Origin of the sequence: Ruminococcus sp. XPD3002 (assembly GCA_900119535.1) — a bacterium.
GTDB classification, from domain to species: domain Bacteria; phylum Bacillota; class Clostridia; order Oscillospirales; family Ruminococcaceae; genus Ruminococcus; species Ruminococcus flavefaciens_H.
Map to the genome: position 1 here is coordinate 1 of FPJT01000014.1, position 55,909 is coordinate 55,909.

A 55,909-nucleotide genomic window follows, 5' to 3' on the forward strand; every position below is an offset into this window, starting at 1 on the left:
GGCAAAGGCACGATACGGTTCGGCATTTACGCTTGCAGTCCCGAAGAATCGAGCTTTAAGGCGATATTTACCGATATGAAGATCACCGAATGCGCTTGGAAGGCACATGACGGACAGCAGCCGGATAAGGAATAATGGAGGTATCAGATATGGAAAACAAACTCTTTGACCTTGCGGCAAAACGCCGTTCGGTAAGGCGATACACAAATGAACATATCTCCGATGAAGTAATGAATGAGATCATGAAGGTGGCACTCGCTGCTCCCTGTTCCTTCGGTCACAGACCTGTAGAGTTCGTAATCGTGAGAGATAAAATAAGAGAGCTTGCCGAGTGCAAAAGTCTCGGCGGATCGCAGATCATCGGAGCTGATGCTGTTATCGTTGTTATGGTGAAGCTCGACAGAGGCGAGTTCTGGATTGAGGACGGTGCTATCGCTTCTTCCTACATTTTGCTTGCTGCCGAGCAGTATGACCTCGGTGCTTGCTGGGTGCATATCCGCAACAGGACGGGAAAATGCAAGTCCTCTGATGAAGAAATCCGCAAACTGCTCGGTGTGCCGGACGGTTATGCTGTCCTGAACCTGATCGCACTCGGCGGCAAGGGCGAAATTAAGCGTGGCTATACTGAAAAAGACTTTGATTTTGGCAAAGTTCACTATGAAAAATATTGATAACGAAAGGACGGCTCAACTGAACCGTCCTTTTTCCGTTAATTCTATTTTCACTTTTCAATGCTGATCCGTCATCATTCCGGACGGTATAACAAGCATCGGCAGCCGAATGTTCAGTGAATGCACTTCTCTCACATCTGTCAGCATTCCGGACAGCGTGACAAGCATTGGTGAAAGCGCATTTGACGGCTGTTATGCGCTCAAATCCGTCACCATCCCGGACAGCGTAACAAGCATTGGCAAAAACGCGTTCTATGAATGCACATCGCTCACATCCGTCACCATTCCGGGCAGTGTGACAAGCATTGGTGCACGTGCCTTTGAAGACTGCTATTATCTCATCTCCGTCAACATTCCGGACAGCGTGACAACAATCTGTGATGCAGTTTTCGGGGGATGTGACAAACTGGATCCTCTAAAATCACAACTCCTGTTTTTTCACTAAAGGTATTCCCAAACCATTTTACAGAATCCGAATACTGCTAATATTGCGTGGGAAAACTTCAGAATCATAAATGCATCAGATGAGGACAGGAAGCATAACCTTCCTGCTTTCAGCTTCTTACGAAAAGGAGAATATCAGATATATGGCAACGCTCAAGAACGTATTTTTCGCATATCTGCTGGACGATACGCACTATTCCATTGGCGAAGAAATGAACGGTATTATTGACAATGAGATGAACGATGAATATCCCATAAAACAAAAATCCCCCTCACCAGGCGAGGAGCATCTCAGCTTCCTGCCTGATGAGGGGGATCATATCATTATATTCACTTTTCTACATTTCCACGCTGACCGTCACACCGGATTTGAACCGGAACTCCAGATAATCATCGTACACAGTCACTTTTTCAAGCAGCTTCTTTACGAGACTGCCGTCAAACACTAAAACCTTGCTCTTCTGCCGTTCTATAAATTTCAGCAGTTCCCGGATACGCCGCTTGCATTCGGATGCAAACATCCTCACTCACACAATAATAAAGGGCTGCAACTGCCGAAGTGTATCACTCAGGCAGCCACAGCCCTTTATTATTCACCATTCATTATTACTTGTTTTTGACCAATTCTTGAGCATAGCAATCAGCTCTGAAATAGACACATCTGTAGTTTTCTCTGTACCGTCTGAATATGTAATCACAGTATGATAGTTGAATTCATCGGAAAATTTTCCATTTCTCGGATCTTCTGTGCCGATGTATTTGGCATAATCCAGCGACAGGATGCTTTTGAATTTGTCCTCCGTGATCTCAGTGACAACGGGATCAGATGCACTGCGCTTATTAAGATATGAGATGTAGTATTTCTCTCCATCCTGATATGCTTTATATTCATAGTGTACAGCCATGACTCCGCCTGTTTGTGTCATTGTTACAGAAATGGGAGTTTGTACTTTTTCAAGTAATTCTCTTTTCATCAAGCACAAATCAAACACATCAAGTATATTGTCGTTGCAGAAATCAGCCGCCTTCCAGTTCGCAAGATGCGTGTCCGGCACGGCAAGCAGCCATTTCTGTAACAGTACGACATCAGCAACATTGAATTCGCCGTCATTGTTCACATCGCCCATCAGATAAGGCTGTATATCCGGTTCAAATCTGTAGCGGAATACGCCGTTTTCAACGATCAGTTCATATTTCTCTTTCTCATTTGCAGTAATTGTAACTTCACCGTCGCTGCGGGCAGATACAACGTAAAGTGTCAGTATGTCATCCGCATCGAAAGCACTTGCAGTTCCCATTGTCATGCTGTGCCCGGCAACGGTCTTATCTGAAGTCGCTACAGTTTTAGAATGCGTTTCCTTGCTGTAAGGATAGCTCAGACAGAACAGCGAAGAAACCTTATTGTTTTCATAGATAGTTGTAAAATACCTGTCGTTTCCTGTTTCAACATTAGGGAGCATTCCGTTCACAAAAGAATAAAAGCCGCCGTCCGTAACACAGGAATTGAGCGTATAGATTGTTTCCTCCGGATGATACACGTTCTCGCAGGTGACAGTCGTTCCATCGTTTCCTGCATCCACAATATAGCTGTAATAGCGCTTATACTGCACCTCCGCAACAATATCTTCATGCGCAACAGAATCCAATGTCGTTTCTTCCATCGTGACAATGTATCTGCCGCTTTCCTCCGGCGTGAATACATATCCGTATTTCACATCCTGCACTGCAAACTTATTCTCAGAACAAACGATAAATGCCGGATTACTGAAAGAACTGTGTGCCATAAAGTACACAGAGTCACCCTGCATCCTGAAATGATCCGGATACTCCTTAACGAGGGCAAAGTAATCGTCAGCCATTTTCGGATAAGTATACTCCTCCGCCGATACGGGCAGCGGAACAGAAAATGCCAGAGCCAGAGCCGAAAAAACAGCACTTATACGTTTTTTCATGGTATTACCTCCTTTTCTTAGTGGGGATACATTGTCGGTCATTCAGTTTTACAGTAAACGGCATATTGCTGCTTATCTTCATTATAGCATGGTATATATAGAAATGCAAGGGTTAAACGAAAAAAGGCTGCTGATACCGTGTGAACAATATCACGCGATATCAGCAGGCCTTATTATCACATTCACTTTTCCACGCTGACCGTCACACCGGACTTGAACCGGAACTCCAGATAGTCATCGTACACAGTCACTTTTTCAAGCAACTTCCGAACCAGTGCTTCGTCAAATACCAAGACCTTGCTCTTCTGCCTTTCTATAAATTTCAGCAGTTCACGGATACGCTTCTTGTGTTCAGTTTTTGCGTTGTCGTCCATTGCTGTCTGTGCCTGAAGTTCACGCAGGCGAAGAATTTCCTCGGTGATGTCATCATAGTTCTCACGGCGCTCTGTTCTGTCGATCAGCTCCTGCTGCAGCTTTGCCATTTTCGCTGCCAGTGCTGCGGCACTTTCCGGGTGTACCTCGTTGATTGCTGTTTCAAGGTTTTCTTTCAGCCTTGTCAGGTAATCATCGCTGTTCCCCACGATCTCATTGAGCGCATCAAGGAATGCTTCTATCAGCGTCTCCTCATTGACCGTTCTTGCATGGCACTGATCCTTCTGCTTCAGCCTGGTCAGGCACCGCCACACGACTGACTTCTTGCCGCGGTTGTTCCAGTGGATCCTGCGATACTCCTCGCCGCATTCAGCGCAGAATACGATTTTTGAGAACGGGTGGTTTGCGCTGAAATTCTTTCGTCTGCCGAAGCAAGCGTTCTGTTCGCTGCGCCGTGCCATCTCCTCCTGCACCATCAGGAATGTCTCTTTCGATATAATAGCTTCGTGGTCGTCCTCAACATAGTATTGCGGCACGATGCCGGAGTTCTTTACCCGCTTTTTGCTGAGGCAGTCCACGGTATAGGTCTTTTGCAGGAGCGCATCACCCATGTACTTCTCATTTCCGAGAATCAGGCGTATGCTGTTATCATGCCATTTTGTGCTTCCGCGAGCATTCGGAATACCGTCACGCTGCAGTCCCTGAGCGATCTTTTTGCAGCTTGCGCCCTCAAGATACTCCCGGAAGATACGCTTGACGATTTCCGCCTGTTCCGGATTGATGATCAGGTGTCCTTCATCGTCCTTGTCGTAGCCGAGAAAGCGGCGGGCATTGACCATCACTTTCCCCTGCTGGAAGCGGTACTGCACACCGATCTTGACGTTCTGGCTGAGTGATTCCGATTCCTGCTGTGCCAGCGATGCCATAATGGTCAGGAGGACTTCTCCCTTCGAGTCCATCGTATTTATGGACTCCTTCTCGAAGAATACCGGAATGTTCATCTCCTTGAGCATTCGGATATAGTTCAGGCAGTCAACGGTATTTCGTGCAAATCGGCTGATTGACTTCGTAAAGATCATGTCGATCAAGCCCTTCTTGCAGTCCTCGATCATGGCATTGAACTGCTCTCTGCCTTTGGTCGAGGTCGCGCTGATACCGTCATCGGCATACACCCTGACAAGCTCCCATTCCGGATTCTTATTGATAAATTCAGTATAATGCTCTATCTGTGTTTCGTAGCTGGTAGCCTGTTCCTCGTTGTCGGTGGAGACACGGCAATAGGCTGCAACACGCAGCTTCTTGACTTCCTGCTTCGCCGCATTATTGCCCTTCTGCGGTTTGGCAGGTATTTTTATAACATTCATTTCCTCACCCCGATCAAACTGTAGATGTATTCGGCTTGCTTTATCGGATCGTCAAAATGCATCTCCGGCTCTGAAATCTCAAACTCCGTATAGACCGGCGGCAGTTGCAGACGCTTCTTGCCGCCGTGCTTTTCAGCTCTGCGGATCAGTTCAGCATTTGCCTTTGTGAATGTCTGCCTGCTGACGATCGCTGGATAGAAGTCATCGCCGATATAGCAGATATTCCGGATGACACGCTTCACCATGCTGTGGACCATAGGCTTTCCGGCTTTTTCTGCGGCTTCTCGCAGGCTCATGCCCGAAATATACCCGCTAAAAATCGCTCTGATCGCACTGGCTTCGGATTCATCGATTTTTGCTATTCCATCAATTATTCTGTACCCGAGCATAACTCCTCCTTCAGTGTCAGTCCGCATTTCAATCGAAATCCGATGCTTGTGCGGGAATAGACGATAATACTGTCCACATATTCCGTGAAAGCTTCATCGCTGAATTCTGTCTGTGTTTCGAGTGATTCTATGAAATGCAGCAGCTTTTCCGTTTCCTTGATGCTTCCGTTCACAGCGGTCTTTTCCTGATTTTTCAGTGCAGCGCGGTATTCCTCGTTCTGCTGTTCGATACGTCTCAGCTCCTGCGTATACATTACGCTGTCAAGGAATCCGCCGACACGTAGTTTTCTGAGCTCCTGCTTTCTGTCCGTATTCTTCTGCAGTGCTGCCTTGATATCCATTATACTCAGAAGATTATTGTCTGCATCGGAAAGCTTCAATGATTCCAGATACGGAGACAGGATAAACTGATAGCCGAAGATCAGCTTGTTCAGCATGGTCACGAATGCCGCTTTGACCGCCGCATCCTTTATGAACTTCATAGAACAGGAAGCCTTATCATACAGATGTGTCGTACAAGCCCACGCAATTCCAGTGGTCTGCGTCTGCCTCTTGAACTTACCGCCGCATTCACCGCAGATGATTTTGCCGGAAAATGGATACTTATTCTGATACTTCCCGACATCCGCTTCAATATTATGCTCTTCAGCATGCTTTTGCAGGACAAGCTGTACCTTGTCAAACATCTCTCTGCTGATGATCGGCTCATGATGCTCCTCCGCATAGTAGCTGTCAACTTCACCGTGATTGTTGTGCCGTCGAAAGCTGCTGTCCGTATAGGTTTTCATAAACGCGGCAGCGCCGTAGTATTTTTCATTCACAAGTATTCCTTTGATCGTTGAGCCCGACCATTTTCCGCCCTTGCGAGTGGGAATTTTCTTTTTCTCCAGCATCTGCGCGATCTTGTATGTTCCCATACCGTTCAGTGCCGATGAAAAGATCAGGCGGATTACTTCAGCTTCAGTTGGTTCGATGACATAATTGCCGTTGGCATCTTTTGTATAGCCATACGGCGGATAACCGAATTTGAAGGTTCCTGCTTCGATTCTCTGCTGTATCGACCATTTCACGTTCTTGGAGATTGACTCCGATTCATCCTGCGCCATGCTGCTGAGCATTGACAGGATCAGCTCACTATCCATCGAGCCGGTGTCAATGTTTTCCTTTTCAAAGTAGATCGGGATATTGCAGGATAACAGTTCCCGCACCAGCGAAAGACAGTCAGCGGTATTACGGGAAAAACGGCTGATCGATTTTGTCAGCACATAATCGATGCTCCCGGTACGGCAGGCATACAGAAGAGCCTGCAGGCCGTCACGGGAATCTGCCTTTGTTCCGCTGATACCGAAATCATAGAATACGCCTGCAAATTCCCAGTCGGAATGCCGTTTGATCCATGTTTCATAATGTGCTTTCTGGGCTTCAAGGCTCTCCTTCTGGTCAGCGTTCTCAGTACTGACACGGCAGTAAGCGGCCACACGCAGTTTCTTTCCGGCAACAGGTTCCTGTGCATCGATTTTTCTTATGATCATGGCATTACCTCCTTTTGTCAGTACACTATATTAACTCTGGTTTGACGATTTTTCAAGCGTTTTCGGCAATAGATCCACAAAAAGGGGAGAGAAAGACTGCCTGTTTAACTGCGTCAATTTGTCATACTCGTCAAAGGAAATAAGTCCGGATTTATAGAGTTGTTCAGCGATTTTCTGTGCTCTGTGATAGTTCACTTCGTCAATGATTTTCTGCTGTTCCATAGCATACCTCCTGAAAAGCTAATGTGACATTTCTGTCAAAAATTTGAAACCTATGTGAAAATTAGCACTCTCCCCTTGACAGTGCTAATTCAGGGTGCTATAATATAATCAGAACAAAGGAACAGAGAAGCACCAAAGGATCCGGGTGCTGAACTCTCCGTCCCCTTGCTCGAAGCAATGGAAACAATGTGACGAGTAAAAAGGAGGACTGACCTATGTTGTATCCTAGCATTTTCGGTGAAAACTTATTCGATGATTTCTTCAGATTCCCTGACTTCGGCAGAGACGTGGAGAAGAAGCTGTACGGCAAACACGCTGCACAGGTTATGAAGACGGATGTCCATGAGCATGACGACCACTATGAGATCGTTATCGATTTGCCGGGCTTCAAGAAAGACCAGATCAATCTTGAGCTTCAGAACGGTTATCTGACTGTCAGTGCCGCAAAGGGTCTTGACAAGGACGAAAAGACTGAGAAGGGCAAGCTGATCCGTCAGGAGCGTTACGCCGGTGCAATGCAGAGAAGCTTCTATATCGGTGATACTGTTACCGAAGCCGATGTGAAGGCAAAGTTTGAGGACGGTGTTCTAAACATCTGCGTTCCGAAGGCAGAGCCTAAGAAACTGGAGAATCACAAGTATATTGCAATTGAGGGATAATACCTCGCTAAGATATGATTCCGAAATAATGCTCCCCGGAGCTGTTCGTTTTGAGCAGTTCCGGGGAGTTTTTGTGCCTGATGGCTATGTTGGCATAGCACATTGACTTTTTCCAGGATCGGATGTATAATGAAAACGAAGTCGGAATTGGTCCGCCTTTCAAAACGAAAGTTATGGAGGAATTGATTAGAACAAGGTAATAGAAGTATGAAAACAGTTTTATTAATAGCTTTTATCGGACACGTTTTATGCGGTATTTGTGATTGCCTATTAAGTTATTCTCCTAATGGGCGGTTAGATCTGAAAGGAGCGTTGAAGTCTCCCGAGAAGATGAGAGAAGTATTCAAAGACTATCCTGTCAGATGGTCACTGCTTTCCATTATGTTGGGCGTATATGCTATTACAGCATTTGGCTTTGGCTATTTAGCACTGAGCAGATGGATGGAGCAATACTCAGATACGGCATCTGCTGTTATGTATATTTCAGCCGTTGTATTTCTGATTTCTATAGTTGTACACCATATTATATGTGGTTTGGTCGAATGGTTATATGTGAGACTTGGAAGAACAGATCAAGCAAGAGCAGCAGCATTGGAATTTCAGAAAAAGACAATAGCAACTATGGTAGTTGGATATCTGGGGTTAGCGGCATTTGTTTTCACTCTGTTCATTATGGTTATAACGGGAAAAACATCACTCCCGCAGTGGGCATGCGTACTAAACACATTACCTCTTATGATAATTTTGCTGCCTACTAAACTTCCCGCAAAAGGAAATATAGCGGGTGCGTTAATGTTTCTTGGTTTGTTTATAATAATATAAGGACCTGATAAAAGGAAGGATCATAATTATAACAGACGTCAAAGATGGATTCTGTATTGCAGGAGGTATAGAGATGTGGTTTTGGTTTGCATTGGGTTCAGCGATTTTTGCTGCACTGACATCGATATTGGCAAAAGTTGGAATTAAAGGTGTTGAGTCCAATCTTGCCACTGCCATCCGTACAATGGTCGTTGTTGTCATGGCTTGGGGAATGGTATTTATTACGAATCAGCAAGCGGGAATAAAAGATATCAGCCGGAAAAGCTGGATTTTCCTTATCTTGTCTGGTTTGGCTACTGGTGCTTCATGGCTTTGCTATTACAAGGCTTTACAAATGGGAGAAGCTTCAAAAGTCGTTCCGGTTGATAAACTGTCCGTAGTCATTACGCTTGTACTGGCATTCATATTTTTACATGAAGATTTCACAGTAAAGTCAGTGATAGGGTGCATCCTGATCGGGGCGGGAACATTGCTGATGGTTTTGTAAATCGTATTTCGATTTACCACACTATGTACCGGGCAGAGAACTACCTCTGCCCTATTGTTTTACTCCTTCATAAGCGTGCCCTTGTAGGTGTCCGTGCCGATCTTGATGGTAGCGGTCACGGTGGTATCGGGCTTATCGGGTGCAGGCGTTGAAGTTGGCTCTGCCTTACCCCAGCCGTTCAGTCCCTTGCTTTTGATAGTAGTCGGGAAATCCTTATAGCAGATATCCATATCCACATTGCCGTTGATGCCGGCAACCTTGCCCTTCTCGGAATGCTGCCAGATGCCGTATGCGCCGCTGTAGTTGGTCTTATCCACCCAGTGCGCCAGCCAGATCGTATACCACGACTTGATATCATCAGCAGTATGCGTGGTGAGAGAGGATGCAGAGCCGTACAGCCCGACAAAATAGCCGGCGCTCTCAACCTTTTTGAGGAACGCACGCATAATAGCCGAGACCTGTTCCTTGCCGTGATCGAACTGCTTCTTTTCTTCGAGGTCGAAGTACACAGGCATCTCGAACTGTTTACCTTTGATGACCGAGAGGAACACATCTGCTTCCAGTTCTGCCTCCTCCGGAGTCATGGCATAGGAGTACCAGTACGCACCGATCGGGATGCCAGACGCCTTTGCACCGGAGTAATTCTGCTCAAACTTCTCGTCCTTCTGCGATGCCAGTCTGCCGTATCCTGCACGCAGAATTGCAAAATCAATGCCGTCTGCCTTGACCTTACCCCAGTCGATATTTCCGTTGTGAACGCTCACATCAATACCCTTCATATCCTCACCCCCGAAATACTTGTAGAAATCATCGGTCACAGTGCTGTTACCATGCACCTCGTCGCCGTACCACTTGCCGTTGGGACGCACATCAACGTGTGTGTACTGATAGGCGGCTGTGATGTTTGCGATACCGCTGAAACCGAGATCCTGCGCCTTGCAGCAGACCACCTTAGATGAAATCGGCTGTCCGTCCTGCCCGTAGCAGCAGATGTCAGCGGCATTGCCAAGTGTATGCTGTCCGGTTCCGCTGCCCTTCACTGCCTTATCATGAGCGGAACATCTGAAGCCGGAAGTCACAATGATCTTGGAGCAGTTCAGGGCGGCATACAGCTGTTCCAGCTTCTGCACCAGTTCATCAGACACACTGAACTCGTGCTCTTTTCCGCACTTACAGCGGAACTCTTTTGCATTGAAATGCGGGGAAAGCTGTGTGGTATCATTGAATTCATATTTCTGGATCATAATTCTTTCCTTTCCGCGAAAAATCGCTTGTTTTAGCTTGACTAAAACGGTATACTAATGCTATAATAAGAAAAATGAGTCTCTTTTCAGAATTGTGTTGCTGTGATAAATCAGAATGCGAGGTGATTGCTGTGTCCTATTATGATGAAGACTTTAAGTTGGCTGAAGTCATATCCTTCCTGAAAAACAGAGACTATTCCTCCTTCGACTTCCGCTGCGAATACACCGCCAATGATGCCTTGATTTCTATAAAAGACACAGACGCGCTCCTTACCATCTGCAATGTTCCGGACAATATGATTCCGGAGCAAACAGTCATACAGGTGATAGATGTGCTGGAGCATCTGGATGAATGCATCGAACAGGCGTCTGACTGGCTCACATCCCATGAATTTGAACTCGGATTGCAGCACATCAAAAATGACTGGAAACCCGGGGAAGCATGGGTCAGAAGGGTCAAATCGTTTTGCGAAGAAAAAGAAAGCATACGTGACAGAATGAAAAAAAGATATACAGTATCCGAGATCTGTTTCAGATGGGATGATGACTTCTGGCCGCCTTCTGTTATTAATGAATACTGGCGGGGTCCTGAACCTCCAAAGGGTGCCGATGTTTTTTTCATAGATTTCTGCCACAGAGACTGTGATTCGGGCTTCCGCTTCATGTTCCTTTGCGAGGATCGGAGACTGTATAAGTTCATAATCCATATCCTATGATTGACCACAGGAACACTTTTCTTAAAATGGCGAAAAATAAAACACGGAGGAGCATGAACAATGCCAAGAAATACTGCAAGCCCGAAAACCGAAACTGCAAAGAAAACAACACGCAAGAAAAAAGCCGCTGTTGAAGCAGTCGTTGAAACTGCTCCGGTCATCGCAGAGCCGATTGCTGAGACTGTCACTGAAGTCCCTGTCGCTGAAACACCTGAAAAGAAAACACGCAAGCCCAGAGCGAAGAAGGCTGACAAAAAGTCGGAGCCCGTTCTTATCACCACGCTTCAGCTTGGGGATGCGGAGTTTGACATCAGCGATATCGCAGCTAAGGCATATAAGGCATACAAGTCCACACATAAGCGTAAGGCTGTAACCGAATTCCGTGTTTATGTCAAGCCGGAAGAGGGAGTGGCATACTTCACTGTCAACGGTGAAGGTTCGCCTGATTTCAAGATCAATCTATAATACACCATCTCCTTTGTAATGCAGTCGAGTGATCGGCTGCATTACTTTTTTCCGTCCTCCATATCATCGATCATTTCCTGAATCTCGTCATCAATATGCGATGCTCGCTTCTGAAGCACCTCGATAGCCTTTTTGATTGCAGGCGGATACGGGATTCCCATGAGCGAAGTGTTCTCGATAATGGAAAGCAGCTCATTGACACAGAAGCCGATGCAGGTCGCATCACGAATATATGTGGTACCGATCATGATATCCATGCGGACAGCCACAACCACCATGAGCAGAATGCAGAACTTCTTTGCAAGACCGACCCAGCCCGCCTTGGAACTGAGTCTGCCTGTCTTGCTATGCTTGCTTCTGCCCATAGATGCGGTGATCAGTCCGGTTGTGAAGTCGATTGCCATGAAAATGAGAAGTGTTGCCAATGCTGAATCCCACCCTCCGAGCAGTGCCGCAAAAAAGCCGCCGATGACCCCGGCGGCAGTACAGATATTTTCTTTCATTCAATCATCCTTTCAAATTGTCATATCCACTACCTTCACAGCGCGGATCATCGGACTGGTATTGTCGGTGATTGCCTTCCAAGCAAGATAGTACTCTCCGGCACTGATACCATTACATTCATGAAGTACATTGATATAGTTGCCCACAGTGCCGAGCCAGCCGAACGGCACAGAAACTGCCTGATTATTCTGGATAGCCTCATAGATATATCTTGCGGTATTCGCCGGAGAAAGTGTATCATTGTTTTTCGGCACAAGCCACATCTCACCGATATCCGTAGCCCCCGACTTATAGCTCATCATGATCTTGTTGGAAGAACTGATGTGAACAGGTTCCACACACATCGTATAAATAGTCTGCCCCCAGTTGAAGTCAGGCTGATTGTAGTAGATCGCATAACCATTTTCCTCACAGCAGAAATGCTGATACGATTCTGTGAAGCCGGAGAGACTGCGGTAGCCGTCATTGTAGAAGGTGTAGATTTTCTCACCGTAATCATGAAGTGTGTCAATAGAAGCCCTGAACAGCGTCACATCCGGCTTTGTCTGCGGGATTTGAAGCACCTTCGGTACGAGGGTATTCAGCTTTTCGGTCTCCGATGCCTGCACGCCCATAGTCACAAGATTTCGGGCAAGCTGATCCCTCTGCTCATCGAGAGCCGTCAGATAATTTCCGATACTCATGCTGTCACCTCCACAATATTGGACAGTGCCTCCTCCACTCCGGAGAGTGCGGCTTCAACGGCTTCAAGGCGGGTGTAAATATCCGTGATAGATGTTTTCGCTCCCTGCATATCATAGAGGATCTCCGTCTTGAAGCGCTCGAAAACGCCCTCGTTCACACCAACACGCTCATTCAGGTTCATTGCTGTGGTGTATGCTTCGTTCCATCTGCTCACATGGGATTCCGTGATGGAGTTGAGCGTTGTGAGGTTATGATGCCAGTGTGCCTGTCCGATCACCGTTGCAATAGAAGCCATGTCATCGAGCATTTCCTGCGTAATGCCGTCCAGAACAGCTTTATTGGCATGGGAATGTGCCTGTGCCGAAACCTCGCTCAGTCCTGTAGAAAGCCCATGAAGTGCGCCTGCGGTAGATGCCTGAAATGCCGCCTGATCACGCATATACTGCTCCGTGATCGTATCAAGAACAGCCTTGTTGTCATGTGTATGCCGCTGTGCATTCAGTGTCAGAAGTGCCTCGTTGATTGTCTGAATGTCATACTGCGTGCTGTCCTCAAACTGCTGTAAGCCTGCGAGATCAGAGAAAAGTTCCGGTGTCAGGGCATCGAGAGTGACCTTGTTTTCATGGGTATGGGCTGTGTTGCTGAAATTGTTGACCATTTCAAACAGCGTGTGGATCTGCTCTCGCGTCCAGTCCTCAAAGGGCGGATATTCCGCAATCGCATCGATCATTGCTTCAGTGATGCGGTCAAGCACAGCTTTGTTATTATGCGTGTGCGTGCTCGGTCTGAGATTCTCCACAGCTTCAGTCAGTGTCTGAAGCTCATAGGTTGTGCTATCCTCAAACTGCTGCAAACCGGAAAGGTCAGAGAACAGTTCCGGTGTGATGCTATCGAGCGTTGCTTTGTTATCGTGTGTGTGATTCCTCCGCAACAGGTGCGATCTCACGCTCGATAATGGTCGTGACTTCGGAGGTTTTCGGGTATTCCGACATATCCGGTGTAATGCCGTCCTTGCCGTGCAGGGATACCGTTCAGCACACCAGAAATAAAGCCGGTGATATTATTCCATAGATTGACGAAAAAGGTCTTGATCGCATTCCAGACATCGATCCAGAACTGCTTGACAGTTTCAAGGTCAGTTCCGAAAATATTGCACAGTACATTGAGGTAGTTTTTCAGCGTATCCTTCAGGAAGTTCCAGACCGCTACAAAAATACCCTTTATACCGTTCCATACCTTATCCCAGTCTCCCGTGAAGATGCCGATAAAAATGTCCAATACATTCAGAATGGTGTCTGTCACGAACTTGAAGATATTAGCAATCTGCTGGAACACGCCCTCAAACACAGGTGCAAGGAATTTACATAATCCGTCCCATACCGCCTTGATGACCTCGCCAATGTTTTTGAAGTCGAAGCCGAGTGCGTTGATACGGTCAACAATGCCCTGACAGAAGCCGGAAAAATACTCTTGATCTGCTCCCAGATCGCAGTGATCTTATTCCGGAAGTCCTCATTGGTTTTCCACAGATGCACAAAAGCCGCCACCAGAGCGGCAATGACCGCAATGACAGCGACTACAGGTGCGGAGATACCGCCGATAGCTCCGCTGAATGCTGCAAACGCAGATTTCGCACCTGCGATGATAGTCGGGAGATTTGAAATAAGCTGCATCAGCTTGCCGACACCGATCATGGTTTTACCGATCACCACAAGAAGAGGTCCCAGTGCCGCCGCTACCAATGCGACCTTGACAATGGTTTCCTTGACAGCCGGATCCATTGCATTGAGCTTATCCACAAACGCCTGAATTTTGCTGACGATTGCCCGGATAGCGGGCATGAGGATGTCTCCGAAAGAGATAGCAAGCTCCTGTAACTGCGATTTCAGTATTGTGATCTGACCTGCAAGGTTGTCCTGCATGGTTTCCGCCATGCCCTTTGCAGAGCCCTCACAGCCGTAGATTGCATCGGTCAGCTTGTTGTAGTCTTCCTCACTTGCGTTGATGATCGCAAGCATACCGGACATATTCTGTTTGCCGAAAATAGCAGCGGCCGCCTGCATCTGCTCTGCCTGTGCAAGTCCCTCAGTAGTCGTGGACAGCTCTGCGACAATGTCATCGAAATCACGGGCATTGCCCTCTGCATCCGTCAGTTCCACATTGACCTTGCCCATTTTCTCACGGAGTATTCCCATGATGTCACCGAGTGACCGCATATTACCATCGGCATCGGTCATGAGCGTATTAGCCCCCATGATCTCTTTGGAGACACCTTCCTGTTCTTTGGCAAGCGTCTCCTGCGCCCGTGCGAGTTTGAGCTGCGCCTTTTCGTAGTTATTGCTTGCAAGCTGTGCCTGTGAGCTGCCCTCACCGTACTTGCTGATCGCATCATTCAGCTTGATCTGTGCGCTGTCAAGAGAAATGGTCGCATCCTCGACAGCCTGTTCTGCCTTTTCGACCTTGGTAAAGTCGATTTTCTGAATGGTCTCGGTGCTGATAAAGCCGAGCTGCTGCATTGCTGCCGCTTGCTGTTTGGTCGGTTTCGTGAGATTGACCAGAGCATTTTTCAGAGAGTTACCAGCCTGACTGCCCTTGATACCGCTGTTAGCCATCAGACCGAGTGCAATGGACAAGTCCTCCGCAGATGCACCCATCGCACCGGCAACAGGCGCAACATACTTGAAACTCTCGCCCATGAGAGCCACATTGGTATTGGCATTACTCGATGCCGCTGCAAGGATGTCTGCGAAATGTGCGGAGTCTCCGGCTGTCATGCCAAGTGCCGTCAGCGCATCAGTGACGATATCCGATGTGGTCGCCAAATCCTCACCGGATGCCGCCGCAAGGTTCATGATTCCCTCGACACCGTTCAGCATATCCTCGGTTTTCCAGCCTGCCATTGCCATATAGTTCATGGCGTCAGCGGCTTCCGATGCGGAGAATTTTGTCTGAGAACCCATCTCACGGGCTTTTGCACGCAGGGCATCAAAATCCTCGCCGGTCGCACCGGATACAGCAGCGACCTTGCTCATGGACGCATCGAAATCCGCTGTCGTTTTCACAGCAGCAGTTCCAACTCCAAGAATCGGCACAGTGACATATTTCGTCAGATTCGTACCGACGGTTGCGATCTTGTCACCGGCTTTTTCGAGAGAGGCACCTGCTTCACCGAGCTTTACCAGTGCTGTGTGCGACTTTTCTGCTTCGGTTTGCAGGTTCTGAAGCTCCTGTTCCGTCTCAACGATCTCACGCTGGAGGGAATCATACTGTTCAGGGCTGATTGGATTTCCGAACTCGTCAGATACATCCTTTGCCTGCTGTTTCAGACCGGACAGTTCATCTGTCGTTTCCTTGATTTCCCTTTGCAGTGCATCGTATTTCTCCTGCGAGATCTCACCATTGGCAAGCTGTTCATCCGCGGTTTTTGCCTGTTCCTTGAGGTCTTTCAGCTTGGCTTCGGTCTCGGTGATCTTCTGCTTGATTGGGTCATATTTCGCTTTCCACGAGTCGTAGTTGTCCTTGGTTTTTGCAGCCTGTTCGCTTGCATTTTTCAGTGCATCCAGTCGTGTCTTGGTATCCTGCACTGCCTGACCGAGCAGCTTTTGTTTCTGGGCAAGCAGTTCTGTATTGGTCGGGTCGAGTTTCAGCAGCTTTTCGACATCTTTGAGCTGCGTCTGCGTGTTTTTAATGTTCTTATCGACACTTTGCAGTGCTTTGGAAAGTTTCGTGGTATCGCCGTTGATTTCAACGGTAATGCCCTTGATTCTGCCTGCCATACGGTATCACCCCCAGTCAAACAGAATAGAAAATGTGTCTTTGATACTCCTATGCCGCAGTTTTCTCGGCTCGAAATGAATCATAGTGTAAAACAGATGCATCACAGCACCTGCGCCGAAGGTGGATATGACAGTGCCGATGCCAACAGTACCGCCAAGCATCCAGCCGATCAGTGTAACCACTGACCACCGCAATATCTCCACAATGCCTATCGGTATTTTCGGCACCCTTTTTCCGATTGCAATCAGCAATCCGTCCTTCGGACCGCAGCCGCATTCAGCAGACATATACACATACATCCCCAGAGCGATAAACAGGAATCCGAACAACATGAAAACGATGCCGAGCCACAGGCTGTGGTTTTCGGGATACGGGGATATGTCGATAAAAAACTGTGTGAGCCGTCCGGTTATCATTGCATCAAACAGCGTTGCAAAGCCGATACGCTCCCGCAGGATAAGCTGTATCACAATCGCACAAACACCGATCAGCACCATAGCACTGCCATAGTCAAGCGGAGTACGCTTTGCAATACCCATGCCGAGGCAGTCCCACGGTGCGAGACCAATGTTTGCGACTATCGTCAGATGCACACCGAAGGAGTATACGGCTAGCCCGGACAGGATCCGCAGCCAGCCGGAAAGGATGTGCTTTTTAGAAGGCATCGAAGTTTTCCTGCGTTGCCTTGATCGGGTAATCATAATCGTCATTATCCTTTTCAATGAACATTTCGTTGACCATCCCGATGGTGAGCAGATCAAGGTCGGATAAACTCAGCCCGATCTGCACACATCGGAGAAGGAACAGCGGCGTTGTCATCTCGCGGTCAACTGGGCGAGATTTTTTTTTGACTCTGCCTGTGTCTCCAGATTCACACCCCAGAGTTCAAAGAGCTGCGGCAGCACTTCGTAGATGGAGAAGGTGTTGAACTGCTCCAGCCACTCGTCGGGGCTGTCAGGAACGCCCTCCGGATCGGCGTGCTTTGCCATCGTCCAGGCGATATTCTCGAACACCTCAAGGCTCTCGATACCGAGACCGGAATTCTCCTCATCGCTCTCGTCAACAGAATCCTTCAGCGCAGAAAAATCCTTGAAGATATCCTTGCGGAACTTTGCACGGTAAAGGCGAGGCAGTGTTGCACTCGCCTTGAAAGGAACCTCGATGCCGTCAACAGTAATTGTTTTTCTGATAGCCATATTCTTTCTCCTTTATCAGTCTGTTGTTGCTGCGGCTGTGCTGCCGCCCTTTGTGGTACTTGCGGAACGTGTATTGGTGCTGTTGTTGGTGGTTGCTGCAGTCGGGATATAGACTGCGCTGTACCAGTTGTTGTAGGTGGTCTCATCTGTGCTCTCACAGGTCTTGGACTTCACCAGACCGGAAGGCAGTGCGGAAGCCTTCAGCGACAGTGTCTCTGTCTTGACCTCCTTGCTCTCCTCAGTGGTCTGACCCTCAGTTGCAGGACGGGATGCAGAGCAGCAGTACAGCACGTGGCGGATGTGATTCTTGTCTCCATCAAACTCAAAGAGCAGTGCGAACTGAGAAGTCTCCGCATCGTTGCGCTCAACCAGAACGCCCTTGCTGTCGAGCTGTTCACCGAGGATATCGGTTGCGAAATCGGTGGTGATGAGAGCAATTTCGAGGTCACCCTCATAGCCTGCGTTATTGTTGATGACGTAGTAAACGGTGTTGTCGGCGTAGAAATTGTCATTCTCACCGTTTGCGTCAATGCTCAGGGAAACTGCACCGGGCAGACGCACAGGCGTTGCAAATGTCGGCACACCCTCGTCAGACCAAGCCGTGATCTTTGCCCAGTGAACCTTGTTCAGACCGAACTTGACCTTGTTTTTCTTCAGAGCCATATTCATACCTCCAATGTGTACAGGATCTCATAGAGCCGTTCGCTCTCGATCCATGTTTCGGATTTTGTATAATAAATGTTGTGCTGATGCAGCACTTCCTCCACACGCTCCTCCGCATCCGGGGATTTTTCATCGGTGTAAAGCTCGATGTGCAGTCGCTTGAAGCTGACATACATCAGGTTATCCGCACCGAATGTATTTTCACCGGGAGACAGAAACAGCGTGAACGGAGGCTCCGGGCTCTCACCCTCTGCGAAATGGTGATACGCAAAGGGCAGCCCGATCTCCTGCATCATCTCGGAAATTTCCTCGTAGGTCACGATAACTCCTTTTTGATGAGCGTTTCGAGCATATCTGCGCCGTTTGCTTCGGCAGGAGCGATATGCGGGATAGCCGCCACACGTCCGCCGCCGCGCTTTGCATGACCGTGTTCGAGCAGATGTGCGATCTGATAGCGGTCTTTGCTGTGGACGGTCATTTCCAGTGTGTGGCTATTTTCCTTCGTTTTCTTCGCTGTCCAGCTTCGCTTGTAGCGACCGGACTTCACAGGAGCTTTTGCTGAAATCTCATTTTTGACTGCGGTCGCTGTTTTGCGGACTGCCTTTTTCATAGCGGCATCTGCAAGGTCAGCGTATTCAGATAAGCCTTCCATGATCGCCGCAGCCATATCGTCAATAGATGTCATCCTTTGATCCCGCCCTTCGTGATTCGCAGATCAGCTTCATATAGTCCTGCGTCTGATAATTCTGCACAATGCCCTTGATGTCATAGTCAATACCTTCAAAGCGGATGCGGTATACGGTAGAAGTCATCTTTTTTGTCTGCGGAGTCTGACGGATAATGACCTCCAGCTTTTGTATCTCTCTGGTCACTCCGGTATTTGTTTCCTCAGCTGCACCGCCGACAGTATTTGATACAGTCACAGAAGCCCAGAGGGAGAACACCTCATCCCACCGGGCTTTGTGATTTCCGATTGCATCTTTTTTAACATGATTTTCAAGGACGGCGATCCGCTGATTCAGTTTCCCGATCTCCATCAGACCACGCCCTCTCTTTGTGCGAATAACAGTGCCCTGAGTGTCAGTGTCAGCGCATGATAATCAGCAGTATTGCGGTTCTCATAGAGGTAAGATACAGTATACAGCATAGCCTGCCGGGAGGTTTCCTCATTCTCCGCTAACTGCTTTTCATTCATTCTGCCCACATCCATCACGAGCCGCTGTGCCGTATCGATCAGAGTGAGGATGAGCTTGTCATCCTCACAGTGGTCAACACGGAGGTAGTTTTTTGTTTCAGGCAGTGAGATCAGATTCACTTATCTGCCCTCCGTTCTTATCAGCCGTTGCCGCCGGTATTACCGCCAGTTGTACCGCCGCCCGTGGTGTTGGACTTCGTACCTGCCATCTTCAGCACCTTCACGGACTCCGGCAGGATCAGACGACCGTCCACACGCTGTGTGGTAAGGAAGCCGACCTGATCTGTGCGGGCATACAGCTCGTTCAGACGGCGGAAGGTGCGGTTCTGACGGTCTGCCACCCAGTAATTCTTCATGTCGCCGAAGAGGAGAACACGCTCGCCCTTTGCAATACCGGGCATGAAGGAAGAGGTGCGGATCGGTCTGCCGAGCAGCGTATCCGGCTTTGCGATGTCGAGCGACGGCTTCCAGAGGTAATTGTCGTTCTTGTCCTTCAGCTTCATGAGCTGAAGCAGGATGGTCTCGTTGCAGACGAACTGTGCGTTACGACGGTAGGGAGACTTCAGGCTGTAGTAGAGGTCGAACACCTCGTCAAAGGTGATCGCAGTCTGAGATGCTGCAGTGACACCCAGCTCTGCGCCGCCGGTCTCATCGAGGATACCGAGGGGCTTCTTGTCGCCGTCACCGGTGAAGAAGGCACGCTCCTCGGCATTGCCCATTGCCACACCGAAACGTGCAGCGATATACGATGCGAGGTCGAAGGCAGAGTCGTGCAGAAGCTCGTTGCTGATCTTGATCATCGTGCCGAGCTTGTATGCGGAGAGAGTGGTCTGACCGAATCTGGTGTCAGTCTCCGGGATCTCCTCGCCCTCATCGATCCACTGTGCCTCCATCGTATCGTTGGCGATCGGGATCTTACGGGTACCGCTGTTTGTCTTGATGACCGTTGCCATCTGGCGGAAGATGTTGTTCTCTTCCAGTGCCTGAATCAGTCTGCGCTCGAATTCGTCAGGCACAGTGTAGCCGCCCTCGGTGTCCTCACCGACAGAGAGTGCATTGCGGACTGCAAGCTGATCGCCCTTGTTGCGGATCATATCCCAGAAGGCGGACTTGTACTCGTCGGTTGCGGTCGGGTTGGTGGGCGGTGTATTCTTTGTGCCGGGAGCGTTAGTGACGGGCTTGCTGGTCGGTGCGGAAAGAGCCGCATCGAGGGCTGCCTGCTGCTCAAGACGCTCGATCTCTGCGCCGAGTGCCTGCACCTCACCGGCCATTTTGTTGTACTGCTCGACTGCGGAAGCCTCCACGAGACCGTTCTCACCACGGTGCTTTTCGAGGAATGCCTTTGTCTGCTCCCACAGGGTATTGCGCTTGCTGCGAAGTTCCATGATCTTGCTCATATCTTTTTCTCCGTTTCTGCCGGATATCTCCGGCGGTCATAAAAATACAGCCTGCTTATCTCAGAAAAGCAAGCTGCTGTTTCAGAATTTCATACGGCATAGAGCCGTCTGCGGTCTTGCCGTCCATACCGATCACAGGCATATCCGGCACTGTAACTGTCGGTGCGGTCAGCCCTTCCTCGGAAGGTTTCTGTGCATCATCTGTCTTGCTGTCATCGGACGGCTCTGTGCCTTCGGGTACTGCGGAAGCGGTGATCTTTCCCAGAATGGTCTGCCCCATGACACGGGTACTGTACTCCCAAAGGGCATCGCCGGTGTCCAGCTTGAACGGCTTCTTTTCGGTCTCTTTCTTTTCATCGCCCTCATCGTCACCGCCTTCCTGATCGGGCTTGTCAGGCTCGTCCGGATCGTCAGGATCATCCTCCTTCTTGTCCGGCGTGGGCTTTTCGTCAAAGAGGATCTCATCTGCAAAGCCAAGCTCCACAGCCTTTTTCGCATTGATCCAAGTCTCGTCTGACATGAGCTTGCTGATGCGGTTTCTGCTGAGTCCTGTTTTTGCGGCATAGGCGTTGATGATGCTCTCCTTTACCTCATTCAGCGTTGCAATGGCTTTTTCCATGTCCTTTGCGTTGCCGAAAGCAATGGTAGAAGGATCATGGATCATGAGAAGTGCGGTGGGAGACATCTGCACGGTATTGCCCGCCATTGCGATCACACTTGCCGCTGATGCAGCGATGCTTGCAATCCTGACAGTAACATTGTGCGGATAGTCACGGATCATTGTGTAGATCTCCGCAGCGGCGAAGACGTTGCCGCCCGGCGAATTGATCCAGAGTGTGAGGTCGCCGTCCTCGGCATACAGCTCATCTCTGAAATCCTGCGGCGTGATCTCGTCACCCCAGAAGGAATCCGAGTCGATCAGTCCCTCAAGGCGGAGCACTCTGCCGCCGCTGTCATCGTGGATATAGTCCCAGAATTTCGGCATTTACATCCCTCCGTTTCGTACTTTCTTCCTGCGCCTTTTCCGCAGGAATCTGTCATCGGTTTCTTCGTCAGGACTCTCATCCGGCGTATTCTGTTCTTCCGGCTCATCTGTGTCATCATCGGACTGTTCCGGCTGATTTGCAGCATACGCCGCACCTGCATCCTGTAATTTGTTGTAGCTGCCGTTGAGGTAGTAATCATCCCCTCCGAGATCGTGGGGAATGAGATCCATGTTTTCAAGCCTGCGCACATCATTCGGGCTCATAAAGCCATTACCAACACCGATTGCATAAGCGTTCATTCTGCTCTGATAATCTCCGCGCATCAGATCGTCCACGTTGAATTTCGGGAAATATACATCCTGTTCCTCTTCCAGCAGAAGGTCTTTGATGATGCCTTTTTCAATGCGGATGATCCACGGCATGAGCGAATACTGCACAAATGCGATACCCTGATGCTCGATGTTATTGAAGGTACTGCGCTTCAGATCCTGCACCAGATGTGGCGGCACCTGAAACATTCGGCATATTTCCTCTACATCGAATTCACGGGTGGAAAGAAACTGCGAGTCCTCCGGCGGCAGAGATATCGGTTTATACTGCATACCTTCTTCGAGGACTGCGATACGGTGTGCATTGCGGGAACCGCCGTACACTCTCGTCCAGTTTTCACGGATCTTTTCCGGATTTTTTAGTACGCCCGGATGTTCGAGAACACCGGCAGGCTGCGCTCCGTTTTTGAAGAAGGCACTGCCGTAACGCTCCACCGCCATTGCTGCGCCCAGTGCATTTTTCATCATGGCAATGGGTGAAAATCCAACAAGACCGTTAAACCCCAGACCGGGGATGTGGAGTATCTCGTCACGCTGAAAAATGATATCCTTGTCATGCTCACCCGGCTTTTCGTCGGTGTATGCATGGTAGGTGTAAAACAAGTCGCCGCTTTTCGGGTCACGGTCGATTTCCATGTTCTCCGGCAGCAGCGGATACAGACCGAGAATTTCATTTTTCCCGTCCCGGACGATCTGCGCATAGGCGTTGCCCCAGAGCAGCAGATGACACATCAGCGCCTCCCAGAATGAGAATGAACTCATTTCGGGATTCGGCTGCCGGTAGAGTATCTTATACAGCGGATGATCGGTAGCGCGTTCCTTGTCCTCGCCCTTGCCTTTGTACCTGTAAAGGTGCAACGGCAAGCCTGCAATCGTATTTGACAGCAGTCTCACGCAGGCATATACTGCGATGATTTGCATCGTCGTGCGGTCGTTGACACGCTTGCCTGCGTGTGTCCGTCCGAAGAAGTAGCTGTAGGACGGGCTGTCGTAGCTGTCCTTCGGCTTGTCCCTCGACCGGAACAGTCCGCTGAAAATTCCCATGTGCATCACTCCTTTCGGTTGACTTTTTTTATAGGCTTTGGTATAATATCATATAGATATAACCTTTCATATAGACCAAATTTATAATGGAGTTGGATAATATGAATAAAATTGAATTAACACCTACTAAAGATATAAAATATTCATCGAGAGCAGATATATTCAAGCAAAAGAAAGAAATAATGTTTTCTTTTATATCGCCTATTCTTTTTGCCTTGTTAATGGGGTTAAAAAGTGAAGTCGTACAATCTTTGAATGGACTTGATAACATCCGCCTTCGTGAATTAGCCAGAAATTATCGCGAAGGTGATGGGGACTGCGGAATATGTTTTGAGTACTCGATTCATTCTGCAATTAGAAAAAACGATCCTATAATTATGCAACGGATAAATGAAGCACTTAATAAATGTGGAATAAGTGGAAAGAACACTACTTCTATTCTTTTAGGATTTGAGAAAAATAGAGTATTACAGATTAATGATGAACTTCTTAGTAATTTAACCGAGAGTTCCACTTTAATCGCTGATGCATTTGGAAATAGAATAGATCTACTTGAACATATTTTTAATATTAGCAATGCCTTCAGGAATCCTAATTCCAGAAGGTATCTGCCAGATGTAATTAATGGCTTATGGAAAGCAGATTTGCTTTTAGGAAACAAAGAAGAGGATTTATGGGCAGCTGTATCAGTCAAAATCAACCCACTTTCACTTGTTTATGCAAATGGTATTGCAATAGGTATTATACCGTCACGTTGGAATCGAATAATATCTATAAAAACAAAAGGCAAAATGATAGTTTGTCCGTTAATATATGATAACGGTTTTATGGAATACTTTTATGCAACATGGAGAACGGTTAAATCATTTTTAAAAAATGACGCACATATTCCTAATGAACGTCTGTTACCTTACGTAGAACAATTACAGATTGCTCAAGTCTTAGAAAGCAAAAGAGATACTCCTGTTATGGAAATCGTTGATGATATTTTCACTAAATTAGCACACAAAAATATAATTTTGCCGGAAAAGGAACCTATCATAACAACAGATATTTTTGATACTAATCCAATTGAAAATACTAACCGTTCAATAATAGTGCCCGAAATAATCATAAGAAATAATACTTTGTGATTTCACAATATAATCATTTCTCTTACATCATACACACTATCATCATTTCCACATTCGCATCGTATCGCACGGTCAAGCACCATGATCGTGGCGACCGTTCCGTCGATCTTCTCGGTGGACTTTTCCTTGTCGGGCTTGATGTTGCCCGCCGGATCACGCTTGATGAAAATGTTGTCCATGTTCCAGCGCAGCACCGGATGCCCGTTGTGGGCAATCTTCTGCTCCAGCGTCAGCTTCATCAGCTCTTTGGTCGGCGGCGACATATCACGGTAGCCCTGACCGAACTGCACCAGCGTGAAGCCCAGCCCTTCAAGGTTCTGGCTCATCTGCACTGCGCCCCAGCGGTCGAAGGCAATCTCCCGGATGTTGAACCGTGAACCCAGTTCGTCGATGAAGTTTTCGATAAAGCCGTAATGCACAACGTTGCCCTCGGTGGTCATCAGGAAGCCCTGCCGCTGCCATAGGTCATACGGCACATGGTCGCGCCGGACGCGCAGGTCAAGCGTTTCCTCCGGCAGCCAGAAATACGGCAGAATATAATAATGGTCGTCCTCATCGGTCGGCGGAAACACCAGCACGAAAGCAGTGATATCCGTCGTGGACGAGAGGTCGAGACCGCCATAACATACACGCCCTTCCAGCAGCGATTCGTCGAAATCAACCTTGCAGGCGTCCCACTTGTGCATCGGCATCCAGCGGACGGTCTGCTTCACCCATTGATTCAGACGGAGCTGTCGGAAGGCGTTTTCTTCGCCGGGATTCTGCTTGGCGGATTCACAGGCGGCTTCCACCTTGTCCATGCCGATGTTTTCACCCAGCGATGGATTTGAATTCTTTCAGACCTCCGGAGAAGTCCAGTCGGCATCATCGGGAGCGCCGTAGATGACCGGGTAGAAGGTCTTGTCGATCTTGCGCCCTTCGAGAATGTCCTGCGCCTTCTGGTGCTGTTCGTAGCAGATGGAATTGGTGTCCGTGCCTGCCGTCGTAATCAAGAAATACAGCGGCTGCATTCGTGCATCACCGGAGCCTTTTGTCATAACGTCAAAGAGCTTCCGGTTGGGCTGGGTATGTTTTTATTGACACCTTCCAATGCCTTCGACAGCTTGGTGGTATCGCCGCCGATCTCAACGGTGATGCCCTTGATTCTGTTTGTCATGCGGTTTCACCTCCTCCGTGAGGGCATAAAAAAGCAGCCCCGAAGGACTGCTCAGTGTATATTCAGTTAACGCGCTAAATCAGAATTTGCGGGGAGCCCCCGCTGGCAGGATTCTTCCAATGCGCCTCACAGCGCAAAGATCGAATAGGCTCTGTGATAAATCAAATTTTAACTGTTAAAGTATTTTTTCTATTTTCTATTCCGTTTGTTCCTCTATTCTCTCCAGAAAGTCGCTGATGATCTCTGCGACATCATCGGGACGCTGGTCATAAATACAGTGTATCCCCGGCAGCAGCACCAGCTCACAGTTCCCCATTTTGTCAAGATAGGGCTGCAATTCGGTATCACGGAGTTTTTGCAGCATATCCATATCATACCCGGATTCCGGAAACTTAGGCTGTTTCCTCCCCGTGAATTCACATTCCTGCTTATCCCAAGCCAGCATTTCATCTATTTCTTGTCCGGACTGAAATCCCCAACTTGAACAAATATAAACTTTCGGAACATCATTTGGCTTGATCGCATGATATGCAGTATTGCAGATTTCATTCATATGCTCATCTTCGTAGCAAAAAGCATGATTAAATGTATGATGCAGATTCAATGCTTCCGAATACTTTCGCTGTTCATCTGAATAATTCATACCGGGGATTACAGTTTTTAACAGAAACGACTTCGCAAGTCTTACCAGTCCCATCTGATTTGCCGCAATCGCAAACCGATTCTCAAATGCACTGCCATCTTCCAAAGCAATATCAGGGTTATCGCTGAGTTGTGTTCCGGCAAGAAAAATGACACCCTCGATCTCTTCCGGATACTGACTTACCCAATATGTCGCATAAGCACCGCCAAGCGAATGTGGAAGCAGAATGTATGGCGCTTCGATACCGGCATTTTTCAGCGCAGTACGGTAGTGATCCACAACACGCTCCACTGTCTGCGGCTCCTTTGTATCATCGCTGAGTCCATAACCCGCACGGTCAACGATTACGATCCGGTTTTCTTCAGCCAGACCGCCCATGAGGCGCTCCATTCTGACACTGTAATCAAATACGCCTTTGCCCGATAATCCTACGAATGTATGCTTACCGTTTTGAATTCCGAAATCATGTACATTCAGCGAATAATCCCCGACCGAAACAGGATTGTAATACCCTGCTTCGGTCAGCATCTGCTTTTCTTTTGATAACAGGATTCTGTGGATTACAAATGTGATCGCCAGAAACAGAATCATAATACAAGCCATGATCGCAAGTACTTTTTTTACTCTATTTGATTTTTCAGATTTCATCGCTTTATCCTCCAAATTCACACAGAGAATGCTGTTAGGATTTCTTTCAGTTCGTCAAGCTTTTCTCCTGTAAATACCGATTTAGCGAAAGAAGCTTCATGTTTCCTTCACACCAGAATTATAGCATAGAAAACAGAAAAAGTCAATCAGAACGCATCAAAGTCCGCCTGTCCAGCGACCTCATGCCAGCCGTCATATTCGTCATTTTCCTTTTCGGTGAACATATCATTCACGACTCCGATCGTGAGCAGATCAAGCTCCGAGAGGGACAGCCCGATCTGCACACATCGGAGAAGGAAGAGGGGTGTTGTCATCGGGCGGTCAGTTTTTCGATGTTTTTTTTAGACTCCGCCTGCGTCTCCACGAGGAGCTTATGCTTCTGCGAGAGCAGTTCCGTGTTGGTCGGATCGAGTTTCAGCAGCTTCTGTACATCCTTGAGCTGCGTCTGCGTGTTCTTGATGTTTTTATTGACACCTTCCAGCGCCTTTGACAGCTTGGTCGTATCGCCGCCGATCTCGACCGTGATGCCCTTGATTCTGTTTGCCATGCGGTTTCACCTCCTCAGTGAGGGCATGAAAAAAGCACCTGCCGAAGCAAGTGCTTATTTTAAACTCTTGATAAAAAACAACTTAAATCTTTTTTAGTTTGCCGTCTTCTGCTTTGTACGAACCAAACTCAATTCTTCCTCTGGTGATTGACATTCCTACAACATAAGAATCAGACATACTGTTCACGCCTACAAAAGTAAGAGGTGTTCCTTTTTCTAATTGATAGATATACTCAGCAATTTGCGGCATTTCACCCTGCGGACAATCGATCTCGATAGTGTTACCTGTGGCAGTATCGAAAATAGATAATGTGTAATCATCATGCTTATGACTTGCGATAAATTTCTCTACGAGTGAAGAAACTCCGCCTAATGCCAAAGATATGTCCTCAACCATCCACATCGGGTCTCCAGTCATAGGGTGAGTAGATTCCTTATAGGTATAATTTTTTTCCATAACAAACAACCTCCTTCTTTTTCATTGCGAAAACGAACACAATCTGTATCTATAGTATAGCAATAATAGAAGGAAAAGTCAATTGTCAAAATGCATCAAAATCCGCCTGCGTCTCCACGTTGAGTCTCCACAGTTCAATGAGCTGCGGCAGCACCTCGTAAATGGAGAATGTGTTGAACGCTTCAAGCCACTCGTCGGGATTGTCCGGGACGTTCTCCGGATCAGCGTGTTTCGCCATGATGTATGCGATATTCTCGAACACCTCAAGACTCTCGATGTCGAGGGTGGAAGCATCCTCGTCGCCCTCCTGCACGGAGGTCTGGAGCGATGCGAAGTCCTTGTAAATATCCCTGCGGAACTTGATACGGTAAAGGCGAGGCACAGCGGCACTCGCCTTGAACGGAACCTCGATGCCGTCAACGGTGATCGTCTTTTTAATAGCCATGCTGTACCTCCTTACTCGGTCGCTGCCGCAGCAGAACCGCCGGATTTGGTGGATGTGGAACGTGTGCCTGTGCTGTTGTTTGTTGCAGCAGTCGGCATATAGACCGCATTGTACCAGTTATCGTAGGTCGTCTGGTCGGTGCTTTCGCAGGTCTTGGACTTCACCAGACCGTTGGGCAGCGCCGATGCCTTGAGGGAGAGCTTTTCTGTCTTGACGCTCTTGCTTTCCTCGGTAGTTTCGCCCTCGGTCGCAGGACGGGACGCAGAGCAGCAGTACAGCACATGGCGGATGTGGTTCTTGTCTCCATCAAACTCGAACATGAGTGCGAACTGCGATGTTTCCGCATAGTTGCGCTCAACAAGAACACCCTTTGCATCAAGCTGTTCGCCGAGAATCGCCGTTGCAAAGTCGGTTGTGATCTTGCCCCAGCGTGGATCACGAATAAGGCTGATCGTCAAGCGGTTCCAATCACTGCTCCGCCGTCTGTTCAGCGTATCTGACCCTGATCACAGGGCGAACTCCCAGCGAGTGATCGACATCATTTCCCATATAATTCGCCGCTGTCCCAAGGATATAGACTGCCTCGTTCTGCTCTTTTCCGGGCGACCGCAGCCACCAATCGATGCCGCATCCCCGGATATCATCGCTGACGATCTTTGCTTCCGAATCGGTGAACAGATACACTTTGTCATCTGTTTCATTGCCGCAGTCCATTCCATAATGAGACTCTTCTTCGGTGAACGTGTTATGGGTGGTAACGATCGCTGCCTTCTCTCCGTCAGAAAATTTGCTGTCAAAAAAGTCTACATTGAGCCATCTGCGAAGAGAGCAAGTCTCCCATGTGACATCCGTTTTTTCGTCATTGTACGGCATGTTTGCGACCGGACCCGCACAAAGCAGCGTGCAGATCCCGTCTGATTTGTCTGCGATATACCATGTATATCTGCCGAATGCCACCACATAATCGACCTGAGAATCGGCGATCACCGCAAGCTCCTTCTCCTCCTCTGCGGCAGTTTTGTGCATCTTCGTGGGAATAGGATCACCCGAAAGGCGAAGATTCAAGGCAGGACGAACGGCTCCATATGTATTGCCCGCAACATCTCCGGAGGGATCTACAACATTCTTTTTTGTACCGACATAGGCGATATAGCTCTCATTCGCACCCGGTGACCGCAGCCACCACCACTGGTCGTTCATATCGTACCAATAGCCCGCCTTCCGCACCTGACTGTCAAGGGCGTTCGCTTCATCTATGCTCAGCAGGAAGATATAGTCATCGGTATCTTCTCCGCCGGGAGTGCCGAATTTTGCGCTTGGGGGATTGGAATTGTGCGTCAGCGAGATCAGTGCCCGTTCCTCTTTTGTGAATGTATAATAGAATTTTTCATTGAGCCATGCACGAAGCGTGGACTGATCCCATGTATTGCTACAATGGTATCTTGGAACATTGAACGGCAGCTTGATCACAGGCTTTTCAGTCAAAAGCGTACAGCTTGTCTCCGTTTTCGCCGTCACATACCAACGGATGTCACCGAATACAACGACATCTCCCACGGATGCATCCGACAGTGCAACCGCTTCCTTCGTAGATTCCTGCGTTGAAGCAAAGCATCCGGACAATATACTTGCAATGCCGATCAAAGCGGCAAGCAGTAATTTCTTCATATTCATTTTCCTTTGTTTACATGATTTTTTCCGCACAATATTTTCAGCCCGTCCAGTATCCGCATATTCAGCAGTTTTGGCAGTATTTTGCCGCAGAGCGGACAGGTTTCCGGTTTCTGCATGGTATCGTATGCCTCAATTTCCGAAGCATACCGATTTTGCATTTCACGAATATGTGAAGCAGGCAAGAATTCTGCATCGTTCTCTCGACATCCAAGTCGCAATTACATGTTTGCTGGGAATTAATCCAGTTTCTTTCGGAGATACAGCGGTCAGTGACTCACCAAAAACACCCGACCTTATGTAGTTGGAGGGAAGAAATCCGACCAGTAATTAACATTTCATTTGCTGTTCTTCAATCTGTGTGATTTCTTATGCTTTCCGTTCATCTGCCGGTACTCTTCTGGAGTATGTTTCGGCTTTCCTTTGTCAATCAGACTGCGCATATATGCCTCAGCTTCAGCTTCACTGGAAAACCGTTTATACACCTCTCGATGTCCTCTGGTCTCTTTTATGATCATACTGCCTTCAACATACAAATCTCCGTGTGAATCAAGAATATACAATCCCATATGATCCTCCTTTATGTCCTTCACCCGCCGTAAGGGTATTTTGCATGCATCTCGCTGAATAACGGTCCTATCTTCTCGTGATGCGCGAGGAGATCTTCTGCTTGCTCTTTTGTAATACGGCAGGCCCACATAGGAGCGGAATCATGGCAGCCTCTCGGAGTGTAATCTGTCGCCAACTCATAGTACTCATGTGCCGGCCAGTGACATCGGAAGATGATGTACTGCGGAGTTTTCGCCAGAAGCTGAGGATGACCTCCGTAATTCGGCAGCTGATGATCTTTTTCGATTATAGGCTTATCCACATAGCTGCTGTACTTATCTTCAGCCTTGATTCTGCTTCGGAGCCAGTCAACTACCTTGTCAGGATTGTCAAGCAGATATTTCGCCTCGCTCTCGTCACTTGTCCAAATCTCCGGACAGCTGGTCTCGCGGGCACCTGTCTTTACAGGAAATTCACATTGAACATAGTATCTTGTGTCTTCGGGATAGTTGTAATGTGCAATACAGCAGAAGCCCGCGTCATAAACTATCTCGCCATTCACACTGATGATATATCCTCTGTAGCCCAAGTATTCCTTATCGCTCATAATGAACGCTCCTTTCGTCAGACAATAAGCGGGAAAAATGTACTTCAAAGATAATCCAGAACAACGCTCTCCAATAGTTCACACAAATACCTCGATATTTGTATCTTAATTATGATCTTCCTTTATGTTTCGTAGCTAATTCTATTACTTGCCGCTAAGTCTTTTACCGTATTTGTGCATCAGACTATGGGCAAACTTTAGATTTATGATCATCCCGATTATTGCGACAGGTATCAGTATTAGAGTCATCAAATCAATGTTGATGGCACTCAATGATTTTATGATGATCATCACACTCGGAGGTAAACAGATAAGGCTTGTTATCAGCGAAGGTATATACTTCCTGATATAAATACTCTGTCCGATATGCACAATAAAATGCGCTGTCAAAGCGATCATAAGACCAAGCCACAGTGCGTTCAGCACTTTACACGGAAAGAAAAAAGCCAGTAAACTGATTCCAAAGAATGGGATAAACTCCTCATATACTGCCAGTGCAAAGCCCTCGGCTGAGAAATCTTTGTATGCATCAGTTATCTTTGGGAAACGCTCAAAAAGCTGCTTGTTGTTTCTGAAAAAGTGACCAAACCCGATTATTTCCTCCATATCGTGAAAAATAAATAGTATCGGCAGCAGTAAAACATAATCCTTCATATAATAGCTCCTGATCTCAATAATTACTGATAAAGTGCTTGGTATATTTTGAGATATTATTCAGATTCGTGACGATATTGACCGCCTTGCCTTATAATAAAACTTGTAAAGCTGTCACTGCATTTTACAAAGCTTGAGATTTCAGCAGCTTCTGAATAATAATAAACAGGCGGATCGTCACCTTCTGACAAATTGAAGAAATAGAACATATACCCCTGATGCATCCAGAAAACAAAATCATCCTCTTTCAGCTTGCAGGGAAAGCTGTTTTCTTCTAACAATTCATCTGCCCACTCCCGTAGTTTCGGTACATCATCAAAGCTGCAATCAGAACCTATCCAGTAACTACCATCACCTGCATATCGCATAAAATCCACATAAGCAGAAGGAAGTTTAATATCTGAGAACCTCGAAAGAAAACAATTCAGGATTTCAGAATCGCAGGCGTAAAATTGATGAGAAGGCTTTTTCATATTCAGATATGAAAAATACTCTGCAAAATTCATGTTCCCTGTGTATTTGTTCATTATAAACTACCTCTGTTCCAGATTAAATTATCCATCTGAATTATAGCACGGCAGTAAGAAAAAGTCAATCAGAAAGAGCCGAATTCCGCCTGCCAATCACCTTCGGCAGTTTGATGATGTCTTGAATCTGTTTTCCATATTGTTTCTAATCCTCCGTAAGGACATGAAAAAGCACCTGCCGAAGCAAGTGCTTTAAGGCCAAAGAATCAAATTGATTTTTCGGCAGTTAGCAGGCTATATGTTTGATCAACCTGAGTCTCAAATCATTAAATAGTAAGGTTGTTATTATAATTGAATCGCCGATCGCTATCGTCCTTTATCTTTTCAGAATCACTTTTCATTTTTCAGCAACACCTCACGAATATCCCCATTGATACAAATGCTTTGTTCCGCTATATCATCAGGCGCAAAGGCTTCACCAAAATTCAGGCACGCATAGACTGCTTTCGGGTTTGCGTAGGTCATCTTCCAGAACGGATACTTGATGATGACAGGCGTATTCATACCCACACCAAGCTCTAAGAACAGGATATGCTGACCGCTGCGTGTGCGAATGAAGTTATCATAGCGCTCCGCAGCTTTGTGCCACCCATCGTCCTCTATGAAAGAATCATCAGCGCGAAGATTCATGCTCATGGGTTTTCCGCAGACAGTACAATAGGGTACAAGCTCCGACGGAACACGCATATCTTTCTGCTGTTCAAACATTGCCCTGACGGTCTCCTCGTTGTCATAGGTCTTTTGGTGGCACGGCTCACTGCATTGCCATAGGCCGTAGTCGCCCTGCGTGTAGAACAGTCGGTGCTTGTCAAATCCTGCCTTTTGAAATTGGTGGTCAACATTGGTGGTGAGAACAAAATAGTCCTTGTCCTTCACAAGCTCAAACAGGCGCTTGTATGTACCGTTGTCTACGTCCATATAGCGGTTGATGTAGATGTAGCGTGACCAGTATGCCCATTGTTCTTCGGGCGTTTCAAAGGGATAAAAACCGCCGGAATACATATCCCGGAAGCCATATTTCTCTACAAAATCCCCGAAGTATTCATGCAAACGCTCTCCCGAATAGGTAAAGCCTGCGGCGGTGGAAAGTCCTGCGCCTGCGCCGATCACGATTGCATCAGCGGTCTGTATTTCTTTTCTCAGGCGGTCAATCTCGTCCGAGTAATCTCTTGTATATTTCATGATCGTCCTCCTTGAATACGTTGAAGATCACCTGTATATCGTGGTTCTTGCGAAACTTCCTGACGGTGCGGACAGCAATTTCCGCCGCTTTATCCTGCGGAAATCCAAATACGCCCGTTGATATGCAGCAAAAAGCGATACTGCCAATGCCATTCTGTACGGCGGTATCAAGACAGCTTTTGTAGGAGCTTTCAAGCAGACGGCAATGTTCATCCGTTAGCTTTCCTTGAACAATCGGTCCGACCGTATGTATCACATAGTCGCAGGGCAGATTGTAAGCAGGAGTTATCTTTGCTTTGCCTGTGGGTTCTTCGTGACCTTGCGCTTTCATGATCTGTCCGCACTTGTATCGCAGACGCACACCTGCAAAGGTGTGGATACAGTTGTCGATACAGGAGTGGCAGGGCTGCCAGCACCCCGTCATTCCCGAATTGGCGGCATTGACGATAGCTCCGCATCGAAGCGTGGTGATGTCGCCTTTCCAGAGGTAAATGCCGTCCTCTATGGGCGTCAGGTCTGCAATGTCCGTGATGCCTTTTTCCTCGGTCAGTGATGTGAGATATTCGTCCTCGGTTTGCAGATATTCCTCGCCCGCTTTCACAGCGGGACGGATATTCACAAGGCTTCTGTAAAGCCGGAACTTATCCTCTTCTTTTTCGGGTATCTCTATTCCGTCAACATCGTTTCTTTCTGACAGCAGATAGTTTATCAGATAATAAAGTTTCTCCATACGTTCATCTCCTTATGACTGCCCCCACAGGACAGACTTCCGCACAGTTTCCGCAGTGCAGACAGTTTTCCTGACGGATAATAGCTTTTTCTTTCAGTTCGATACAACTCTGCGGACAGTCGCTCAGACATGAACCACACCCGATGCAATCATCGGTCACGAAATATCCGCTTTCCTTGCTTTCTGCACCGCCGAATGTGAAGCTGTCACGCTCGATAGGCTTTTTCGACAGGTCGAACCACTCTCCGCTGCCCTCATATAGTTGAAAAGCGGTAAGTGCCTTTCTGCTTTCTTCGGTGGGATAAATTTCACGCATATAGGGATTCTTCTCAAACAGCAGCGGGAGCATAGCAGAACCCAGCTCCCTGACCTTGCCGCGGACAGAAACAGCAGTGCAGCTCATGGTATCCTCTCCCTTTTTCCCCGAAAGTGAAAGATAGCCCTTGTCCTTTAACCGTTGATAGAAGTTCTTTCCCTTTGCGGTGAGAAAGTACAGTCCGTTCTCGTCTGCATACATCATGTCGATCACACAGGTCACAGGCAGACCGTCACCGTCAACTGTTGCAACAACGGTTGAGTGAATCTCGTCCACGATAAACCTCAGATAATCATTCACTGTCATATTGTCCTCCTATGGAAAGAGTGTGCCGACCAAACGTCCGCACACTCTCTTTTTTATTCTTCGTCAATTATCTTTCGTGTGTCCGCAACTACTTCCGCAAGTGTAGTGCTTTTAAGCTCGTTTTCAAGAGCTTCCTGAGCCGCTTGCAGTCTGCCGTCCATAGCCTTATGGATATTGCGTCCCACGGGACATTCCACATTGGGATTTTCATGGAAATGGAACAGTCCCTCATCATCTACGCAGTCAACCGCCTTGTAAATATCGTACAGCGTTATTTCATCGAGAGCCTTAGCAAGGTGTGCGCCGCCGCTGCCCTGACGAGTCTCAACTATTCCTGCCGTGCGAAGCTGTCCGAGGACGCCCCGGACTATGACCGCATTTACCCCCGTACTGCCCGACAGGAAGTCGCTGGTCACTCTCATCTGACCGTCAAAAATGTCGATGCAGGTGAGGATATGCACTGCCGCTGTGAATTTACTTGTGATCTGCATAGATGTTCATCTCTTTCTTACTCTCTTACCACGCTGATACGCTGCCCGATGTGGCTGCCTTTTTCGATCTCATCGACCATTGCGATAGCGTAATCCGCATAACTTATAATGCTCTCGCCCTTAGAGTTGAGCGTCAGCTCCTCGCCTGCGAGAATGTACTTGCCGCTGCGCTCACCGTCAGCCTGAAAATCTCCTGCGGGGCTGATATAAGTCCACTTTACGTCATTTCTCTGACGGAGTTCGCCAAGCGCCTTTGCCATAGCAGAAGCCAGCGGCTTGAAAACTTCGGGGAAATCTGCACCGTCAGAAACGCAGGCGGTATGCTCAGCGTTCACATACAGGCTTCCTGCGCCGCCGACAACGAGAAGTCTTGTGTCAGTTCCCGAAAGAATGTCGCACAAGTGAGCAAGTGATGTGGAGTGCTGAGGAAGTGTTTCGGGTGTCCATGCGCCGAATGCGTCCACAACTGCGTCAAAGCCTGCAAGGTCTGCTGAGGTGAGGTCAAACAGGTCTTTTACAATAACGTTCTGAGCTGATGTTTTATTCTCATTTCTTACAACTGCTGTAACGTCAAGCCCTCTGTTTACAGCCTCTTTCACGATGAGCTGACCTGCCTTGCCATTTGCACAAACTACTGCGATTTTCATAATAAGTACCTCCTGATTATAACATGATTTTGGTGTTTTGTAAAGTTGTAATATCCTTAATTTCAACTTTCTGATATCAGTATATCATGCAAATATAAAGTTGTCAATACACTCATTACAACTTTGGACAAATGCATAAAAAAACAGTTCTCTTTATGCGCACATTACACACAGTATACCATTTAGATAAAAATGATTCCTGATGTTTCTCAAATACAAGAATAAACACTGTTTTCACTTTTTTCCTATTCTTTCTTTTGTTTGATATATTATTGACTTACCTGTCATTATGATGTATAATTGCTAAAGGAAGCCTCTCTTCTCGATATTCCAAAAACGAATCAAGGTGAATGATATGAATAAAGAATGGTCCGAACTGAATAAGACAATGCAGACTCAGATAAAAAAGAAAGATACATACTTTGACGGCATAGACACACTGTTTGAGCTGCGTAACAGGCTTATGGAGACGATTATCTCGTTCAAGAACGATCTTTCCAGAGAAGATTATAATGCTATCCCTTTTATAAATTCAGACGGCTATCATAGTAAAACGATCGCTTATTCTTTATGGCATATTTTCCGGATCGAAGATATTGTTGCACATACACTGATAAACTGCGATGACCAGATATTCTTTTCAGGCAATTACAAAGAACGTATCAATTCGCCGATAATTACAACAGGTAACGAACTTTTGAAGAATGAGATTTCTGATTTTTCAAAGCAATTAGATATCGACGAACTCTATGCCTATATTTTAGAAGTTAAAAGAAGCACTGAGGCGATTCTGCGTGAACTCACTTACGAGATGCTAAAACAGAGAATATCGGCTGAACGCAGAGAGGCACTGCAAAAAATGAATGTTGTAAGCAATGACGAAAATGCTGAATGGCTTATCGATTATTGGTGCAGCAAAGATATCCGCGGTCTGATACAAATGCCATTTTCAAGACATTGGATCATGCATATAGAAGCAAGTTTACGTATTGAAAACAGAATAGGCAAAAAGCGATAAAAAAGGCAAATTATGGACATAATATCGACCTCTCAGACAAACCTGAAATGAAAAATAATTTTCATAGTTTTGCCAGACAGTTTTCCGACTCAGCGATGCATAACGCATCGCTTTTTTCTGTCTTTCTGCCCTTCTTCTATGCGTTAACCATAAAAAAGAAGAGCCGGATCTCTCCGACTCTCCCGAATTTTTACTTTGTACCGAATATACGGTCACCTGCATCACCGACACCGGGAACGATGTAGTGATCCTCATTAAGTCCCTCATCCATAACGCCTGTGTAGATCTCAACGTCCGGATGTGCCTCTCTGACTGCATCTACGCCTTCAGGTGAACAGATAATGCACATGAACTTGATGTGCTTTACGCCGAGTTTCTTCATCTCGTCGATAGCTGCCTTTGCTGAACGTCCTGTTGCAAGCATCGGATCAACGATGATAACATCACGCTCTGAAATATCGTCAGGCATCTTTGAGTAGTACATTACAGGTGAATGAGTCTGCGGATCGCGGAAAAGACCGATGTGACCTATCTTTGCAGCAGGTACAAGAGCAGTTACGCCGTCAACCATTCCGAGTCCTGCACGGAGTATCGGAACGAAAGCGAGCTTTCTGCCTGAGATTATCTTTGTCTTTGCAACAGCGATAGGAGTCTCTATCTCAATTTCCTTAAGCGGAAGATCTCGTGTAGCTTCATAGCAGATGAACATTGCTATCTCTGAAACAAGCTCTCTGAACTCCTTTGTACCTGTGTTTTTATCTCTTAAAAGTGAAATTTTGTGCTGTACCAGCGGATGATCGATTATATGTAAATTATTCATAGTAAGCAGCTCCTTTCAATTATTGTATTCGTTTTTTTCGATACAGTAGCAGACTTCACCTTCGGATACTTTCCCCTCACGAACAAAGCGCTGTACTGTATCGGTGATATGCATTTGTGATTTTTCAAGCACTCTTCCCGACTTTCCGTTAGCCGCCCTGTGATAGGCTTCGAGACGTGTGAATTCGGTGGAACTGAAAGTACAGCGGATAACTGCGGAAAGCGCTTCGCCTGCGTAACCGTGTCCCCAGAAACTTTTGCCTATACAGTATTCTATCTCGGCGGTCGAGCAGTCCTCCCACACCTTGCAGAAGGCTATCTGTCCGATGTTTTCACCGCTGTCCTTTGCGATGATCGCCCAGCGGTAACGGGACTTCGGACTTTCAGGATCAGTATACATCCTTAAAAGCTCCGATACCTGCGTAATATCGGTGCAGACAGGTTCACCGTACTCGTTCTGTATATCAGGATCGCCTGCCCAGTTTCTGAGCATATCCTCAGCATCCTTCTCCTCAAATGGACGAAGCAGCAGTCTTTCAGTCTCTATGACCTGATTTCCGGCGTCTCTCATTCCTTGTTCTCGATAGCGGTTATAAGGTCCAGACGTCTCTGATGACGTCCGCCCTCAAATGAAGTAGTCAGGAATATCTCAGCAAGCTCTATGGCAAGTCCCTGACCGAGTGTACGTGCGCCCATGCACATAACATTTGCGTCATTGTGAAGACGGGTAAAGCGTGTAGAGAAGGAATCACTGCAGAGTGCAGCACGAATTCCCTTGAACTTATTTGCAGCAATGGACATTCCTATGCCTGTACCGCAGATAAGTATACCTTTTTCGCAGTGTCCTGCAAGTATCTCATTGCAGAGCGAAGCGGCAACGTCGGGATAGTCGCAGGGCTCTCCGTCGGTACCCATATCCATGAACTCGAATCCCTGAAGGGAAAGAGCTTCGATGATCGCTTTTTTCATTTCCACGCCAGCGTGGTCGCATCCGATAGCTATCATAATAATTACTCCTATCTTATTTTATGATCACTGCCTTAAGGCAGGTCTGCATTACGTCGCCGCTAATAATGGTCAGTTGTTCTTCTGTTTTTCCTCAAAGTCCTTTTCGGCTTTCACTTTCTGAAGATAAGACACCTCCAGTTCGTCCGCAGAAACGAACTCCTTTGAAACTGCCGCAAGACAAACTCCGCAGGCATTCTGTAGACGTCCCTGCGGCGGAGCTATAATGAATCTCGGTGAACGGTAGTCCGTAAAGAAATCCGCAGCACCGTCACCGCAGAGCAGTACATCGGTCCCGTTGAATGCAAGGAACTCCGCAAGCTCATCGCGGTTCATCATTTTTTCTTCAAAAAGGGGTTCAATCCAGTATCCGTCACTCTTGTAAGCACAGGTGTAGACGATATCTCCCCTCGCCTTCATAACGGCACAGATAGTGCCGCGGAAGGAAAGATTGCTGCATGCAAGTCCCTCCAGAGTAGAAACTCCGCAGCATTTGCAGTCCAGAGCAAATGACATTGCCTTAACCGCTGCTGCACCTATTCGCAGTCCCGTATATGAACCGGGACCGTTGGCTACAGCTATTCCTCCGATGTCCTTAAGTGTAAGTCCCGACTGCTCAACAAGTGACTTTACCATAGGCATTATCACCTGTGAGTGAGTCTTTTGTGTATAGAGCGTTTCCGAAGCAAGGAATACCTCCTTATCGGTGTCGAAAATGGCAGCAGAAGCTGTTTTACCCGAAGTATCTATGCCCATCAGGAGCATCTGCCACACCTCCCTCTATAGTGATATCTCTTTCGTTTTCAGAAACTGGTTCGATAGTTACCCATATCGTATTTTTTGGCAGGAATTCGGTTATATTCTCGGACCACTCTATAACTGCCGCATTGTTCTCGAAATCGTAGTCGAAGAAGCCTGTTGACTCCAGACCTTCCTCCCCTATTATGCGGTACATATCAAAGTGGTAGAGGTTCATATCCTCGCCGCGGTACTCGTTGACTATAGCGAACGTAGGCGAGCACACTTCAGAGCGTATGCCCATACCTGCGGCAAGTCCCGTAGTGAAGGCTGTCTTGCCTGCCCCGAGTCCTCCCCTGAAGGCGATCATGTCGCCTTTTTTTATTGTCTTCCCGAGCTTTTCGCCTATTGCGACTGTCTCCTCACGGGAAGCAGAATGAAGCTTTATCATATCAGAAAAGTCCTGTTATATTGCCGTTGATATCGCAGTCGATATTAAGAGCGGAAGGAGCCTTCGGAAGTCCCGGCATTGTAAGAATATCGCCTGTGTATATTACAACGAAGCCTGCGCCTGCGGAAACTCTTGCATCACGTACCGTGATGTTGAATCCCTTCGGCTTTCCGAGAAGTGCAGGATTATCAGAAAGTGAATACTGTGTCTTTGCAACACATATAGGCAGGTCACGGAATCCGATGCTTTCGATCTCCTTTATTGCCTTTTCAGCCTGTGCAGTATAGTTTACGCCGTCAGCACGGTAAATCTCCTTTGCAACACGCTCAACCTTGTCCTTTATGGAGAGCTCTGTGCCGTAGAGCGGACGGAATCTTTCGTCGTTATCAGCAGTAAGCTCGATAGTCTCGCATACCTTTTCAGCAAGGTCCTTACCGCCTTCGCCGCCCTTTGCGAACACCTCGCACATCGATACCTCAACGCCCATTTCAGCACAGAAGTTCTTTACGAAGCTTATCTCAGCCTCTGTGTCGGACTCGAAACGGTTTATAGCTACAACTACGGGAACATGGTACTTATGCATGTTCTCGATGTGAGTCTGAAGGTTCACGATACCCTTTTCAAGTGCCCACATATTCTCCTTTGCGAGGTCCTCCTTCGGAACTCGTCCGTTGTACTTAAGAGCACGGATAGTTGCAACGAGAACGACACATGCAGGAGTAAGACCTGCTGCACGGCACTTGATGTCGAAGAACTTCTCTGCGCCGAGGTCCGAACCGAAGCCAGCCTCTGTTATGCAGTAGTCGCCGAGTTTAAGAGCGAGCTTTGTAGCACGTACCGAGTTGCATCCGTGAGCGATATTTGCGAAAGGTCCGCCGTGGATGAATGCAGGATTGTTTTCAAGTGTCTGTACGAGATTAGGCTTGAGAGCGTCCTTAAGGAGAGCGGTCATAGCGCCTGTACAGCCGAGCTGCTCAGCGAATACAGGGTTGCCGTCCATATCGTATGCAACGAGGATGTTGCCGAGACGCTTTTTCAGGTCAGCAAGATCTGTAGCAAGACAAAGAATAGCCATTACCTCTGAAGCAACAGTGATATTGAAGCCGTCCTCACGTGGAACACCGTTAGGCTTTCCGCCGAGTCCGACAACAACGTTTCTGAGTGCTCTGTCGTTCATATCAAGACAGCGCTTGAAAAGAATACGGCGCTGGTCAATGCGGAGCTGATTGCCCTGCTGTAAATGGTTATCCAGCATAGCGCAGAGCAGATTGTTTGCAGCTGTTATTGCATGCATATCTCCCGTAAAGTGGAGGTTTATGTCTTCCATTGGTACTACCTGAGCGTAACCGCCGCCTGCTGCACCACCCTTGATGCCGAATACAGGTCCGAGTGAAGGTTCACGGAGTGCAAGCACAGCCTTTTTACCTATCTTGCCCATAGCCTCGGCGAGTCCGACGCTGACGGTAGTCTTTCCCTCGCCTGCAGGAGTAGGATTGATCGCTGTAACGAGTATCAGCTTACCGTCCTCACGGAAAGCAAGTCCTGAATAAAGGCTTTCTGAGAGCTTTGCCTTGTAGTGTCCGTAGGGTTCAAGGTACTCCTCATTTATTCCGAGGTCTGAAGCAATCTCGGTTATTTTCTTCATTTTCGCGTTCTGAGCTATCTCTATATCTGAAAGCATTGGTCTACCTCCATTAAAATTTGATACTTTAGATTCTATTATATTATAGAATAAGCGTTTCCGAACAACGTTCGGGGCAATAACCGCCTGATGGAGGTTATTGAGTACACATTAATTATAGCATGCAATACATCAAAATGCAATAGTTTAATACTATTTTCTCAATAGCTTTATCGTCTTTTGAGCATGCTTGTGCAGAACTCCCGATAAATGACATAAAAGGATGCTTCATAATACATTCACAGAAATATTATACAATAATTGCGGATTATAATTGACTTATATAGTCAGATATGATATAATCATTATATAAAAAGACTCCCACAAAAGGAGAAATGGTGAAAAAAATGAAAGACAGGATCGGGATCATTGTCATAGTGCTGTCCTGTATTGTGTTTTTCGGAGTTTTCGCCGCCTCATACTATATACGTAATTATTCTGATATAAAAACAGATATAACATTCACCTCCGCCCCTGATCCTACATCCGACCAAACGGCGGCTCAGAGCTCCGGGAAATCGACAAGAGCAACTGTCCGGACGACTTCAGCAGCGGTTCCTACCACTGCTGTCACAGATGCGGTCAGTGTCACCTCACAGGAAGTCACTATGCCATACTATATTGATATAAATTCCGCCGACCGCAATGAACTTATGTCCCTTGAAGGCATTGGCGAAGTGCTTGCGGACGCTATTATCGGATACAGGGAACAGAACGGCGGTTTCAGCAACATCGAGGAGATAATGAATGTCAGCGGTATAGGCGAAGGAATATTCGCAGCTGTATCAGAACGCATCTACGTCCCTGATTCGCATTACGAAACTGATGTCGATGAAGATACGGAGATCTTAACAGAGTACACTGAATCGGAAGAAGTGTATGAAGTCGAAGATACGACTTCCGCACCTCTCCTTACGCTGGAGGACTGCGTCCCCATAGACATCAATACTGCTGATAAGGAACTGCTTATGCTGCTTCCCGATGTGGATGATAATGTTGCCGAAGAGATAATACAGCTTCGCGAACGGCTTGGAAGATTCAACAATTCATACGAACTTCTCTTCCTTGAAAGTCTCAGCCGTGCACAGGTTGCGGAGATAACAAAATACGTGACCGTCGGAGACACAGCCGACTCTTCCACTCACGGTTGATATCATATACATCACGGTACTATTTGCCGCATCTGACAAATACGGCATTCAGTAATAAAATCAGTGTGCCCACTGTCAAAGGATCACATCGATCTCTGCGGACACACCTCATGAAAGGATCGAAAATAATGGCAAGAAACAAATATGCGCTTTGCTGTGCGCTAAGACACATCTTTTTCAACGATTTTGGTCTTGAAAAGACCTTCATTCTCAGCGATCTTCTCGCACTTACCGCTTACTATTCCGATGACGATACTCCCCCTGAGATAATCTCGAATCAGAAAAAGCTCCATCTTTGGCTGACAAAAACAGAGCTCATCAAAAAACTTGAAAAGGAACAGGGAGATGCAGTTATCGACAACCTTATGCGCGAACTGGACCTTATCAATGTTAACGGTATGATGCAGTATGTTAAGGGCAAGGCTCTTGAAGCAGGTGACCTTGCTATGGAACATATCAAAGGTGATAACACCAAATGGTAAAAATCAGTCCATAACAGCACTGACTGCGCTTTTAACGCAGTCAGTTTTTTATCTGCAAAAATAAAAATGCGGCTCAGAAAACTGAACCGCAAAACCTTATGCGCATTTTATGCGCTGGTGCCGCTGACCGGACTTGAACCGGTACGATATTGCTACCGAGGGATTTTAAGTCCCTTGTGTCTGCCAATTCCACCACAGCGGCAATCGACTTTAATATTATACCACATACGAATAAATTTGTCAAGAAAAAAATAAAATATTTTTTATTTTCCCTGTATGCAAGGCATATCGGTCACCTTGACATTATTACAACAATTGGGTATAATATTAACAAGCAGTCAGTCTGCAATAAAACAGAGGAGTGTTGAAAATGAATACTGATAAAAGAAAAGTCGTACTGATCGGAACAGGTATGGTTGGAATGAGCTTTGCTTATGCACTTGTCAACCAGGGCGGAATATGCAACGAACTCGTACTGATAGACGTAAACAAAGAAAGAGCTATGGGCGAAGCTATGGACCTTAATCACGGACTCGCATTCGCTAAATCAAACATGAGGATATATGCAGGCGACTATCATGACTGCAAGGACGCTGATATTATCGTTATCGCCGCAGGTGTGGCACAGAAAGAGGGAGAGACTCGTCTTGACCTTCTCCAGCGCAACACAGAAGTATTCCGTTCAATAATCACTCCTGTTGTTAAATCAGGCTTTGACGGTATTTTCCTCGTTGCAACAAATCCCGTTGATATCATGACTCGTGTAACTTACGAGTTATCACGTTTCGGCGCATCAAGAGTAATAGGTACAGGTACATCACTTGATACTGCAAGACTCCGTTATCTGCTTGGCGATTACTTTACAGTTGATCCGAAGAATATCCATGCATACGTTATGGGTGAACACGGCGACAGCGAATTCGTACCGCTTTCACAGGTAATGTTCGCAACAAAGCCCGTTTCAAGCATACTCGAGGATGATTCAAACGAGTACTGTCTCGGCGATATGGAGAAGATAGAGGAACAGGTACGCACCGCTGCATACAAGATCATTGAAGCTAAAAGAGCTACTTACTACGGCATCGGTATGGCTATCACAAGAATAGTCAAGGCTATTCTCGGCGATGAGAACAGCGTTCTCACGGTATCGGCAAAGCTCTGCGGAGAATACAACAGCAAGAACGTATTCATCGGTGTTCCGTGCATAATCGGCAGAAACGGTATCAAGGAGATAGTTGAGCTTTCTCTCACTGACAAGGAAATGGAGAAGTTCTACGCTTCACGCGATGTACTTGAAGAAAACTTCAACGGAATAAACCTCTGATCTTCTCTGCAATAAATCCACCAATTCTTCAAATTGTGAGTTGATAACAATATGTTGATTTGTTATAATTATTTTAGAGAATATGAAGTGGTTTTATTGCGATCTGCACTCAGAGTATAACTCTGTTCGCAATGTATAACTGCGATTATGCTGTTTTTGGATAGCGGACAGCGCAGACTCTCAATGTATTCCATGCTATCCGAACTATGTAAGAGGGCAAATCAGAAAAAATAGTTGTATTCTCTGGGGATACAGCTATTTTTTTATCATTTCTTGCTGAATGGTCAATTATTGCTATTTCAAAATATAATTAACAAGCTAAAAACAGCTTAAATTAATGAAAAATCGGTGCATTTGCATAAAAAGGCTCATCTTTATTCATTTGTTTTACTAAAAATATCATCGGCATATTGAATAAATCCGAATGTTGATGTATAATTATGGTGACTAATAGTATATGTGTCTGTACCGAACGGAAGGGAGGCGCTCACTGAATATCCATTATTTATTGAACGTGCAGAGCAGTTTTTCTGTATCTGTATCCGTTTGTACGGACTAATATAAAAATTTATGATAATTGCGTTATTATAACGCGGAGGGAGGACTTTTTAAAATGAAACACAGACTATCCAGAGTCACAGCCGCTCTCCTTTCGGGAGCTATGCTGTGTGGAGCTGTACCGTATCTCAGTGCATCAGCTGATGATACTATCTTCCACAGCTCCTTTGAATCGGGTACTGACGGCTGGAAAGGCAGAGGGGCCGCTACAGCAGAGATCATTTCCGGTTCATTTGTCGCAGGTCAACAGTCACTTGCTTGTTCTGGCAGAACTTCTTCATGGAATGGTGTTGCAAAGGAACTCAGTACCGACGATTTCGTCCCCGGTACAGCTTACAGCTTCAGCGTTTATGTTATGCCGCGCTCATCTTCAACAGAGGAAGTAAAGCTCACCTTAGAGTATTCCGACGGCTCGACCGCACACTACGACAACGTCGCAACTGCTTCAGGCTCGGCTGAATGGGTACACCTTTCCAACACGAACTACACTATCCCGTCAGATGCTACAAGCCTGATCCTTTATGTTGAAACAACAGAGTCAACCGTCGATTTCTACATCGACGAGGCTGCAGCAGCTCCTGCAGGTACGGCACTCAGCTCGGAAACAACTATGCCGCAAGGTATTCGCAGTATCCCGGGCGATGTCAACGCTGACGACAGAGTTAACGCTTTCGACCTTGTCGGTATGCGAAGCATCCTTACAGGCTCAGCAAACGGATTTGACACTTTAGCAGCAGATATTGATGAGGACGGTGAGGTACAGATGAACGATGCAGTTCAGCTCGCTGAATTCCTCAGCGGAAAGATAAAGGCATTTACAGTTGTAGAAAGGCCTCAGCCTCCTACACAGCCGCCAACAGAGCCTCCTACGACTCCGCCGCCAAGTGCTGAAAATAAGTGGGATACATATCAGGAGACAGCTTCTTCACAGAATATCGATTTCTATAAGAGCGCTATCAAGCATATGGGCAATACCTACAGACTCGACAAGAAACTCGAAGGAGCTGAAAACGGCGATCCTCTCACTATCGCTTACCTCGGCGGTTCTATAACCGAGGGCAAGAACTACACCACACCTTTCTCGAAATATGTACAGCAGACATTCGCTAAGGGAAGCTTCAAGGAAGTTAATGCAGGTCTTTCAGGTACATCTTCAGTTGTCGGACTCGTCCGCAGTGAACAGGAGATCGTATCACAGAACCCTGATATCATATTCCTCGAATTCTCTGTAAACGACCATGAGGATATCATGTATAAGAAGTGCTTCGAGAGCTGCATCAAGAAGTTCCTCGACCTGCCTAACGAGCCTGCTGTTATTGTACTTATAACCCGTGCTAAGGGCGGATTCTCAAGTCAGGCACAGATGTATCCTATCGGCAAGAACTTCGATATTCCTGTTATCAGTATGGATGACGCACTTACAAAGGCATTCAACAGCGGATTCCTCAGTCCTAACGACTACTATACCGACGAATATCATCCGCATCAGAAGGGCGGTCAGCTCATCGCTGATTGTCTGGGCTACTTCTTCCGTCAGGCTATGAAGAGCGAGAACCGTTCAAGCTCTTATGAGCTTCCTTCAAAGGCAGTATACGGCATGGAATATGCTAACTGCGTAGGCGTAAATCCAAAGGACCTCGACAGCTTCAATGCAGGTTCATGGAGTTCAGGTATGGGTTACAACGGAAACAAGGCGCTCAACTACTCATACAGCATCAACGGCGGCGGTAATCCTATGACCTTCAAGACCGAAGGCAAGGGACTTATCATCGTATTCAAGGCCAATGCTTCGGGTATGGGCAGCATCAATGTTACTGTAAACGGCAAGACCACTAAGGTCAACGGAAACAAGCAGTATACATGGGGCGGTCCTGACGCAGAGCTCGGCTACTATCAGGATACAACAGGTCCGATGGACGTTTCTATCAGCGGAAGCGGAAGCTTCACTATCTGGGACATCGGTCTCATAAAGTAATAAACCACAACACAAAGGGGAGGACGATGTCCTCCCCTGTTTTTGTATCTATGATTACAAAACGCTCATTTTATTCTCTGCCGCTGAATGTCATGCCCCACTGCTGACGGCACTTGTCCATAAGTCCGAGTATCTCAGCTGTATCAGAGTGTGTTACAAGCGGACTTTCCTTAAGTTCCTCACGGAGACAGCGATGCACCTCGCGTATCTCGTACTCGTAACCGTTCACCTCAACAGGGATATGGCTGGTTTCAAGAAGAACAGCATTCCTGTCGTACAGTTCGGTAGTCTCAGTGCAGTGGAACCAGTTTCCGAAGGTTATGAAGCCTTCGGTACCCGAGATAATAGCATTGTTTTTCAGCTGGAGCTCGAATCCCGAGTCCATAGTCGCAAAAACGCCGTCCTTATATCGCATGGTAATGTGGTTGCTCAGGTCAATGCCGTCGCATCCCATATTTGCTTCAGTTATCAGTTCGTCGGGCATACCGAGAACAGAATGTGCAAGAGTAACGGGATAAACTCCGAGGTCAAGAAGCGCACCTCCGCCGCAGTCGTTGCGGAAGAGTCGGCTCTCGGGAGAGAACGGGATGTAGTTGCTGAAATCCGCCTTTATGTAGCGGACATCTCCTATACGTCCCTGTTTTATCCACTCCATCGCCTTAAGGTATGTGGGACGGCATTTCATCCACATTGCCTCCATGAAGAAGAGTCCCGTTTCCTTCACACATGCAAGCATCTCTTCAAATTCACGGGTATTAAGGGCAACGGTCTTTTCACAGAGTACGTTAATGCCGTTCTTAAGGCAAAGAAGCGTATCACTGTAATGCGATGACATGGGAGTTGCGATGTATACAACGTCCGCACCGCTCTGTTCAGCCAGTTCCCTGTAGCTTCCGTAAGACTGCCTGAATCCGTACTTTTCTGCGAATTTCTCAGCTTTTTCCTTTGTTCGAGAAGCAACTGCCCAAAGCTCGGCATCGGGATCTGCAGCAAGAGCATCAGTAAAGGTATGAGCGATGTTGCCTGTACCTATAACAGCCCATTTGATTTTTTCCATTTCTGCACCTCATTTCATTATTATCGTACGGTGCTCCCGTCCGTATCATCAGTTCGGGTATTCCGACTTAAGGTAATCCGAAAGCATCTGCGGTATGTACTGGTAGTGATGTGAGTCATACAGCTCGTATTTGTAATCAGCGCCGTGTTCTTCAAGACGGTCCTTCAGTTTTTCGAGTCCCTGAAGTGTGCTGTCCTGACCATTGTATCTGTCGGCATAATCAGGATCCTCCTGACTGCCTCCGCAGAGAAATACCTTTTTATTAAGCTTTTCATTTCTCATGAAATAGCCATAATCCTTCAGATCTCTGTTAATGGTAACATTTTCATAGTTATCATCTTTATTGATACCCCAGAAAGCCGGACTTCCGATTATGTACCTGCCGAATGGCTGATTTTCATACTCATCCGATTTAAACAGCGCATAGTGAGTAAACACACCGCCGTCCGAATGGCCGTAAAGGGTAGAATTTGCGTAGTCGATATTATAATTCTCGCCAAGATAAGGCATTAGATTATCCGTAACAAATTCCAGCATCTGCTGCTTTCTAAGGACAAGGTCATCATAACGCATAACGCCGCCTTCATATGGGAAATTATAGCTGTACCACAGGCTTACCAGTATAACAGGAGCTGCCTCGCCGTTCTCCATAAGCTTTCTCAGCTCGGGAACATTTCCGAAACGCCATATGCCGTCCGTAAGGAAGAATACGGGATAGGACCTGCTTGCATCATATTCGGGAGGGAGTGTCACATGTACCACGAAATCCCTGCAAAGTTCCTCATCGTAAATATCTATCTCGTCAACATAGTCCTTGATAGCTTCAACTGCTTCGCGGTCATACTCCCATTCCTTACGGTAGAAGCCATTTTCGGAAACACTTGAATACAGTAAATCGTTATTAAAAATATCACGTGCCGCCTCTTCATCTAACTTTTCATACTCGCCTGTTTTCAGCGCATCTGCTGCAAGCTGGAAATGAAGGATATCCTGTTCGGTCTGAGCATCTGAATAGCCTTTATCTTTATCGACCTTGCGGATATACTCTATATACTCATCAATATTTTCAAATTCGTTATCTTCAACAACAGGCTCTCCTTCCTCAGCTGTAATTACCTCTGTATACTTGAAATAACCGCCATCGTAATCCGGAGCGGAATAAGGAATATAATGCTGTACATCTTTGCCGTCAACAATAAACAAGAAAGGATAATCATATCCGTCCTTTCCGCTTTTCTCTATTTCTTCCATAAACTCACTTGACTGTTTAAACTCCTCTTCCGACAACTCATCTTTATGTTCTTCGAGCGACTTTTTCATCTCTTCCAGACTGATCGTATGGAAAGCTATCTGAACCTTATGCTCTGAAGGCTCCGATCCTGTTGTTTCTTCAGGTTCGTCCAGAAGAGTCAGCTCATGTTTAGACACCTTTGAACGCTCGGTCTCAGTCATTTTATTTGTGAGAATTATGGGCTCGGCTGTTTCAGTTACTGTAACTTCACTCGAAACGTTTTCTAACTTAAATACATTTTTACATCCACATGAAGTGATTAATAAAGATGATACCAGAATAAGTGAAACGAATTTTTTCATATTTTACCCCTTTTTGTGCGTGAATATGTGTGAATAATCGGAATGTGATTTAAGCCTTAGCTACAACTACACCGCCTGTTTTCCATATACTGCGTGAAGGTACTACTCCCCTTACACAGCTTGTGGGATAGATATTCGACTCTCTGCCGATAACAGTACCGGGATTCAGTACGCTGTTGCAGCCGACCTCAACGAAATCACCGAGCATTGCACCGATCTTCTTTATGCCTGTCTCTATCTTCTCATCTCCCGACTTGATAACTACGTTGGTCTTGTCGGACTTAACATTCGATGTTATCGAACCTGCACCCATATGGGACTTGTATCCCAGTATACTGTCGCCTACGTAGTTGTAATGCGGAGTCTGTACATTATCGAAAAGGATAACGTTTTTCAGCTCAACGGAGTTGCCTACAACGCATCCCTTTCCGACAAGAGCGCTTCCCCTTATGAATGCACAGTGGCGGACTTCCGTTTCAGCTCCGATAATACAAGGCGCTCCGAGGTATGCACTTGGGAATACCTTTGCAGTCTTGTGTACCCATACATTCTCCGATGGATTATCATACTCATCGGGACTGAGTGTCTTGCCGAGTGCGATTATCATGTCGCTTATGCCCTTAAGAGCCTCCCACGGATATGTGAAACCTTTAAGATAATCGGCAGCCATTGTATGTTCAAGATCATAAAGTTCGTTTATGGTTACATTATTCATTTTGTTTTTCTCCTTTATTTAAAGTACTATTATTATAGGGAATTTACTCATTCCGAACAAATTTTGTGGCAATAATCGCCAAAAGGCAGTTATTGAGCACACATTATATTATAATATTTCATACTATAATTGTCAAGAATATACAGATAATAAATAAATTTCCGAAATTACTTTACATTTGAACAGTTTTGTGGTAGAATACTACTGAAATATGTTGAACGGAAGTGATAAATTGTCCGGTATAAAAGAAAAGGCAATGTCAATGCTGCCAGCTGTTATAACTGTTTCTGCTCTGCTCACACTGGGCGGAGTTTCTCATGCTGTAGCGACCGCTGACTCTGCGGAAAGAACACTGCCTGCTGCCGAAGCCGCAGTCGAATGCGTTACAACTACCACAGCTGCATCGACTACTGCTTCAACCACTACTTCAAAAACTACAACTACTTCAACAACTGCTGTTACCACTTCAACGACCGAGCAGACTACTTCTACAGAAACTGTTCCTGCAACCGAGGCTCCTACTGCTGCACCAACTACAGCGGCAGCTGCAGAAGCTGCAACAGAATCTCCTACAGAAGCGGAGCATCCCGTTTATTCCTTCGATTACACCTCCGCAGGAGTATCGCCCAACAGCAGCTATTATCAGGACAGAATAGTTATTTTCGGTGATTCTATAGGCTACGGCTTCAACGCTTATGGCTATGTCCCCTTCGAGCATAATCTCGCAAAAGAGAATGTGGGAGTCTGGAATTTAGGTAATTTCACCTTCGATAAGGGCGGCGGTGAAATGAGCATGATAGATAATGTGGGATACGTTGATCCTGCACTTATATACATATCTCTCGGAATGAACGACGTGAACGGCTTCTCTGTAAGCGGTTTTGCCGCAGACTACAGAAGCATTGTCGACAGTATACTTGAAAAGGTACCCGATACAACTGTTGTTGTGGGAGCCATCACTCCCGTTTCCGAAAGCTGCGGATTCGTAAGCAACGATGTTATACGCGAATACAACTCCGCACTTGAAAACATGGTAAGCGAGATAAATTCGCCGCAGGTACTCTTCTTCGATGCCTATACCGTTCTTGCAGATCCTTATACTCTTGCACTTCCTGCAGAGCGTTCGGGCGGTGACGGCATTCATCTCGGAAGCGGATCTTACAGTGACCTTTTCACTGTATTATTCAGCTATCTTGATACTACTTCCGCAGCAGATCAGATAGCCAAACACGACGGATATTGATAATATCAATATATAATGAATAGGGAGGAAATTGAAAATGAGCAAATCCAAATACGACAAGGAACTCGAAAAGGCTTACAAAGACCTGAAAAGCTTTGAAGCCGAAAAAAACAGGGACAGGAACGACCTGCTGGCATTTTTCTGCGGACTTCTCGCATTCGGTGCAGGACTCTTTATGATCCTTCAGAATGTTGACGTCACAAGCAACTGGGGTGTTGCAGGCGGCGGTTACTTCTTCCGCCTCGGTTCGTTCTCACTGCCGAACGGTCTCATAATGCTGCCGATAATAGTCGGTATCGCAATGCTGTTCCTTATGGACAGAAAGATATTCGGCTGGATCGTTCTTTCGCTTGGTATCGTTATACTGCTGATAAGTATAATATCAAGTGTTCATCTTAGGTGGAGAACATCAAATGCCTATGTATTCCTCGTTATGTTTGCACTTGTTGCAGCAGGCGCAGGAACAATGCTGAGAGTTCTTTTCAGAAAGCCATAACGAAGCAATATATAATACAGATATTTAAAGCCATAGTATTTTCTGATATTCCGTCAGAGATACTATGGCTTTTCTGTTGACATCTGAGCATCGGCATGTTATAATATTGACTAATATTAAACCGATTTCAAAGGAGGTCCTTCAAATGAATGAGTTATGTATGATAATAAAAGATATGGTAAAACCGAATTTTCTAAATATCAGAACCTCTCTCCGCACCTATGACAGAAATGCGATCTGCTGCGGCGCACCATGCTGGAGATGGGCATATCACGCGATACATTCAGCCGATAAATGGTTTATTAATCCCTGCGTATACGATGAACCTCCGTTCCACGAAGAAGGACTTGACAATCCCGATAAGCCTGCTTCTGTTGTCCTGTCCGATGAGCAGCTTCTTGATTACCTTGACAGAGTCGAGCAGAAAACCTACGCATATCTTGATTCTCTCACAGACAAAATGCTGTATGAATGTCCCGAAAACTGTGAGCACACGAGAATGGAGCTTGTTCTCAGACAATTCCGTCATATCTCGTTCCATACAGGTATGCTTAACGGACAGACTGCTCTTGCAACAGGTAAATTCCCGATGTGGGTATCTCAGGCTGATAAATACGTTGATGACGGTATCCTTTTCGGAAGATACAGAAAGGGACAAGTGACAAAATAAACTATGGTGCTCAGAATTTCACAATAAAAAGATAAAACAGTCTGTACTTAATGAAGCACAGACTGTTTTTTGTTTGTCTTAAAGCGAGGTGGTATATTTTAATTACTTCTTAACGTTGAAAGCGTTCATCTGAGGATAAACTGCTGAGTTTCCGAGCTCTTCCTCAATACGGAGAAGCTGGTTGTACTTAGCTACACGCTCTGATCTTGATGGAGCACCTGTCTTGATCTGGCATGTGTTGAGTGCAACTGCAAGGTCAGCAATTGTTGTATCAGCTGTCTCACCTGAACGGTGTGATGAAATTGCTGTATAACCAGCCTTATGAGCCATCTTGATAGCCTCGAGAGTCTCTGATACAGAACCGATCTGATTGAGCTTGATAAGGATTGAGTTACCTGCACCAAGTGAGATACCCTTGCTGAGTCTCTCTGTGTTTGTAACAAAGAGATCGTCGCCGACCAGCTGTACCTTGTGACCGATCTGCTTTGTCATCTTCTGCCAGCCTTCCCAGTCCTCTTCGTCGAGACCGTCCTCAATGGAGATGATAGGATACTTGTCAACAAGTGACTCCCAGTGAGCGATAAGCTCGTCGGAAGTGAACTCCTTGCCGCTCTTTGGCTGCTTGTAGAAGCCCTTGCCCTTTTCGCTCTTCCACTCTGATGAAGCAGCGTCCATAGCGATCATGAAGTCCTTACCTGGCTCGAAGCCTGCTGCCTTTATAGCCTCGAGGATCTTCTCGATAGCTTCTTCATCGCTTGTAAGCTTGTTAGGAGCAAAGCCGCCCTCGTCGCCTACAGCTGTAACGTCGCCCATGTCCTTGATAAGCTTCTTAAGTGTGTGGAATACTTCTGCACACCATCTGAGAGCTTCCTTGAATGAAGGAGCGCCTACAGGCATGATCATGAATTCCTGTGTATCAACTGCACTGTCAGCATGTGCGCCGCCGTTGAGAATGTTCATCATCGGAACAGGAAGCTTTGTGCCCTGGATTCCGCCGAGGAATCTGTAAAGCGGGATACCGATTGCAGTTGCAGCAGCTCTTGCAGCAGCGATAGAAACTGCGAGTATTGCATTTGCACCGAGGTTTGACTTGTCCTTTGTACCGTCAGCCTCGATCATTGCCTTATCTACAGCGTAGATATCAGAAGCATCCATACCTGTGAGTACTTCGTTGATAGTGCCGTTGATGTTAGCAACAGCCTTCTGAACGCCCTTGCCGAGGTAACGTGACTTGTCGCCGTCGCGGAGCTCGAGAGCTTCAAACTCACCTGTTGAAGCGCCGCTTGGAGCAGTACCTCTGCCAACTACACCGCCGCAGAGATAAACTTCTGCTTCAACTGTAGGATTGCCGCGTGAATCCATTATTTCTCTGCCGATAACTTTTTCAATTTTTAAACAACTCATAAATGATCTCCATTCTGCTGCTTAGTGGAGAGCAGCGTATATTTATTACACAAGACCTGCTTGTGATAATATGCTTTGCAGGCTCATACCTCAAGGCGCCCCGAGAGGTGTTAGATCTTTGTATGCTGAAAAGAAAGGAGCCTGCATGATTTATTCTCTTAGTTAGATATTCCTAACCTATTTAATAATATCACCTTTCTCTATTATTGTCAATGGAGAAACCACTTAATCCAAATTTGTTTGTATAAGATAACAAATATATTAAAACGTTAGTATAGTAAAACTATATGATTCTTCTAATCCGCAGAATAGCAAAATTCACGTACTGTACGGATTACTACATACAAATTTTGCCCCCGGGCATTTCAGTCAATTGCTCGGGGGCACTTCATTTTATACGTCCGCTAAGGTAAATCAATAATTATCTGCTCTTTTGCTTTTCAGCAATTCTATGAATGAACTCCGCCAACTGATTGCAACGAAGCATTGGTGAGCCGTGACCTCCGTCAACACAGATCATTTCCTTGTCGGGAGCATTCACTGTTTCATAATAATCGGCAGCGACTTCTACCATATTGCTTACACCGTGATCCTTACTGCCCTCGATAAGATAAAACGGCATTTCATATTCTGTCCGCTGACTGATTGGAATCTGTGAACAGATTCCGTCACCGTAGATATCTCCGCCAAGCAGCACTTCTTCAATATATTTGTCATAATCGGACGTACCCATAAGCAGACGATACTCCTCCGCAAGCGTACAATAGGGATTGAAGAATATTGCCTTATACATATTCTCATCTGAAACACTGAATATATTGTCGGAATAGGAATACGCCGAGTATGCCAGCTTCAGGTATGTATCCTCCTGCGCCCTCAGCCCCTTTTCCGGATCAAATTTCTCCGCAGCAGCGTGGATTTCAGGATCATCTGTTGATTGCTCAAGCATATACTCCTTAAATCTCTGTCGGCTGAGTGATTCATCAACCACAAGACTTGACACAATCAAAGCGTCATACTTATTCGGATAGTCAAGTGCGAGATTCGCAGCGAAAAGTGAACCCCACGAGTGTCCGTAGAGTGTGATCTTATCTTTATGCAGATAATCACAAAGATAATCCGTCATTGCTTTTCCATCTGAGATCATAAGCTCTGCCGTTATAGGCTTTTCTTCCTTATAGTCAGGATAATTATGACCGCATCCACGCTGATCCCATTCAACCACTGTATAATCTGCACTCAATTTGCGGAAAATGCTCCAATCCAGTCCAACTGTCGGATAACATGGTCCACCGTGCAGATACAAGAGAACAGGGTTATCCTTATCCTGCCCATAGATGCTGATCCATTGCTTTGTACCATTGATATCGACATACATCGTTTCGTTGATACCGCCGTCAGGCGTTCTTTTATAGTACAGCTTTCCGACACAACGAACGATCAGAAGAATGATAATAAGACCAAGAATGACGATCCCGATCCATTTTAATATCTTTAGCATCGTTTTAAGTATCTTTTTCATAGTAAATACCCGTAATTTCCGATTTTTGTTAGTAACAATTATAGCATAACATTCATGTACTGTCAATAAAAAAGCCATAGCACTTCTGTCCACAAATCAGAAATACTATGGCTTAAACTATATCAAATAATCCTGTGATAAGTTCACTTTTTCTTTGCCTTTGGAGTTGTTTCAGCTTTCTCCG

66 protein-coding genes, 1 tRNA gene and 3 pseudogenes (1 of these 70 cut by a window edge) are annotated in these 55,909 nt (G+C 46.6%); 18 read left to right on the top strand and 52 right to left on the bottom strand.

Features of this window, described 5'->3' with window-relative positions:
- The 4 genes and pseudogenes from BT127_RS17235 to BT127_RS16330 all read left to right on the top strand — a co-directional run.
- Window positions 1-135, top strand: a pseudogene (locus BT127_RS17235) (TIGR04076 family protein); the annotation flags it as partial.
- A 14-nt stretch (window positions 136-149) separates the two neighbouring features.
- Window positions 150-671, top strand: coding sequence for a nitroreductase family protein (locus BT127_RS12095; protein ID WP_075425325.1), 522 nt, complete (start codon window positions 150-152; stop codon window positions 669-671).
- A 76-nt stretch (window positions 672-747) separates the two neighbouring features.
- On the top strand, window positions 748-1,116 hold the full coding sequence (locus BT127_RS12100) for a leucine-rich repeat domain-containing protein (RefSeq protein ID WP_318257244.1): 369 nt from the start codon (window positions 748-750) through the stop codon (window positions 1,114-1,116).
- Window positions 1,117-1,258: 142 nt separating this feature from the next.
- Window positions 1,259-1,564: a hypothetical protein gene (locus BT127_RS16330; RefSeq protein WP_139275524.1), complete on the top strand. Its 306-nt coding sequence runs from the start codon at window positions 1,259-1,261 to the stop codon at window positions 1,562-1,564.
- Between the two features lie 144 nt (window positions 1,565-1,708).
- On the opposite strand, the gene BT127_RS17240 is transcribed toward BT127_RS16330, so the two are convergent.
- The 5 genes from BT127_RS17240 to BT127_RS12130 form a co-directional block, all read right to left on the bottom strand.
- Window positions 1,709-3,067 (bottom strand): dockerin type I repeat-containing protein, encoded by a 1,359-nt coding sequence (locus tag BT127_RS17240; protein WP_075425256.1) that lies wholly within the window; start codon window positions 3,065-3,067, stop codon window positions 1,709-1,711.
- A 182-nt stretch (window positions 3,068-3,249) separates the two neighbouring features.
- Complete coding sequence (locus tag BT127_RS12115) at window positions 3,250-4,803, bottom strand: recombinase family protein (RefSeq protein WP_075425257.1); 1,554 nt, start codon at window positions 4,801-4,803, stop codon at window positions 3,250-3,252.
- Window positions 4,800-5,192: a recombinase family protein gene (locus BT127_RS12120; protein ID WP_075425258.1), complete on the bottom strand. Its 393-nt coding sequence runs from the start codon at window positions 5,190-5,192 to the stop codon at window positions 4,800-4,802. The genes BT127_RS12115 and BT127_RS12120 overlap by 4 nt, the downstream gene beginning before the upstream one ends.
- Window positions 5,174-6,724 carry a recombinase family protein gene (locus tag BT127_RS12125; protein WP_075425259.1) on the bottom strand — a complete coding sequence of 517 codons (1,551 nt, stop codon included), beginning with the start codon at window positions 6,722-6,724 and terminating at the stop codon, window positions 5,174-5,176. The genes BT127_RS12120 and BT127_RS12125 overlap by 19 nt, the downstream gene beginning before the upstream one ends.
- 30 nt (window positions 6,725-6,754) lie before the next feature.
- Complete coding sequence (locus BT127_RS12130; protein WP_075425260.1) at window positions 6,755-6,946, bottom strand: SHOCT domain-containing protein; 192 nt, start codon at window positions 6,944-6,946, stop codon at window positions 6,755-6,757.
- 215 nt (window positions 6,947-7,161) lie between these two features.
- Between BT127_RS12130 and BT127_RS12135 the strand changes: the two genes are divergently transcribed.
- From BT127_RS12135 to BT127_RS12145, 3 genes are all read left to right on the top strand, one after another.
- Entirely contained in the window at window positions 7,162-7,605 is a 444-nt protein-coding gene (locus tag BT127_RS12135; RefSeq protein WP_024859423.1) for an Hsp20/alpha crystallin family protein, read from the top strand.
- Window positions 7,606-7,812: 207 nt separating this feature from the next.
- A complete protein-coding gene (locus tag BT127_RS12140; protein WP_075425261.1) occupies window positions 7,813-8,427 on the top strand; it encodes a DUF6796 family protein in 615 nt (204 codons plus the stop codon).
- Window positions 8,428-8,500: 73 nt separating this feature from the next.
- Window positions 8,501-8,914 (top strand): EamA family transporter, encoded by a 414-nt coding sequence (locus BT127_RS12145; protein WP_075425262.1) that lies wholly within the window; start codon window positions 8,501-8,503, stop codon window positions 8,912-8,914.
- A gap of 59 nt (window positions 8,915-8,973) precedes the next feature.
- Here the strand turns inward: BT127_RS12145 and BT127_RS12150 are convergent, their stop codons facing one another.
- Entirely contained in the window at window positions 8,974-10,158 is a 1,185-nt protein-coding gene (locus BT127_RS12150; protein WP_075425263.1) for a GH25 family lysozyme, read from the bottom strand.
- Between the two features lie 131 nt (window positions 10,159-10,289).
- Between BT127_RS12150 and BT127_RS12155 the strand changes: the two genes are divergently transcribed.
- Together BT127_RS12155 and BT127_RS12160 are read left to right on the top strand one after the other, a co-directional pair.
- A complete protein-coding gene (locus BT127_RS12155) occupies window positions 10,290-10,874 on the top strand; it encodes a hypothetical protein (RefSeq protein WP_139275526.1) in 585 nt (194 codons plus the stop codon).
- A 60-nt stretch (window positions 10,875-10,934) separates the two neighbouring features.
- Complete coding sequence (locus BT127_RS12160) at window positions 10,935-11,339, top strand: DUF6465 family protein (protein WP_075425265.1); 405 nt, start codon at window positions 10,935-10,937, stop codon at window positions 11,337-11,339.
- 41 nt (window positions 11,340-11,380) lie between these two features.
- Here BT127_RS12160 and BT127_RS12165 read toward each other — a convergent pair whose 3' ends face one another.
- The 15 genes from BT127_RS12165 to BT127_RS12235 form a co-directional block, all read right to left on the bottom strand.
- A complete protein-coding gene (locus BT127_RS12165) occupies window positions 11,381-11,842 on the bottom strand; it encodes a phage holin family protein (RefSeq protein WP_075425266.1) in 462 nt (153 codons plus the stop codon).
- A 12-nt stretch (window positions 11,843-11,854) separates the two neighbouring features.
- Entirely contained in the window at window positions 11,855-12,526 is a 672-nt protein-coding gene (locus BT127_RS12170; RefSeq protein WP_075425267.1) for a hypothetical protein, read from the bottom strand.
- Window positions 12,523-13,458 carry a hypothetical protein gene (locus tag BT127_RS12175; protein WP_175541966.1) on the bottom strand — a complete coding sequence of 312 codons (936 nt, stop codon included), beginning with the start codon at window positions 13,456-13,458 and terminating at the stop codon, window positions 12,523-12,525. The genes BT127_RS12170 and BT127_RS12175 overlap by 4 nt, the downstream gene beginning before the upstream one ends.
- An 11-nt stretch (window positions 13,459-13,469) precedes the next feature.
- Window positions 13,470-13,862: a phage tail protein gene (locus BT127_RS17245; protein ID WP_318257237.1), complete on the bottom strand. Its 393-nt coding sequence runs from the start codon at window positions 13,860-13,862 to the stop codon at window positions 13,470-13,472.
- Window positions 13,826-16,303 (bottom strand): phage tail tape measure protein, encoded by a 2,478-nt coding sequence (locus BT127_RS12185; RefSeq protein ID WP_075425269.1) that lies wholly within the window; start codon window positions 16,301-16,303, stop codon window positions 13,826-13,828. The genes BT127_RS17245 and BT127_RS12185 overlap by 37 nt, the downstream gene beginning before the upstream one ends.
- A gap of 6 nt (window positions 16,304-16,309) precedes the next feature.
- Complete coding sequence (locus BT127_RS12190) at window positions 16,310-16,969, bottom strand: YczE/YyaS/YitT family protein (protein WP_082335034.1); 660 nt, start codon at window positions 16,967-16,969, stop codon at window positions 16,310-16,312.
- A gap of 150 nt (window positions 16,970-17,119) precedes the next feature.
- Window positions 17,120-17,500 (bottom strand): hypothetical protein, encoded by a 381-nt coding sequence (locus BT127_RS12195; RefSeq protein ID WP_075424599.1) that lies wholly within the window; start codon window positions 17,498-17,500, stop codon window positions 17,120-17,122.
- 15 nt (window positions 17,501-17,515) lie between these two features.
- The gene (locus tag BT127_RS12200) at window positions 17,516-18,163 is read right to left on the bottom strand and encodes a major tail protein (protein WP_075425271.1); all 648 of its coding nucleotides are present in this window, start codon (window positions 18,161-18,163) and stop codon (window positions 17,516-17,518) included.
- Window positions 18,164-18,165: 2 nt separating this feature from the next.
- Window positions 18,166-18,483 (bottom strand): hypothetical protein, encoded by a 318-nt coding sequence (locus BT127_RS12205; protein ID WP_075425272.1) that lies wholly within the window; start codon window positions 18,481-18,483, stop codon window positions 18,166-18,168.
- On the bottom strand, window positions 18,480-18,848 hold the full coding sequence (locus BT127_RS12210; protein ID WP_075425273.1) for an HK97 gp10 family phage protein: 369 nt from the start codon (window positions 18,846-18,848) through the stop codon (window positions 18,480-18,482). The genes BT127_RS12205 and BT127_RS12210 overlap by 4 nt, the downstream gene beginning before the upstream one ends.
- On the bottom strand, window positions 18,835-19,200 hold the full coding sequence (locus tag BT127_RS12215; RefSeq protein ID WP_075425274.1) for a head-tail adaptor protein: 366 nt from the start codon (window positions 19,198-19,200) through the stop codon (window positions 18,835-18,837). Before BT127_RS12215 ends, BT127_RS12210 begins: the two co-directional genes overlap by 14 nt.
- Window positions 19,200-19,478, bottom strand: coding sequence for a head-tail connector protein (locus BT127_RS12220; RefSeq protein WP_318257238.1), 279 nt, complete (start codon window positions 19,476-19,478; stop codon window positions 19,200-19,202). The genes BT127_RS12215 and BT127_RS12220 overlap by 1 nt, the downstream gene beginning before the upstream one ends.
- Before the next feature lie 20 nt (window positions 19,479-19,498).
- Entirely contained in the window at window positions 19,499-20,755 is a 1,257-nt protein-coding gene (locus tag BT127_RS12225) for a phage major capsid protein (protein ID WP_075425275.1), read from the bottom strand.
- A gap of 55 nt (window positions 20,756-20,810) precedes the next feature.
- A complete protein-coding gene (locus BT127_RS17370; RefSeq protein WP_075425276.1) occupies window positions 20,811-21,740 on the bottom strand; it encodes a head maturation protease, ClpP-related in 930 nt (309 codons plus the stop codon).
- On the bottom strand, window positions 21,741-23,114 hold the full coding sequence (locus tag BT127_RS12235; protein ID WP_075425277.1) for a phage portal protein: 1,374 nt from the start codon (window positions 23,112-23,114) through the stop codon (window positions 21,741-21,743).
- A 101-nt stretch (window positions 23,115-23,215) separates the two neighbouring features.
- On the opposite strand from BT127_RS12235, the gene BT127_RS12240 reads away from it, so the two are divergent.
- Window positions 23,216-24,247, top strand: coding sequence for a hypothetical protein (locus BT127_RS12240; protein ID WP_075425278.1), 1,032 nt, complete (start codon window positions 23,216-23,218; stop codon window positions 24,245-24,247).
- Window positions 24,248-24,249: 2 nt separating this feature from the next.
- Here BT127_RS12240 and BT127_RS12245 read toward each other — a convergent pair.
- From BT127_RS12245 to BT127_RS12320, 18 genes and pseudogenes are all read right to left on the bottom strand, one after another.
- Window positions 24,250-25,317: pseudogene (locus tag BT127_RS12245) on the bottom strand (terminase large subunit); the annotation flags it as partial.
- Window positions 25,281-25,403 (bottom strand): hypothetical protein, encoded by a 123-nt coding sequence (locus tag BT127_RS17255; RefSeq protein ID WP_318257239.1) that lies wholly within the window; start codon window positions 25,401-25,403, stop codon window positions 25,281-25,283. The pseudogene BT127_RS12245 and the gene BT127_RS17255, both read right to left, overlap by 37 nt.
- A 196-nt stretch (window positions 25,404-25,599) precedes the next feature.
- Window positions 25,600-26,694, bottom strand: a complete 1,095-nt coding sequence (locus tag BT127_RS12250; RefSeq protein WP_019680599.1) for an alpha/beta fold hydrolase — start codon at window positions 26,692-26,694, stop codon at window positions 25,600-25,602.
- 146 nt (window positions 26,695-26,840) lie between these two features.
- Window positions 26,841-26,978, bottom strand: a complete 138-nt coding sequence (locus BT127_RS16890; RefSeq protein ID WP_175541940.1) for a hypothetical protein — start codon at window positions 26,976-26,978, stop codon at window positions 26,841-26,843.
- A gap of 38 nt (window positions 26,979-27,016) precedes the next feature.
- Window positions 27,017-27,241: pseudogene (locus BT127_RS12255) on the bottom strand (hypothetical protein); the annotation flags it as partial.
- 82 nt (window positions 27,242-27,323) lie between these two features.
- Window positions 27,324-27,698 (bottom strand): hypothetical protein, encoded by a 375-nt coding sequence (locus BT127_RS12260; RefSeq protein WP_075425279.1) that lies wholly within the window; start codon window positions 27,696-27,698, stop codon window positions 27,324-27,326.
- Window positions 27,699-27,783: 85 nt separating this feature from the next.
- Window positions 27,784-28,143: a hypothetical protein gene (locus BT127_RS12265; protein ID WP_075425280.1), complete on the bottom strand. Its 360-nt coding sequence runs from the start codon at window positions 28,141-28,143 to the stop codon at window positions 27,784-27,786.
- Between the two features lie 11 nt (window positions 28,144-28,154).
- Window positions 28,155-28,601, bottom strand: coding sequence for a major tail protein (locus BT127_RS12270; RefSeq protein WP_318257241.1), 447 nt, complete (start codon window positions 28,599-28,601; stop codon window positions 28,155-28,157).
- A 10-nt stretch (window positions 28,602-28,611) separates the two neighbouring features.
- Window positions 28,612-29,811 carry a DUF6273 domain-containing protein gene (locus BT127_RS12275; RefSeq protein WP_075425281.1) on the bottom strand — a complete coding sequence of 400 codons (1,200 nt, stop codon included), beginning with the start codon at window positions 29,809-29,811 and terminating at the stop codon, window positions 28,612-28,614.
- 341 nt (window positions 29,812-30,152) lie between these two features.
- On the bottom strand, window positions 30,153-30,383 hold the full coding sequence (locus tag BT127_RS12280) for a hypothetical protein (protein WP_075425282.1): 231 nt from the start codon (window positions 30,381-30,383) through the stop codon (window positions 30,153-30,155).
- A gap of 20 nt (window positions 30,384-30,403) precedes the next feature.
- Window positions 30,404-30,970 (bottom strand): hypothetical protein, encoded by a 567-nt coding sequence (locus tag BT127_RS12285; protein ID WP_075425283.1) that lies wholly within the window; start codon window positions 30,968-30,970, stop codon window positions 30,404-30,406.
- Window positions 30,971-31,114: 144 nt separating this feature from the next.
- Window positions 31,115-31,624, bottom strand: a complete 510-nt coding sequence (locus BT127_RS12290; RefSeq protein WP_075425284.1) for an HXXEE domain-containing protein — start codon at window positions 31,622-31,624, stop codon at window positions 31,115-31,117.
- 56 nt (window positions 31,625-31,680) lie between these two features.
- The gene (locus BT127_RS12295; RefSeq protein WP_207647507.1) at window positions 31,681-32,130 is read right to left on the bottom strand and encodes an SMI1/KNR4 family protein; all 450 of its coding nucleotides are present in this window, start codon (window positions 32,128-32,130) and stop codon (window positions 31,681-31,683) included.
- Window positions 32,131-32,481: 351 nt separating this feature from the next.
- Window positions 32,482-33,333, bottom strand: a complete 852-nt coding sequence (locus tag BT127_RS12300; protein WP_075425286.1) for an SIR2 family NAD-dependent protein deacylase — start codon at window positions 33,331-33,333, stop codon at window positions 32,482-32,484.
- A complete protein-coding gene (locus tag BT127_RS12305; RefSeq protein ID WP_075425287.1) occupies window positions 33,299-34,063 on the bottom strand; it encodes a protein-ADP-ribose hydrolase in 765 nt (254 codons plus the stop codon). The genes BT127_RS12300 and BT127_RS12305 overlap by 35 nt, the downstream gene beginning before the upstream one ends.
- A gap of 4 nt (window positions 34,064-34,067) precedes the next feature.
- Window positions 34,068-34,685: a 4Fe-4S binding protein gene (locus tag BT127_RS12310; RefSeq protein WP_075425288.1), complete on the bottom strand. Its 618-nt coding sequence runs from the start codon at window positions 34,683-34,685 to the stop codon at window positions 34,068-34,070.
- A gap of 53 nt (window positions 34,686-34,738) precedes the next feature.
- Complete coding sequence (locus tag BT127_RS12315; RefSeq protein WP_075425289.1) at window positions 34,739-35,176, bottom strand: Rrf2 family transcriptional regulator; 438 nt, start codon at window positions 35,174-35,176, stop codon at window positions 34,739-34,741.
- Between the two features lie 17 nt (window positions 35,177-35,193).
- Window positions 35,194-35,823 carry an NAD(P)-dependent oxidoreductase gene (locus tag BT127_RS12320; RefSeq protein ID WP_075425290.1) on the bottom strand — a complete coding sequence of 210 codons (630 nt, stop codon included), beginning with the start codon at window positions 35,821-35,823 and terminating at the stop codon, window positions 35,194-35,196.
- A gap of 355 nt (window positions 35,824-36,178) precedes the next feature.
- Here BT127_RS12320 and BT127_RS12325 point away from each other — a divergent pair, with 355 nt between their 5' ends.
- Complete coding sequence (locus BT127_RS12325; RefSeq protein WP_075425291.1) at window positions 36,179-36,841, top strand: phage head-tail adapter protein; 663 nt, start codon at window positions 36,179-36,181, stop codon at window positions 36,839-36,841.
- Between the two features lie 190 nt (window positions 36,842-37,031).
- Here the strand turns inward: BT127_RS12325 and upp are convergent, their stop codons facing one another.
- From upp to BT127_RS12355, 6 genes are all read right to left on the bottom strand, one after another.
- The gene (gene upp, locus BT127_RS12330) at window positions 37,032-37,661 is read right to left on the bottom strand and encodes a uracil phosphoribosyltransferase (protein ID WP_075425292.1); all 630 of its coding nucleotides are present in this window, start codon (window positions 37,659-37,661) and stop codon (window positions 37,032-37,034) included.
- Between the two features lie 15 nt (window positions 37,662-37,676).
- On the bottom strand, window positions 37,677-38,231 hold the full coding sequence (locus tag BT127_RS12335; RefSeq protein WP_075425293.1) for a GNAT family N-acetyltransferase: 555 nt from the start codon (window positions 38,229-38,231) through the stop codon (window positions 37,677-37,679).
- The gene (rpiB, locus tag BT127_RS12340) at window positions 38,228-38,665 is read right to left on the bottom strand and encodes a ribose 5-phosphate isomerase B (RefSeq protein WP_075425294.1); all 438 of its coding nucleotides are present in this window, start codon (window positions 38,663-38,665) and stop codon (window positions 38,228-38,230) included. Before rpiB ends, BT127_RS12335 begins: the two co-directional genes overlap by 4 nt.
- Window positions 38,666-38,737: 72 nt before the next feature.
- The gene (tsaB, locus tag BT127_RS12345; RefSeq protein ID WP_075425295.1) at window positions 38,738-39,430 is read right to left on the bottom strand and encodes a tRNA (adenosine(37)-N6)-threonylcarbamoyltransferase complex dimerization subunit type 1 TsaB; all 693 of its coding nucleotides are present in this window, start codon (window positions 39,428-39,430) and stop codon (window positions 38,738-38,740) included.
- Window positions 39,399-39,854: a tRNA (adenosine(37)-N6)-threonylcarbamoyltransferase complex ATPase subunit type 1 TsaE gene (gene tsaE, locus BT127_RS12350; protein WP_075425296.1), complete on the bottom strand. Its 456-nt coding sequence runs from the start codon at window positions 39,852-39,854 to the stop codon at window positions 39,399-39,401. The genes tsaB and tsaE overlap by 32 nt, the downstream gene beginning before the upstream one ends.
- A 1-nt stretch (window position 39,855) precedes the next feature.
- Window positions 39,856-41,535 (bottom strand): formate--tetrahydrofolate ligase, encoded by a 1,680-nt coding sequence (locus BT127_RS12355; protein ID WP_075425297.1) that lies wholly within the window; start codon window positions 41,533-41,535, stop codon window positions 39,856-39,858.
- 347 nt (window positions 41,536-41,882) lie between these two features.
- Between BT127_RS12355 and BT127_RS12360 the strand changes: the two genes are divergently transcribed.
- Together BT127_RS12360 and BT127_RS12365 are read left to right on the top strand one after the other, a co-directional pair.
- The gene (locus BT127_RS12360) at window positions 41,883-42,686 is read left to right on the top strand and encodes a ComEA family DNA-binding protein (protein ID WP_075425298.1); all 804 of its coding nucleotides are present in this window, start codon (window positions 41,883-41,885) and stop codon (window positions 42,684-42,686) included.
- Between the two features lie 128 nt (window positions 42,687-42,814).
- On the top strand, window positions 42,815-43,168 hold the full coding sequence (locus BT127_RS12365) for a hypothetical protein (RefSeq protein WP_075425299.1): 354 nt from the start codon (window positions 42,815-42,817) through the stop codon (window positions 43,166-43,168).
- A gap of 115 nt (window positions 43,169-43,283) precedes the next feature.
- Here BT127_RS12365 and BT127_RS12370 read toward each other — a convergent pair.
- Window positions 43,284-43,370 (bottom strand) — tRNA-Leu (locus tag BT127_RS12370).
- 168 nt (window positions 43,371-43,538) lie between these two features.
- On the opposite strand from BT127_RS12370, the gene BT127_RS12375 reads away from it, so the two are divergent.
- Both BT127_RS12375 and BT127_RS12380 read left to right on the top strand, forming a co-directional pair.
- Window positions 43,539-44,492, top strand: a complete 954-nt coding sequence (locus tag BT127_RS12375; RefSeq protein ID WP_075425300.1) for an L-lactate dehydrogenase — start codon at window positions 43,539-43,541, stop codon at window positions 44,490-44,492.
- Between the two features lie 613 nt (window positions 44,493-45,105).
- Complete coding sequence (locus tag BT127_RS12380; RefSeq protein ID WP_075425301.1) at window positions 45,106-47,025, top strand: carbohydrate binding domain-containing protein; 1,920 nt, start codon at window positions 45,106-45,108, stop codon at window positions 47,023-47,025.
- 70 nt (window positions 47,026-47,095) lie between these two features.
- On the opposite strand, the gene BT127_RS12385 is transcribed toward BT127_RS12380, so the two are convergent.
- From BT127_RS12385 to BT127_RS12395, 3 genes are read right to left on the bottom strand one after another with little or no spacing between them, the layout of a single operon-like run.
- Window positions 47,096-48,082 (bottom strand): Gfo/Idh/MocA family protein, encoded by a 987-nt coding sequence (locus BT127_RS12385; protein ID WP_075425302.1) that lies wholly within the window; start codon window positions 48,080-48,082, stop codon window positions 47,096-47,098.
- A gap of 48 nt (window positions 48,083-48,130) precedes the next feature.
- Window positions 48,131-49,675 (bottom strand): alpha/beta hydrolase, encoded by a 1,545-nt coding sequence (locus BT127_RS12390; RefSeq protein ID WP_075425303.1) that lies wholly within the window; start codon window positions 49,673-49,675, stop codon window positions 48,131-48,133.
- A gap of 49 nt (window positions 49,676-49,724) precedes the next feature.
- Entirely contained in the window at window positions 49,725-50,390 is a 666-nt protein-coding gene (locus tag BT127_RS12395) for an acyltransferase (protein ID WP_075425304.1), read from the bottom strand.
- 232 nt (window positions 50,391-50,622) lie between these two features.
- Here BT127_RS12395 and BT127_RS12400 point away from each other — a divergent pair, with 232 nt between their 5' ends.
- The 3 genes from BT127_RS12400 (at window position 50,623) to BT127_RS12410 (ending at window position 52,799) form a co-directional block, all read left to right on the top strand.
- Complete coding sequence (locus BT127_RS12400; RefSeq protein ID WP_075425305.1) at window positions 50,623-51,633, top strand: SGNH/GDSL hydrolase family protein; 1,011 nt, start codon at window positions 50,623-50,625, stop codon at window positions 51,631-51,633.
- A 37-nt stretch (window positions 51,634-51,670) separates the two neighbouring features.
- Complete coding sequence (locus tag BT127_RS12405; protein WP_075425306.1) at window positions 51,671-52,129, top strand: hypothetical protein; 459 nt, start codon at window positions 51,671-51,673, stop codon at window positions 52,127-52,129.
- Between the two features lie 145 nt (window positions 52,130-52,274).
- On the top strand, window positions 52,275-52,799 hold the full coding sequence (locus BT127_RS12410) for a hypothetical protein (protein WP_075425307.1): 525 nt from the start codon (window positions 52,275-52,277) through the stop codon (window positions 52,797-52,799).
- A 102-nt stretch (window positions 52,800-52,901) separates the two neighbouring features.
- On the opposite strand, the gene eno is transcribed toward BT127_RS12410, so the two are convergent.
- From eno to BT127_RS12425, 3 genes are all read right to left on the bottom strand, one after another.
- The gene (gene eno, locus BT127_RS12415; RefSeq protein ID WP_075425308.1) at window positions 52,902-54,203 is read right to left on the bottom strand and encodes a phosphopyruvate hydratase; all 1,302 of its coding nucleotides are present in this window, start codon (window positions 54,201-54,203) and stop codon (window positions 52,902-52,904) included.
- 421 nt (window positions 54,204-54,624) lie between these two features.
- The gene (locus tag BT127_RS12420) at window positions 54,625-55,725 is read right to left on the bottom strand and encodes an alpha/beta fold hydrolase (protein WP_075425309.1); all 1,101 of its coding nucleotides are present in this window, start codon (window positions 55,723-55,725) and stop codon (window positions 54,625-54,627) included.
- A gap of 143 nt (window positions 55,726-55,868) precedes the next feature.
- Window positions 55,869-55,909, bottom strand: the final stretch of a protein-coding gene (locus BT127_RS12425; RefSeq protein WP_075425310.1) for a hypothetical protein. It continues 1,786 nt past the right edge of the window; only the last 41 of its 1,827 coding nucleotides appear in the window; the start codon falls outside the window, past its right edge; it ends in the stop codon at window positions 55,869-55,871.

Bases quoted from the DNA above. Each gene is read 5' to 3' on its own strand.
- BT127_RS12390 (WP_075425303.1), bottom strand. From the start codon at position 49,675: ATGAAAAAATTCGTTTCACTTATTCTGGTATCATCTTTATTAATCACT.
- BT127_RS12135 (WP_024859423.1), top strand. From the start codon at position 7,162: ATGTTGTATCCTAGCATTTTCGGTGAAAACTTATTCGATGATTTCTTC.
- upp (WP_075425292.1), bottom strand. From the start codon at position 37,661: ATGAATAATTTACATATAATCGATCATCCGCTGGTACAGCACAAAATT.
- BT127_RS12190 (WP_082335034.1), bottom strand. From the start codon at position 16,969: ATGCCTTCTAAAAAGCACATCCTTTCCGGCTGGCTGCGGATCCTGTCC.
- BT127_RS17370 (WP_075425276.1), bottom strand. From the start codon at position 21,740: ATGCCGAAATTCTGGGACTATATCCACGATGACAGCGGCGGCAGAGTG.
- BT127_RS12355 (WP_075425297.1), bottom strand. From the start codon at position 41,535: ATGCTTTCAGATATAGAGATAGCTCAGAACGCGAAAATGAAGAAAATA.
- BT127_RS12315 (WP_075425289.1), bottom strand. From the start codon at position 35,176: ATGCAGATCACAAGTAAATTCACAGCGGCAGTGCATATCCTCACCTGC.
- BT127_RS12365 (WP_075425299.1), top strand. From the start codon at position 42,815: ATGGCAAGAAACAAATATGCGCTTTGCTGTGCGCTAAGACACATCTTT.
- BT127_RS12335 (WP_075425293.1), bottom strand. From the start codon at position 38,231: ATGAGAGACGCCGGAAATCAGGTCATAGAGACTGAAAGACTGCTGCTT.
- BT127_RS12360 (WP_075425298.1), top strand. From the start codon at position 41,883: ATGAAAGACAGGATCGGGATCATTGTCATAGTGCTGTCCTGTATTGTG.
- BT127_RS12195 (WP_075424599.1), bottom strand. From the start codon at position 17,500: ATGGCTATCAGAAAAACAATTACTGTTGACGGCATCGAGGTTCCTTTC.
- BT127_RS12395 (WP_075425304.1), bottom strand. From the start codon at position 50,390: ATGAATAATGTAACCATAAACGAACTTTATGATCTTGAACATACAATG.
- BT127_RS12275 (WP_075425281.1), bottom strand. From the start codon at position 29,811: ATGAAGAAATTACTGCTTGCCGCTTTGATCGGCATTGCAAGTATATTG.
- BT127_RS12235 (WP_075425277.1), bottom strand. From the start codon at position 23,114: ATGGGAATTTTCAGCGGACTGTTCCGGTCGAGGGACAAGCCGAAGGAC.
- BT127_RS12240 (WP_075425278.1), top strand. From the start codon at position 23,216: ATGAATAAAATTGAATTAACACCTACTAAAGATATAAAATATTCATCG.
- eno (WP_075425308.1), bottom strand. From the start codon at position 54,203: ATGAGTTGTTTAAAAATTGAAAAAGTTATCGGCAGAGAAATAATGGAT.
- rpiB (WP_075425294.1), bottom strand. From the start codon at position 38,665: ATGATAGCTATCGGATGCGACCACGCTGGCGTGGAAATGAAAAAAGCG.
- BT127_RS12250 (WP_019680599.1), bottom strand. From the start codon at position 26,694: ATGAAATCTGAAAAATCAAATAGAGTAAAAAAAGTACTTGCGATCATG.
- BT127_RS12150 (WP_075425263.1), bottom strand. From the start codon at position 10,158: ATGATCCAGAAATATGAATTCAATGATACCACACAGCTTTCCCCGCAT.
- BT127_RS16330 (WP_139275524.1), top strand. From the start codon at position 1,259: ATGGCAACGCTCAAGAACGTATTTTTCGCATATCTGCTGGACGATACG.
- BT127_RS12320 (WP_075425290.1), bottom strand. From the start codon at position 35,823: ATGAAAATCGCAGTAGTTTGTGCAAATGGCAAGGCAGGTCAGCTCATC.
- BT127_RS12410 (WP_075425307.1), top strand. From the start codon at position 52,275: ATGAATGAGTTATGTATGATAATAAAAGATATGGTAAAACCGAATTTT.
- BT127_RS12385 (WP_075425302.1), bottom strand. From the start codon at position 48,082: ATGGAAAAAATCAAATGGGCTGTTATAGGTACAGGCAACATCGCTCAT.
- tsaB (WP_075425295.1), bottom strand. From the start codon at position 39,430: ATGCTCCTGATGGGCATAGATACTTCGGGTAAAACAGCTTCTGCTGCC.
- BT127_RS12285 (WP_075425283.1), bottom strand. From the start codon at position 30,970: ATGAGCGATAAGGAATACTTGGGCTACAGAGGATATATCATCAGTGTG.
- BT127_RS12405 (WP_075425306.1), top strand. From the start codon at position 51,671: ATGAGCAAATCCAAATACGACAAGGAACTCGAAAAGGCTTACAAAGAC.
- BT127_RS12305 (WP_075425287.1), bottom strand. From the start codon at position 34,063: ATGGAGAAACTTTATTATCTGATAAACTATCTGCTGTCAGAAAGAAAC.
- BT127_RS12265 (WP_075425280.1), bottom strand. From the start codon at position 28,143: ATGGCTATTAAAAAGACGATCACCGTTGACGGCATCGAGGTTCCGTTC.
- tsaE (WP_075425296.1), bottom strand. From the start codon at position 39,854: ATGATAAAGCTTCATTCTGCTTCCCGTGAGGAGACAGTCGCAATAGGC.
- BT127_RS12145 (WP_075425262.1), top strand. From the start codon at position 8,501: ATGTGGTTTTGGTTTGCATTGGGTTCAGCGATTTTTGCTGCACTGACA.
- BT127_RS12125 (WP_075425259.1), bottom strand. From the start codon at position 6,724: ATGATCATAAGAAAAATCGATGCACAGGAACCTGTTGCCGGAAAGAAA.
- BT127_RS17240 (WP_075425256.1), bottom strand. From the start codon at position 3,067: ATGAAAAAACGTATAAGTGCTGTTTTTTCGGCTCTGGCTCTGGCATTT.
- BT127_RS12260 (WP_075425279.1), bottom strand. From the start codon at position 27,698: ATGGAAAAAAATTATACCTATAAGGAATCTACTCACCCTATGACTGGA.
- BT127_RS12165 (WP_075425266.1), bottom strand. From the start codon at position 11,842: ATGAAAGAAAATATCTGTACTGCCGCCGGGGTCATCGGCGGCTTTTTT.
- BT127_RS12225 (WP_075425275.1), bottom strand. From the start codon at position 20,755: ATGAGCAAGATCATGGAACTTCGCAGCAAGCGCAATACCCTGTGGGAG.
- BT127_RS12160 (WP_075425265.1), top strand. From the start codon at position 10,935: ATGCCAAGAAATACTGCAAGCCCGAAAACCGAAACTGCAAAGAAAACA.
- BT127_RS12215 (WP_075425274.1), bottom strand. From the start codon at position 19,200: ATGGAGATCGGGAAACTGAATCAGCGGATCGCCGTCCTTGAAAATCAT.
- BT127_RS12295 (WP_207647507.1), bottom strand. From the start codon at position 32,130: ATGAATTTTGCAGAGTATTTTTCATATCTGAATATGAAAAAGCCTTCT.
- BT127_RS12200 (WP_075425271.1), bottom strand. From the start codon at position 18,163: ATGGCTCTGAAGAAAAACAAGGTCAAGTTCGGTCTGAACAAGGTTCAC.
- BT127_RS12290 (WP_075425284.1), bottom strand. From the start codon at position 31,624: ATGAAGGATTATGTTTTACTGCTGCCGATACTATTTATTTTTCACGAT.
- BT127_RS12380 (WP_075425301.1), top strand. From the start codon at position 45,106: ATGAAACACAGACTATCCAGAGTCACAGCCGCTCTCCTTTCGGGAGCT.
- BT127_RS12420 (WP_075425309.1), bottom strand. From the start codon at position 55,725: ATGAAAAAGATACTTAAAACGATGCTAAAGATATTAAAATGGATCGGG.
- BT127_RS12310 (WP_075425288.1), bottom strand. From the start codon at position 34,685: ATGACAGTGAATGATTATCTGAGGTTTATCGTGGACGAGATTCACTCA.
- BT127_RS12375 (WP_075425300.1), top strand. From the start codon at position 43,539: ATGAATACTGATAAAAGAAAAGTCGTACTGATCGGAACAGGTATGGTT.
- BT127_RS12325 (WP_075425291.1), top strand. From the start codon at position 36,179: ATGAATAAAGAATGGTCCGAACTGAATAAGACAATGCAGACTCAGATA.
- BT127_RS12140 (WP_075425261.1), top strand. From the start codon at position 7,813: ATGAAAACAGTTTTATTAATAGCTTTTATCGGACACGTTTTATGCGGT.
- BT127_RS12185 (WP_075425269.1), bottom strand. From the start codon at position 16,303: ATGGCAGGCAGAATCAAGGGCATTACCGTTGAAATCAACGGCGATACC.
- BT127_RS12130 (WP_075425260.1), bottom strand. From the start codon at position 6,946: ATGGAACAGCAGAAAATCATTGACGAAGTGAACTATCACAGAGCACAG.
- BT127_RS12095 (WP_075425325.1), top strand. From the start codon at position 150: ATGGAAAACAAACTCTTTGACCTTGCGGCAAAACGCCGTTCGGTAAGG.
- BT127_RS12300 (WP_075425286.1), bottom strand. From the start codon at position 33,333: ATGAAATATACAAGAGATTACTCGGACGAGATTGACCGCCTGAGAAAA.
- BT127_RS12210 (WP_075425273.1), bottom strand. From the start codon at position 18,848: ATGACATCTATTGACGATATGGCTGCGGCGATCATGGAAGGCTTATCT.
- BT127_RS17255 (WP_318257239.1), bottom strand. From the start codon at position 25,403: ATGACAAACAGAATCAAGGGCATCACCGTTGAGATCGGCGGCGATACC.
- BT127_RS12115 (WP_075425257.1), bottom strand. From the start codon at position 4,803: ATGAATGTTATAAAAATACCTGCCAAACCGCAGAAGGGCAATAATGCG.
- BT127_RS12120 (WP_075425258.1), bottom strand. From the start codon at position 5,192: ATGCTCGGGTACAGAATAATTGATGGAATAGCAAAAATCGATGAATCC.
- BT127_RS12170 (WP_075425267.1), bottom strand. From the start codon at position 12,526: ATGAGTATCGGAAATTATCTGACGGCTCTCGATGAGCAGAGGGATCAG.
- BT127_RS12280 (WP_075425282.1), bottom strand. From the start codon at position 30,383: ATGGGATTGTATATTCTTGATTCACACGGAGATTTGTATGTTGAAGGC.